The 57,671-nt window shown below is 37.4% G+C and carries 57 protein-coding genes and 1 tRNA gene (1 of these 58 running past the window's edge); 22 read left to right on the forward strand and 36 right to left on the reverse strand.

Annotated elements, in window-relative coordinates; all coding sequences use genetic code 11:
• The 12 genes from DY109_RS09930 to DY109_RS09985 form a co-directional block, all read right to left on the reverse strand.
• Positions 1–692, reverse strand: partial view of a hypothetical protein gene (locus DY109_RS09930; protein WP_023947841.1) — the 5' portion only. 64 nt of this gene lie to the left of the window's left edge; the window shows 692 of its 756 coding nt (coding positions 1–692); the start codon lies at positions 690–692; its stop codon lies off the left edge, out of view.
• Entirely contained in the window at positions 686–1,384 is a 699-nt protein-coding gene (locus tag DY109_RS09935; protein ID WP_023947843.1) for an ABC transporter ATP-binding protein, read from the reverse strand. The genes DY109_RS09930 and DY109_RS09935 overlap by 7 nt, the downstream gene beginning before the upstream one ends.
• 386 nt (positions 1,385–1,770) lie before the next feature.
• The gene (locus DY109_RS09940; RefSeq protein WP_023947845.1) at positions 1,771–1,989 is read right to left on the reverse strand and encodes a hypothetical protein; all 219 of its coding nucleotides are present in this window, start codon (positions 1,987–1,989) and stop codon (positions 1,771–1,773) included.
• Positions 1,973–2,356 (reverse strand): flagellar export chaperone FliS, encoded by a 384-nt coding sequence (gene fliS, locus DY109_RS09945; protein WP_034549537.1) that lies wholly within the window; start codon positions 2,354–2,356, stop codon positions 1,973–1,975. Before fliS ends, DY109_RS09940 begins: the two co-directional genes overlap by 17 nt.
• A 7-nt stretch (positions 2,357–2,363) precedes the next feature.
• The gene (fliD, locus tag DY109_RS09950; protein ID WP_023947848.1) at positions 2,364–4,391 is read right to left on the reverse strand and encodes a flagellar filament capping protein FliD; all 2,028 of its coding nucleotides are present in this window, start codon (positions 4,389–4,391) and stop codon (positions 2,364–2,366) included.
• 37 nt (positions 4,392–4,428) lie between these two features.
• Complete coding sequence (locus DY109_RS09955) at positions 4,429–4,812, reverse strand: flagellar protein FlaG (protein WP_023947849.1); 384 nt, start codon at positions 4,810–4,812, stop codon at positions 4,429–4,431.
• A gap of 61 nt (positions 4,813–4,873) precedes the next feature.
• Positions 4,874–6,157, reverse strand: a complete 1,284-nt coding sequence (locus tag DY109_RS09960; protein WP_023947850.1) for a murein hydrolase activator EnvC family protein — start codon at positions 6,155–6,157, stop codon at positions 4,874–4,876.
• A complete protein-coding gene (locus tag DY109_RS09965) occupies positions 6,157–6,966 on the reverse strand; it encodes an FtsX-like permease family protein (RefSeq protein WP_023947851.1) in 810 nt (269 codons plus the stop codon). The genes DY109_RS09960 and DY109_RS09965 overlap by 1 nt, the downstream gene beginning before the upstream one ends.
• Positions 6,953–7,627 carry a cell division ATP-binding protein FtsE gene (locus DY109_RS09970; RefSeq protein WP_023947852.1) on the reverse strand — a complete coding sequence of 225 codons (675 nt, stop codon included), beginning with the start codon at positions 7,625–7,627 and terminating at the stop codon, positions 6,953–6,955. The genes DY109_RS09965 and DY109_RS09970 overlap by 14 nt, the downstream gene beginning before the upstream one ends.
• Positions 7,624–8,841 (reverse strand): tRNA (guanosine(46)-N7)-methyltransferase TrmB, encoded by a 1,218-nt coding sequence (gene trmB / locus DY109_RS09975; RefSeq protein ID WP_023947853.1) that lies wholly within the window; start codon positions 8,839–8,841, stop codon positions 7,624–7,626. Before trmB ends, DY109_RS09970 begins: the two co-directional genes overlap by 4 nt.
• Entirely contained in the window at positions 8,842–10,077 is a 1,236-nt protein-coding gene (locus DY109_RS09980) for a fibronectin type III domain-containing protein (RefSeq protein WP_034549540.1), read from the reverse strand.
• Positions 10,034–11,146 (reverse strand): RluA family pseudouridine synthase, encoded by a 1,113-nt coding sequence (locus DY109_RS09985; protein WP_023947856.1) that lies wholly within the window; start codon positions 11,144–11,146, stop codon positions 10,034–10,036. Before DY109_RS09985 ends, DY109_RS09980 begins: the two co-directional genes overlap by 44 nt.
• 44 nt (positions 11,147–11,190) lie before the next feature.
• On the opposite strand from DY109_RS09985, the gene DY109_RS09990 reads away from it, so the two are divergent.
• Both DY109_RS09990 and DY109_RS09995 read left to right on the forward strand, forming a co-directional pair.
• Positions 11,191–12,342, forward strand: coding sequence for an FtsW/RodA/SpoVE family cell cycle protein (locus tag DY109_RS09990; RefSeq protein WP_181894630.1), 1,152 nt, complete (start codon positions 11,191–11,193; stop codon positions 12,340–12,342).
• 105 nt (positions 12,343–12,447) lie between these two features.
• Positions 12,448–12,524, forward strand: a tRNA-Ile gene (locus DY109_RS09995).
• A gap of 1,016 nt (positions 12,525–13,540) precedes the next feature.
• Here DY109_RS09995 and DY109_RS10000 read toward each other — a convergent pair.
• Positions 13,541–14,965 (reverse strand): hypothetical protein, encoded by a 1,425-nt coding sequence (locus DY109_RS10000; RefSeq protein ID WP_023947860.1) that lies wholly within the window; start codon positions 14,963–14,965, stop codon positions 13,541–13,543.
• 107 nt (positions 14,966–15,072) lie between these two features.
• Here DY109_RS10000 and wecB point away from each other — a divergent pair, with 107 nt between their 5' ends.
• The 9 genes from wecB to ubiE all read left to right on the forward strand — a co-directional run bounded on the left by wecB (position 15,073) and on the right by ubiE (position 24,034).
• On the forward strand, positions 15,073–16,179 hold the full coding sequence (wecB, locus tag DY109_RS10005) for a non-hydrolyzing UDP-N-acetylglucosamine 2-epimerase (protein ID WP_023947862.1): 1,107 nt from the start codon (positions 15,073–15,075) through the stop codon (positions 16,177–16,179).
• A gap of 31 nt (positions 16,180–16,210) precedes the next feature.
• Complete coding sequence (locus DY109_RS10010; protein ID WP_023947863.1) at positions 16,211–17,173, forward strand: Gfo/Idh/MocA family protein; 963 nt, start codon at positions 16,211–16,213, stop codon at positions 17,171–17,173.
• Between the two features lie 109 nt (positions 17,174–17,282).
• Positions 17,283–18,110 carry a cysteine ABC transporter substrate-binding protein gene (locus DY109_RS10015; RefSeq protein WP_023947865.1) on the forward strand — a complete coding sequence of 276 codons (828 nt, stop codon included), beginning with the start codon at positions 17,283–17,285 and terminating at the stop codon, positions 18,108–18,110.
• A gap of 37 nt (positions 18,111–18,147) precedes the next feature.
• Positions 18,148–19,311 (forward strand): trans-sulfuration enzyme family protein, encoded by a 1,164-nt coding sequence (locus tag DY109_RS10020; protein ID WP_023947867.1) that lies wholly within the window; start codon positions 18,148–18,150, stop codon positions 19,309–19,311.
• Positions 19,312–19,318: 7 nt separating this feature from the next.
• Positions 19,319–20,224 carry a cysteine synthase family protein gene (locus DY109_RS10025; protein WP_023947870.1) on the forward strand — a complete coding sequence of 302 codons (906 nt, stop codon included), beginning with the start codon at positions 19,319–19,321 and terminating at the stop codon, positions 20,222–20,224.
• 8 nt (positions 20,225–20,232) lie between these two features.
• Entirely contained in the window at positions 20,233–21,387 is a 1,155-nt protein-coding gene (locus DY109_RS10030) for a metallophosphoesterase (RefSeq protein WP_023947872.1), read from the forward strand.
• A 9-nt stretch (positions 21,388–21,396) separates the two neighbouring features.
• On the forward strand, positions 21,397–21,840 hold the full coding sequence (gene hemJ, locus DY109_RS10035; RefSeq protein WP_023947874.1) for a protoporphyrinogen oxidase HemJ: 444 nt from the start codon (positions 21,397–21,399) through the stop codon (positions 21,838–21,840).
• A 6-nt stretch (positions 21,841–21,846) separates the two neighbouring features.
• Positions 21,847–23,298: an argininosuccinate lyase gene (gene argH, locus DY109_RS10040; protein ID WP_051404628.1), complete on the forward strand. Its 1,452-nt coding sequence runs from the start codon at positions 21,847–21,849 to the stop codon at positions 23,296–23,298.
• Positions 23,299–23,320: 22 nt separating this feature from the next.
• Positions 23,321–24,034, forward strand: a complete 714-nt coding sequence (gene ubiE, locus DY109_RS10045; protein ID WP_023947877.1) for a bifunctional demethylmenaquinone methyltransferase/2-methoxy-6-polyprenyl-1,4-benzoquinol methylase UbiE — start codon at positions 23,321–23,323, stop codon at positions 24,032–24,034.
• On the opposite strand, the gene dapF is transcribed toward ubiE, so the two are convergent.
• Positions 24,017–24,871: a diaminopimelate epimerase gene (gene dapF, locus DY109_RS10050; protein ID WP_023947879.1), complete on the reverse strand. Its 855-nt coding sequence runs from the start codon at positions 24,869–24,871 to the stop codon at positions 24,017–24,019. The genes ubiE and dapF overlap by 18 nt on opposite strands.
• 88 nt (positions 24,872–24,959) lie before the next feature.
• On the opposite strand from dapF, the gene DY109_RS10055 reads away from it, so the two are divergent.
• The gene (locus DY109_RS10055; protein ID WP_023947881.1) at positions 24,960–25,472 is read left to right on the forward strand and encodes a DinB family protein; all 513 of its coding nucleotides are present in this window, start codon (positions 24,960–24,962) and stop codon (positions 25,470–25,472) included.
• A complete protein-coding gene (locus DY109_RS10060) occupies positions 25,472–26,506 on the forward strand; it encodes an AI-2E family transporter (protein WP_023947883.1) in 1,035 nt (344 codons plus the stop codon). Before DY109_RS10055 ends, DY109_RS10060 begins: the two co-directional genes overlap by 1 nt.
• Positions 26,507–27,147: 641 nt before the next feature.
• On the opposite strand, the gene rimP is transcribed toward DY109_RS10060, so the two are convergent.
• The 8 genes from rimP to rplI all read right to left on the reverse strand — a co-directional run bounded on the left by rimP (position 27,148) and on the right by rplI (position 35,308).
• Entirely contained in the window at positions 27,148–27,615 is a 468-nt protein-coding gene (gene rimP / locus DY109_RS10070; RefSeq protein ID WP_023947887.1) for a ribosome maturation factor RimP, read from the reverse strand.
• A 15-nt stretch (positions 27,616–27,630) separates the two neighbouring features.
• The gene (rbfA, locus tag DY109_RS10075) at positions 27,631–28,023 is read right to left on the reverse strand and encodes a 30S ribosome-binding factor RbfA (protein ID WP_023947889.1); all 393 of its coding nucleotides are present in this window, start codon (positions 28,021–28,023) and stop codon (positions 27,631–27,633) included.
• Between the two features lie 15 nt (positions 28,024–28,038).
• A complete protein-coding gene (gene infB / locus DY109_RS10080) occupies positions 28,039–30,687 on the reverse strand; it encodes a translation initiation factor IF-2 (protein WP_115737860.1) in 2,649 nt (882 codons plus the stop codon).
• 332 nt (positions 30,688–31,019) lie between these two features.
• Complete coding sequence (locus DY109_RS10090) at positions 31,020–31,919, reverse strand: radical SAM/SPASM domain-containing protein (RefSeq protein ID WP_023947897.1); 900 nt, start codon at positions 31,917–31,919, stop codon at positions 31,020–31,022.
• A 9-nt stretch (positions 31,920–31,928) separates the two neighbouring features.
• Entirely contained in the window at positions 31,929–32,834 is a 906-nt protein-coding gene (gene era, locus DY109_RS10095; RefSeq protein ID WP_023947899.1) for a GTPase Era, read from the reverse strand.
• Between the two features lie 54 nt (positions 32,835–32,888).
• Positions 32,889–34,214 (reverse strand): ATP-dependent protease ATPase subunit HslU, encoded by a 1,326-nt coding sequence (gene hslU, locus DY109_RS10100; protein WP_023947901.1) that lies wholly within the window; start codon positions 34,212–34,214, stop codon positions 32,889–32,891.
• Between the two features lie 95 nt (positions 34,215–34,309).
• On the reverse strand, positions 34,310–34,858 hold the full coding sequence (hslV, locus tag DY109_RS10105) for an ATP-dependent protease subunit HslV (RefSeq protein ID WP_023947903.1): 549 nt from the start codon (positions 34,856–34,858) through the stop codon (positions 34,310–34,312).
• Positions 34,859–34,864: 6 nt separating this feature from the next.
• Entirely contained in the window at positions 34,865–35,308 is a 444-nt protein-coding gene (rplI, locus tag DY109_RS10110) for a 50S ribosomal protein L9 (protein WP_023947904.1), read from the reverse strand.
• 49 nt (positions 35,309–35,357) lie between these two features.
• Here rplI and DY109_RS10115 point away from each other — a divergent pair, with 49 nt between their 5' ends.
• The gene (locus DY109_RS10115) at positions 35,358–36,041 is read left to right on the forward strand and encodes a M48 family metallopeptidase (protein ID WP_023947905.1); all 684 of its coding nucleotides are present in this window, start codon (positions 35,358–35,360) and stop codon (positions 36,039–36,041) included.
• Between the two features lie 264 nt (positions 36,042–36,305).
• On the opposite strand, the gene DY109_RS12150 is transcribed toward DY109_RS10115, so the two are convergent.
• The 3 genes from DY109_RS12150 to DY109_RS12160 are packed head-to-tail and all read right to left on the reverse strand — an operon-like array spanning position 36,306 to position 37,688.
• Positions 36,306–36,626: a hypothetical protein gene (locus DY109_RS12150; RefSeq protein WP_235148548.1), complete on the reverse strand. Its 321-nt coding sequence runs from the start codon at positions 36,624–36,626 to the stop codon at positions 36,306–36,308.
• 18 nt (positions 36,627–36,644) lie between these two features.
• A complete protein-coding gene (locus DY109_RS12155; protein WP_023947908.1) occupies positions 36,645–37,469 on the reverse strand; it encodes an SPFH domain-containing protein in 825 nt (274 codons plus the stop codon).
• A 36-nt stretch (positions 37,470–37,505) separates the two neighbouring features.
• Positions 37,506–37,688, reverse strand: a complete 183-nt coding sequence (locus tag DY109_RS12160) for a hypothetical protein (RefSeq protein WP_023947909.1) — start codon at positions 37,686–37,688, stop codon at positions 37,506–37,508.
• Positions 37,689–37,815: 127 nt separating this feature from the next.
• Between DY109_RS12160 and DY109_RS10125 the strand changes: the two genes are divergently transcribed.
• Positions 37,816–38,010 carry a hypothetical protein gene (locus DY109_RS10125; RefSeq protein ID WP_023947910.1) on the forward strand — a complete coding sequence of 65 codons (195 nt, stop codon included), beginning with the start codon at positions 37,816–37,818 and terminating at the stop codon, positions 38,008–38,010.
• Between the two features lie 33 nt (positions 38,011–38,043).
• On the opposite strand, the gene DY109_RS10130 is transcribed toward DY109_RS10125, so the two are convergent.
• The 6 genes from DY109_RS10130 to DY109_RS10155 form a co-directional block, all read right to left on the reverse strand.
• The gene (locus DY109_RS10130; protein ID WP_115737861.1) at positions 38,044–39,120 is read right to left on the reverse strand and encodes an NAD-dependent epimerase; all 1,077 of its coding nucleotides are present in this window, start codon (positions 39,118–39,120) and stop codon (positions 38,044–38,046) included.
• A 186-nt stretch (positions 39,121–39,306) separates the two neighbouring features.
• Entirely contained in the window at positions 39,307–39,711 is a 405-nt protein-coding gene (locus DY109_RS10135; protein WP_288546752.1) for a DUF1561 family protein, read from the reverse strand.
• A 524-nt stretch (positions 39,712–40,235) separates the two neighbouring features.
• Complete coding sequence (locus DY109_RS10140) at positions 40,236–40,919, reverse strand: aspartate/glutamate racemase family protein (RefSeq protein ID WP_023947917.1); 684 nt, start codon at positions 40,917–40,919, stop codon at positions 40,236–40,238.
• A 408-nt stretch (positions 40,920–41,327) separates the two neighbouring features.
• Positions 41,328–41,612: an SUMF1/EgtB/PvdO family nonheme iron enzyme gene (locus tag DY109_RS10145; RefSeq protein WP_023947919.1), complete on the reverse strand. Its 285-nt coding sequence runs from the start codon at positions 41,610–41,612 to the stop codon at positions 41,328–41,330.
• Between the two features lie 395 nt (positions 41,613–42,007).
• Positions 42,008–44,791: a magnesium-translocating P-type ATPase gene (mgtA, locus tag DY109_RS10150; RefSeq protein ID WP_023947923.1), complete on the reverse strand. Its 2,784-nt coding sequence runs from the start codon at positions 44,789–44,791 to the stop codon at positions 42,008–42,010.
• 271 nt (positions 44,792–45,062) lie between these two features.
• Positions 45,063–46,439: a tRNA (uridine(54)-C5)-methyltransferase TrmA gene (locus DY109_RS10155; protein ID WP_051404629.1), complete on the reverse strand. Its 1,377-nt coding sequence runs from the start codon at positions 46,437–46,439 to the stop codon at positions 45,063–45,065.
• Positions 46,440–46,925: 486 nt separating this feature from the next.
• Here DY109_RS10155 and htpG point away from each other — a divergent pair, with 486 nt between their 5' ends.
• A complete protein-coding gene (htpG, locus tag DY109_RS10160; protein WP_023947929.1) occupies positions 46,926–48,785 on the forward strand; it encodes a molecular chaperone HtpG in 1,860 nt (619 codons plus the stop codon).
• 301 nt (positions 48,786–49,086) lie between these two features.
• Here the strand turns inward: htpG and DY109_RS10165 are convergent, their stop codons facing one another.
• Complete coding sequence (locus tag DY109_RS10165) at positions 49,087–49,509, reverse strand: hypothetical protein (RefSeq protein ID WP_115737862.1); 423 nt, start codon at positions 49,507–49,509, stop codon at positions 49,087–49,089.
• Between the two features lie 129 nt (positions 49,510–49,638).
• Here DY109_RS10165 and DY109_RS10170 point away from each other — a divergent pair, with 129 nt between their 5' ends.
• Positions 49,639–50,727, forward strand: a complete 1,089-nt coding sequence (locus DY109_RS10170) for an alpha/beta hydrolase (protein WP_115737863.1) — start codon at positions 49,639–49,641, stop codon at positions 50,725–50,727.
• 86 nt (positions 50,728–50,813) lie between these two features.
• Here DY109_RS10170 and DY109_RS10175 read toward each other — a convergent pair whose 3' ends face one another.
• From DY109_RS10175 to DY109_RS10190, 4 genes are all read right to left on the reverse strand, one after another.
• On the reverse strand, positions 50,814–51,275 hold the full coding sequence (locus tag DY109_RS10175) for an ankyrin repeat domain-containing protein (protein ID WP_409365454.1): 462 nt from the start codon (positions 51,273–51,275) through the stop codon (positions 50,814–50,816).
• Between the two features lie 19 nt (positions 51,276–51,294).
• Positions 51,295–51,756, reverse strand: coding sequence for a catalase-related domain-containing protein (locus tag DY109_RS10180; RefSeq protein ID WP_034550631.1), 462 nt, complete (start codon positions 51,754–51,756; stop codon positions 51,295–51,297).
• 226 nt (positions 51,757–51,982) lie between these two features.
• Entirely contained in the window at positions 51,983–53,518 is a 1,536-nt protein-coding gene (locus DY109_RS10185) for a Na+/H+ antiporter NhaC family protein (protein ID WP_023950060.1), read from the reverse strand.
• 10 nt (positions 53,519–53,528) lie between these two features.
• Entirely contained in the window at positions 53,529–54,176 is a 648-nt protein-coding gene (locus DY109_RS10190) for a hypothetical protein (RefSeq protein ID WP_115737864.1), read from the reverse strand.
• A 129-nt stretch (positions 54,177–54,305) separates the two neighbouring features.
• Here DY109_RS10190 and DY109_RS10195 point away from each other — a divergent pair, with 129 nt between their 5' ends.
• The 5 genes from DY109_RS10195 (at position 54,306) to obgE (ending at position 57,245) form a co-directional block, all read left to right on the forward strand.
• Positions 54,306–54,692 carry a RidA family protein gene (locus tag DY109_RS10195; protein WP_023947937.1) on the forward strand — a complete coding sequence of 129 codons (387 nt, stop codon included), beginning with the start codon at positions 54,306–54,308 and terminating at the stop codon, positions 54,690–54,692.
• Between the two features lie 113 nt (positions 54,693–54,805).
• Complete coding sequence (rplU, locus tag DY109_RS10200) at positions 54,806–55,120, forward strand: 50S ribosomal protein L21 (protein WP_023947939.1); 315 nt, start codon at positions 54,806–54,808, stop codon at positions 55,118–55,120.
• 9 nt (positions 55,121–55,129) lie between these two features.
• Positions 55,130–55,387, forward strand: coding sequence for a 50S ribosomal protein L27 (rpmA, locus tag DY109_RS10205; RefSeq protein ID WP_023947941.1), 258 nt, complete (start codon positions 55,130–55,132; stop codon positions 55,385–55,387).
• Positions 55,388–55,590: 203 nt separating this feature from the next.
• Positions 55,591–56,097 (forward strand): DUF2059 domain-containing protein, encoded by a 507-nt coding sequence (locus tag DY109_RS10210; RefSeq protein WP_023947945.1) that lies wholly within the window; start codon positions 55,591–55,593, stop codon positions 56,095–56,097.
• Positions 56,098–56,117: 20 nt separating this feature from the next.
• On the forward strand, positions 56,118–57,245 hold the full coding sequence (gene obgE, locus DY109_RS10215) for a GTPase ObgE (RefSeq protein ID WP_023947947.1): 1,128 nt from the start codon (positions 56,118–56,120) through the stop codon (positions 57,243–57,245).
• Positions 57,246–57,671 lie beyond the last annotated feature (426 nt).

Consider the following 57,671-nt stretch of genomic DNA (forward strand, 5'->3'; position numbering starts at 1 on the left):
ATGAGTGTCTGGATCGAAATAGTAAGAAGTGAAGCTTTCATACTATCAAAGCTAAATAATGAACTTGGCAATGAAAATGGTATCAAAAACTCCACAAAATTAATCCCGATAAAAATCATAATCCCAACCATAAAGCGAAAGCTCTGAATATGAGTAGAATTTAAAATCGCCAAAGTCAAGAGAATCTTTGTCAAAAAGCACAATATTTGAGCCAAAAAATACACACTCAAAATCACAAGAATAGCCACATCAGCCGATCGCACATACTCAAAAACAGAGCCAAAAAACTCTGATACATCTACACCGGGCATAACCAAAAACACTTGCAAACTCACAATCGCATAAAAAAGACTCGAACACCCAATCAATATAAAACAACTCAAAATTTTCGCGCACAATATAGAATCTAAACTCACAGGCAAACAAAACAAAAGTATGCCATAAGAGCCAAAAAGATTTTTGCCAAAAATACGAATCACAGACCAAATCTGCATAACAAAAAGCAAAAAAACAGACAAAAACGCCACGCCTATACAAAAACTCACAATCCCCTTATCCCAAAAATTATGGATATTTGTGCTTCCACTTCGTATATGCCCGCCGATGATAAGCATACTAACCAAAAAAATCCCCCCAATCACCACAAATGGAAAAAAAGAGCGTAAAAGCTCATATTTGAGTAACTTCAACATCTAAAATACTCCTTGTAGATTTCTTCAAGATTTGCAAGATTTGAATGCTCGGTGAGGATTTCAGAAATAGGCTTATGAAGCTTGATTTGCCCACGATCTAAAAAAATCACCTCATCTAAGATTTTTTGGACATCATACACCAAATGCGTAGCGATAATCACACTTGCTTGCTTGTTGTAATTATCCATAATGAGCTTAAAAACACGCTCTCTTGCGATGGGATCGACACCTGCGATTGGCTCATCAAAGATATATAATTGAGCTTGGCGGGAGAGCGACAAAATAAGGGCGATTTTTTCTTTATTGCCTTTTGAGAGGGTTTTTATTTTGGCATATGGATTGAGATTGAGCTGGGATGCGAGTTCTTTGGCTTTGTAGCTATCAAAGTCAGCAAAAAAATCACTAAAAAATTTCAATGCATACGATATGCTCCACTCAAGCGGAATGCAATTTTTATCAGGAAGATACGAGATAAGTGCTTTTGAAGAGTCATTGAGCGGATTTTGGTTAATCAAAACACTGCCACTATATTGCTTTAGTAATCCCATAAGGACTTTTATCAATGTTGTTTTGCCACTACCATTTGGACCAAGTAGCCCGATAATCTTTCCTTGTGATATTTGCAAATTAATATCATTGAGTGCGACATTGACGCCATAAGTTTTTGATAATTGTGAAATTTGGATAAGCACAAAGCCTCCTTTGTTTAGGTTTAGAATCTAAAATCATTCTAGTTTAGATTCTATATTTTGATTTTCACCTTTGCAATGCTTTGGGTTAAAATGACAAAATTATGTGTCATTGCGAGCAATCATGAGATTGCGTGGCAATCCAGAAAATGAGTTTTAGATTCTATGCCAAACACAAGCGAGCATTAAGAAATCCTCTATTTTTAGGCAGATTTTAGGATTGTATAGAAATTTTAGGCAAGCAAAAACACAAAAAAGTGTAACAATAGAGTTCATCGCAGGTTAAAAATTTCAAACTCCCTGAAATATGCCTTCTCAAGCAAAGCCCAATGAACGCATAGCAAAAAAGCTAGGATTTAGATTCTATGGAAATGAGAATCTATAAACAATCAAATCTCCAAAAACTGCTTAGCTATCCTAATCTGCAACATCTGTTTTTTCACATCATCACGTTCATTTTCTAGCAGCTCAACAACTTGCGCTATCAGCTCTCTTGCCTCAAGCATATCTTCAATATCATCAAAATGAGGCAGATTCTGCGTGAGTTCAAAAGCCCTTTGAGAATCTTTATTGATAAGGGCGATTTTAAGATTATTGCACCAATTCATTATGGTGTATTTCTCTCCACGCCTCTAATAATCCCTTGGCGACATTTAAGACAATATCGATTTTTTCTGGATTGTTTTCGACATTCGCTTGAGTGAGAAGCTTTATTTGATGTGTATAAAGTCCTGTAAGATATACCGCGACATCTCCACCTTTTTCATAATCCAAAATATTCAAAAGCTCTGTAAAAATATCTGTAATGCGATTAATGTAGTAAATCTTTTTCTCAATATCCCCACACTCAATATTGCGCCTTGCTTGACCACCAAATCTCAAAATCCCCTCATAGAGCATTTCAATAAGCTTGGCTGGAGATTCTACTGAAACATTATTTTGCTGATACAAACTATAAGCATTGCTTCTCATCATTTATCCTTTATTTTTTCGCCACAGACTGATCAATCATCATCTGGACAGAACCAAATGCATTTTTGGTTTTTGCAATTTGATTGTCATAAGCTGCAAATCGTTGAGCCATTGTATCGTATCGAGTATCAAGCAATTCATTTGCACTTTTTTTGTCCTTTTGCAAACTTTTTGCATCTCTCTCTAATGATGACCCAAAAACTTCAAGCCTTGAATTACTACCATCGACTAATCCGCTCAAAAATTTATCGATTTTGACAAAAACTCCATCAATATGTGTCTCTTTTCCTGATGATTCTTTCTTATCTTTGCCAAAGAAAAATTCCTCTGTGCCTTTTGGATTGGAATTTATAGCACTTGAGAGTTTGTTTTCATCAAGAAACATCACTCCATTATCATTAAGCGTAATCCCATACGCAACGAGATTTAAGATATTTGTATCCAAAAACTCCGAATATGTGATGAGCGAATTCAAAGAAGATCGGATCGTGCGAATATCACTCACGCCATTAAAAATCCCCGCGATCTTAGAATCTTCATCATATCGCGTGCTTTCATTGAGCTTTGGCACAAGTTCATTATATGCTTTGACAAATTCTTTGAGATTATCAACAATTGCTTGCGTATCTCTACCGACACTAATAATTGCAGGTTTGCCCTCTTCTGTCGTGGATTGGAGCGTCAAAGAAACGCCACTTATCACATCATTGATTTCATTAGTTGGGCGCGATACAAGCGCACCATTATAAGAGATGAGCGCATCGCTTCCTTTTTGGATATTTTTGATTTTAAACAAGCTATCCTGAAGTTTTGCATATCCTTGCATAATGCCCGCTTGCAATCCCATATCAGCTATGGCTTGCTTGCCTACGTCATCATTTGCTTGTATTTTTATCTCTCCAATTTCAGAATACAGCGTTAATTTGCCCTGCCCATCTGTCTTAGCGTGCATACCTGCGATATTTTCAATGGCTTGCGCAATGATTTGAGCATTTTGCTCGCTTGTGTTTTTGTCTTTTGTCATTTTGGCTAAATCAAGCGGAACACTACCAATCTGAACTACGCCACTTAGCTTCCCAGCCTTGACAGCGCTCCCAGATTGTGCTAATGGCTCTTGTTTGCTTTGGGTTTCTTTGAATCCTAATGCTTTGGCTTGATTCCCGCCAACTTTGATCTCATATCCGCGCAAATCATTAAGAATAAGTGATTTTCCGTCATTATCTAAGCCGATATTAATATCAGAATCAAGCAAGTCTTTGAGATCTGTATTTTTTTGTATGGCTTCTTTGATCGCTTCTTTAAGCACCAATGCAGAATCTGAAGAGCCATCAGTTTTAAGGATAATATCAAGCGTATGCTCATTGCCATGATTATCTTTGAGTGTGATATTGAAATCGCCCTGCTCCAAATTCAACGCTCCATTTTGTATGACACCTGTTTGCATTAATGTCCCAAAATAGATTCTGCTTTGATCGCCCATTCCTTTGGAATTAAGCATAAGCTGATATGGCTTTGCACCTCCTGTTTTCATGATGATTCCAGTAACTTCGCCATTTGTCTCATCGGTGATAAGCTGTGCTACATCACCTACGCTCATTCCTGCTTTGATATTGATGTCGTATTTTTTACCCTGTGTAAAAAAACTCAACTTAATGTCATTTTCACTAAAAGTGCTATCTCTGCTTTCAAATTTACCACCGATCTCATTGATGTCGCCTTGAGCAAGCTGATGCACATCGATTTTAATATCTTGAATCGGCACACCACTTGCCACACTTGCCTTTATAGCGTCAGAATTTACATGCGTTGTCCGCCCCAAATACGAAGAATAATCAGCCAAAAATTTCGTAGGGGTGCGAAGTCCTGAAAGAAGTGTTTTAATTTCAGCGAGTGTTTTTTGTTTTTCGACATTTTGTTCCATTTTTCGCTCAATGGGCTTAATCATAGCTTTTTCATCAGATTCTCGTAGTTTGTCGATCACATCATAATTTAAAACACCACTTCCTACGCCAAGTGAATTAATTTTACCAATTGCCATTATAGCTCCACTTCATTACAGCATAAAATCAAATATCCTAGCCTTTTGCGTCAAAAATTAATCCCACAACTTCATTCATTTGTCTAACAAGTGCGATCACTTCTTTTGTAGGTATCTCGCGGATAATCTTTTCTCCACCCGCTTCTTTGACGGTTACAACCAAACCTTCAATATCATCGTTATAGCTGAAATTAATATCCGTCCCAATTTGTTTCATTTGCTTATTGAGCTTATCAAGATTTAATTCCTGCTCTAATTGTTCTTTATGTATTTTTTTAGATTCTTGCTGAATATTACTCTTATTGTTGATTCCAGCGACACTGCTTTCATGCTTTCCATAAGGCTTTCCAGCACTGCTTGCCATATCGTATAATGTGCTTCTTAATGAAGAAACTTGATTTGTATTAACAGTCTCCAACATTCTAACCTCCTTGTAATCTTTGGCACTAACATTCACTACATCGACTAAAGATTAAAAAGTTTTATTTACTTTTTGCAATAATCTCCAAAGGATCAATATGCTTGTCTTTTTGGGTAATTTCTAAGCCGAGTCGCTGCGAGACTCTACCGATTGTGTAGCCCTTTTTGACGACAAAGCCCGGCTTGATTGTCGGAGCGATTTTATCAAGCTGAGAATAAATGCTATACATTTCATTGCTATGCTCGATAATCACGACTTTTTTGAGTATTGGAGCTTCTTTTGCATACACGACTTTCCCATCAAAAATGCTATATACAACAGAATTTGGCATTTTTGAAATGAGCGTTACAGATTCATTAAAAACCTTGAGATTATACACCGGATCATAATATGGTCCAAAATTCTGCTCGACACTATAATAATCCAATGGCGCAATGGTTTTGGCACCTGTATATTTCACCACAGATACATTTTTGTAGCTATTAGCAACCTGCACGATATTCATTGTGCTTGATTTAGATTCTGCTTTTTGGGTTGTGCTTTCTTGAGTGTTTTGATTTTTTTGGGCTAACTCTCTTTCTCTTTGTTTTTTGGCTTCAAGCTCGGCGATTTGTTTTTGCTTGTTTGCTTTGACGATATTTAGCTCTTGAAGTATAGAATCTAGCCCGACTCTCTCTTTACTAATTTGCACGAGCTTTTGGTTGTAGTCGTTGATCTCACTTTGGAGCTTTTGGCTTAGCAAATCTTGCTCTTTGATTATTTTTTGGAGCTGCTCTTTTTTGTTTTGTTGTGAGTCGATAAGCACGCTGATTTCATTGATATTATTTGTGATCTTGCTTATGGTTGCATTGACTTGAGATTGTTGTTCATTGAGTGCGACGATTTTTTGCTGTGTGTGGCGCGTGAGGAGTTCAAATACATCTTCTAAAATAATATCATCAGGAGAAATCACACTCTGCTTATCCAAAATCAAAGTAAAAGCGATGTCGTTTATGATTAAATTAGCGATATAGAGCTGGATTTGATTTTTTTGAGATTCTAGGTTTTTGAGTGTTTTTTGTAAGCTATCAAGTTGCTTGGCTTGAGATTGGCTTTGACTTTGGTTTTGGCTAATGTTTTTTTGCAAAAAGTCAATTTGGGCTTGTAGCTTTGTGATTTGGGCTTTGCGAGCGTTGATTGTATTGCCAAGTGTTGTGAGATGGGTTGAGATTTTTTGCTGCTCTTTTGTTTTTTCTAATAGCTTGGCTTTGTTGGAGTTGATATTTTTCTCTATATCCTCCATATTGTCCGCAAAGACAAACCCGCCACACAATATCAATGCAAATAATGCAAATATAAAGCGCATTACACTTTCCTTTGTAAAAAGATAGCAATAATGGCAGAAAACAAAGAAATAACCACTGAAGCAAGAAGCAAAAAGGCATAATCTTCAAAAAAATAAAAAATATCATTACGCACGCCAAGTGCCTCAATCACTTGCATAGAGGCAGATGTAGTCGAGAAATACAGCACCCCACCGATACTCAAACAAGACGCAAAAATCGAATCACCCAAAACAGACTTGATTAAAAATTTGTTTTTCATCCACATACTCGCACCCAAATAAGTCATAATCTGCACTCGTTTATTATGCTCAAAATGCCAGATTCTGATTTGGCTAATCATCAATAAAACGCTCAAAACTGCGATAAGCAAAGCAAAAATCTGCACGCTTAATTTGATAAAATAAAGTAGTTTTGAGGTTTGATTATGGGTTTTACTAAAAGATTCTGTCCGAATCACACCCGGAATCTTACTCAAAGTAGAATCTATTTTTGCCAATCTCTTCTCATCGGGAAATGAGGAAAGCTTGAGCGCATAATACAAAGAAAGTCCTTTTTTGATGTTTTCAAAATCATCATTATTCATATTAGGGCGGATTTTATCAAGCACAAAACTTGGATCAATAGGCTCGATAGATGAGGCTTCAGGAATGTTTTGAGAGATAAATTCAAGCGTTAGATTCTGCTTGCTTGCAATTACAATGGCATAATTTTGCAAAAGTTTATCTTCATTGCTAATGATTGCGCGATTGATTAAAATCAAACTCTCTAACCCAAAAAGCAAAGCCACCAATGGCAAAATAAAGAAAAAATGCTGCTTAATGTTGCTCATAAATAGAATTCCTTTCTCGATCAATAAATAAATGGCGATATTCGATATTGATTCTCATTGGCACACGATGTGTCACGACGACAATCGTTATATCAAGCTGTTCGTTTGCACTTTTAAGCAAACTCCAAATCATATCACTTGAAAAATCATCAAGATTGCCTGTGGGCTCATCAGCAAGAATAAGCATTGGACGATGTGCGATCGCACGAGCCATTGCCACTCTTTGCTGCTCTCCACCGCTAAGTTCAAGCGGATATTTATTTGCCTTATGCAATAATCCGATGTGTGAGAGCAATTTTTCTACCTGCGCATCGCAAGCGTCTTTTTTGTAGCCATTAATCTCCATAGGAAGAGCGATATTTTTTTCGACACTCCATTCCTCAATCAATTTATAATCTTGAAACACGATTCCTATGCGCTGTCTCAAATAATTAATCGATCGCTTGCTTGCTTTTGAGAGATTAATATCACACACACTAAGATTGCCACTCATAGGCGATAACCCACCATAAAGGGAATTAAGCAAAGTGCTTTTGCCACTTCCACTTGGACCCGAGATAAAGACAAAATCTTTGTGATTGATTTCAAAATTTGCATCAATAATCACAGGCTCGTCTTTATGGTAGCCTAATGTTAATTTAGAAGCTGAAATAAGACTCATAGATTCTCCAATACCTCAATAAATTTAATATATGCCATAATTGTTCCTTGATTTGGAATAAATGATTGCGGATAGTATAGCACGCTATTATCGTTTTGCAACACAATAACGCGATTCAAAGGCAACAAAAAATCACCCATACTCACCAAAAAAATAACCCGACTCAAATCTTGATACACATCATATATATGCAAAAAATAACCCTGATATACGCGTTTTTGTGTCAGATTATCAATTTTGGCTTGAGAGAGGGGATTTGAGAGAATCTTTTGAATCAAAGCTTTTGGAAGCATAAAATCAAAATCTTGTGTAAAACTAAAATCTTGAATATTTTGCTCCTCATCATGCAAACTTATAATATTGACATCATAAATGTCTTTTTGCTGTTTTTGCCACCTTGCTTCATATTTGCTAGTAATTTCTTGTGAGATGTTTTTATGCACCATAAATTTAGCATTTGGAAATGACAAAATAGATTCTAGCGTATCAGTAAAATATTCTTTATCATCTGTTCTAAGCTCTAAGATTCCGTCTTTGTGAAGCACCCTTAATGCATGCGCCAAAAAAGTCTTACTCATAATGCGACGATGTTTGGCTTTATTCCATGGCACTGGAAAGTGCAGGTATATGCGATGAAGGATATTTGATGGCAAAATCTCTAGCAAAATCCGCGCATCAAAATTAAGAATATAAAGATTCTCTAATCCCAAAATCTGAATCTGCCGCAAAACCTGCTCAATGGAGGGCGTATGTACTTCAAGTCCGATGAAAAGCGATTGTGGATTCTGCTTTGCAAGCCAAAGGATATGCCGACCGCTTCCAAACCCAATCTCTAGGCTGATTGATCGCGTAGAATCTAGCATTTTGAGCTTATGCAAATCCTCAGGATTGATAAAATACGGAATCTCAACTTCTTGCTTTGGCTTTGTGTTTTCAAGATTATGACAAAAAGTATCACTATGCCTTGATAGAATCTTTAAGGCTTCCTTTAGGATTCCAACTGGTGCTGGTTTTGTGATTTTTAGGGCTTTTATGAGTATGTCGTTTTTGTCTTTTCTTTTTCTTTCTTGGATAAAAAACACTCTCTGCTGATAGCGCACACAAAGAAGTGAAAGCTCTGGATATTTTAGGCTCTGAATCTTATATGATATTTCATAATCATTGCAAACAAGTGGCAGGCAAAAATTTGTCTTGTAAGCTAGAAAATGTGGCATTTACGGAAGCCAAAGCTCGATTTTTTGACTCGGGGCTGATTCATTGCCATTCTCATCAACAGCCACAACCCAATATGTATATTTCTTAGACAATGCCATATCTTTATCGACAAACTTTGTCTTTGTCGTATTGTCAAATCGCAATGGTGTTTTTGTCTTTTCTGTAAGTCGATACACTGCATACGACTTGACATGCGCGTTATTAATCACTTCCCATTCAATAACGCCATGCTTATTTTGCACGCTAGATTTTATGATTTTTGGCACCAAAAGCGGTGGCAATGTCTCGCCCATTACAGCACCCTTTGGCAAATCACTTGCAATACCACTCTCATCTATGGCTATAACCTTATAAAATCTCGTTACGCCATCTTGATTGATAGAATCTACAAAAGAATTTGTATCTGATGTGCCAAGAAGATTATACTTTCCATCAAGCGTATCAGAATAATAAATTTCGTATTTTTTGGCTTCAGCGACACTGCCCCATTCTAGCTGGATCTTTTTGGCGTATTTTCTTGAGGCTTGAAGTGAGGTGATTGTTTGTGGTTTGTTTTTGGTTTTGCCATTGATAACTTCACTTGGCAAAGATTTTGTCCCATCAAAATCCTGCGCTACAATCCGATACGAATACTCCTTGCCATCGCTTAAATTAGTATCAAAAAACTCAACCATTAAGCGATTTTTCACAGTAGCGATATTTAAAAATTTTCCAGAATCATTCATTCGTTGGATAATGTATTGCGTGATACTTGGATTTGGGTGAGGACTCCAGATGAGCTTGATACTCTTTGGCTTATCAAAAGAGGCAAATCCTTGCTCTATGGGATCGATAAAAGAAGTTTTTATCTCAACACTTTGAGATTGCTTTGATATAGCATTATCTTTGCCAAGCACAGCGATTGCAAATGAATATGAAGTCTGTGGCAAAAGAGAATTCACAACATAATGCGTTGAATATGGATTCTTGATTGTTGCGATTTTTTTAGGTTTTTTATTGGATTGGATCTGATAAATCACAAACCCCTTAACAGAATGAATATCTTGCATAAGATCCCACTCAAGTGCCACAGAAGTAACATCAACGAGCGTGCGGATATTGTGAATCACAGGTAGATTCTGGTCTATAATGTCATTTGTATTCAAAAACCCAATGCCTACACTTTTGTTTGAACAACCCAAAAAAAGCACACTAGCTAAAATGCTGCAAAAAAGTATCAAGCTGTATGGCTTCATGTAATTGCTCCTCCCCAAAATAAGTAAAACAAAATTGTAACATATCTCTAAACATAGGCGCACAAAATATAAGTTTTTTTCGCGTTGCAGGGTGCGTTAAATGCAGCACATAAGAATGTAGCATAACGCGGACATTATCCTTACCTAAATACCCATAAAGCGTATCTCCGATAATATGTCGCGATAGACTTTCAAGATGCGCGCGGATCTGATGTGTGCGCCCCGTGTAGAGTCTAATAGCAATAAGCTGATATTTTGAGTTTTTAGATTCTAATAATGGCACAAATTCACTTTTGGAATAGCGCGTATTTGGAATCTGGATTTTGAGATTGTCAGTATTTGTGATTTTGAGGCGATTTTTGGGGTGTCTTGCTAAATGGCATTCGACAAACATTCTGTCTTTGAGTGGCACATCAATCACAGCCAAATAATAACGACCCATTTCTTTTGTTTGGAGCTGCTGGCTTAAGGCAAGATGAGCTGTATTATTTTTGGCAATGGCTATCGATCCGCTTGTCTGCTTATCAAGTCTATGAACAATTCCTACACGTTCTTCACCGCTAAGGGTTGAGAGCTTGATGTGTTTAGATTTTAGCCAATCAACAAGAGTTGGCTCTTTGACGCTTGGTGCGGTATGCACGACAAGATGAGGAGGCTTATTTAAAACCAAAATATCATCATCTTCATACAAAATCTCAATATCCATTTTGTCTGCAAAATCTAAATATTCTGTATGGCTTGTTTGGTTGTATGTAGGCAAAGTAATATATATTTCATCGTTGTGTTTTAAGATGATTCCGCCTTTTTTGGCAATTTTGGCATTGAGCTTGACATAGCCATTTTTGATTAAATGCAGAATCTGATTTTTACTAGAATCCAAATATTGCGCCAAATAATCATCAAGACGCGTTTTTTGGGATTGCACGTTTTGGGGTTGTTTGGTTTGAGATTGCACGCCCTGAGATTGTGTATTTTGAAATGATGTCAAATCTAATGTGTTTGAGCCTAAATTAGCATTGAATTTTATTTTATGACTTGCTAAAAGATTTGTTTTTGTGCTAGAATCCATTTTTTGTTATTCCTAAAATTCAACAATTTTTAAGGTTATGAGTAATGATTGATAGGCGCATTTTGACACATTTTGATTTTTTATTGCCTATTTTGATTCTTCCTATTATCGGCACTTCTTATTTTTTGATCGCTCAAATCAACACCACACAAAACCTCAAGCAGGCTGTGTATATTATAGTCGGGATTATAGCATTTTTGTGCGCGTTTTTTATACCATTTAGACGACTCAATAAATCCATTCCTTTGTTTTATTGGATTTGTATTATTTTGCTTATTCTTGTTGAACTTATCGGGACAAAACAGCTTGGCGCGCAACGATGGATTACGATTGGATCTTTTTCTATACAACCAAGCGAACCTATCAAAATCGCTATTATTTTGCTTTTAAGTGCGCACATTCAGGCTAATCCTCCGCCTCTTCATGGCTATGGATTGCGTCAGTTTTGTATTTTGAGCTTTTATATTCTCCTTCCATTTACATTGATTTTGCTTCAGCCAGACTTAGGGACAGCTCTTGTTGTTTTATTTATGGGCTTTGGGACGCTTTTTTTGATCGGGGTCAATTACAAAATATGGGTTGGTATCCTTATAGGGATTTTGATCGCATCGCCTTTGATTTATGGCTCACTTAAGGATTATCAGCGTAAAAGAATCCATGATTTTGTCTCAGAAAAGCCAAGCTACCATGTCCAGCAATCCATCATCACCATAAGCTCAGGAGGGCTTATTGGCAAAAATAAAGAAAACGCCACCCAAACACAGCTCCGATTTTTACCCATTGCGACAAGCGATTTTATTTTTGCGTATTTTTCAGAGCGATTTGGATTTGTCGGTATTCTTATTTTGCTTACGATTTATTGCTTGCTTACATTACATATTCTTACTTTTTCTATGCTTGATCCAAAGGATTATTATCTCAAAACCACCGCTTGTGCGATTTCTTTATTATTGTTTTTTTATGTCTCTGTCAATATTGCTATGACAATTAATCTCGCTCCGGTGGTTGGCATACCTCTGCCTCTTTTTAGTTATGGCGGAAGTAGTTTTATCACTTTTATGATTTTATTTGGGATTTTAGAAAATTTACTTGCCTTTAGATTTAATTTTGGCTACAATCAGAGTTTTTTTAGAAAAGTAAAAATTGGTAGAAGAAAAATTAGTGGGGGGGGGGGCAGAACCTATAAGAATATTTAAAAACTTTTCGTATTTAATTTTTCTTTAAAAACACTGGTTTAAGATATGGGTTCAAAGGAAGTAAGGACATTGACTTGAAGTGTTGTTTAAATACCAAATACTTAAGGATCTTTAGCTCAGCTGGTCAGAGCACTCGGCTCATAACCGATTGGTCGTAGGTTCAAATCCTACAAGATCCACCATAACCACTTTTCCACACAATAAAATCATTTAATTTCTTCAAAATCTACTTTTAAAACTTAATTTATCATTTTAGAATTCCTTTATACTTTTTGTGTTTTTGCTTGTCTAAAATTTCTACACAACCCTACTGATACATAAGACATCGCATTTTTCTTTTATCTATTTTTGACTAGATTGCTTCGTCCTATCGTCCTCGCAATGACGGGGCAGACTTATCCTTGCGTGGCAATCTATAAGAATCCACTTTTAGATTCTAGAATCTAGGATAAAAAACTTTGCCACCCTCGTCATGTCTTAAGCGTTAGCGAAGAATCTAAATCCAAACTAAAATCTATTTTAGATTTTTTTCTGGATTCTTCGTTCGTTTCACTCACTCAGAATGACGGAGTGGTTGGTTTTATAAAGAATGACGAGGCATTTTAGAATCTAGATTCTATGCAAACACAAAGGGGTGTAAAGAAATCCTCTATTTTTAGCTTATTTTTGTAGTTTTGCGAGTTTGGCGCAAGATAAAACCAAGTGATTCGCTACTTTTCGTGCGTCGCCACAATAACACAAGATAAAGCCAAACGAAGCAATCTGCAAAAATAAGCTAAAAGAGAGGATTTAGATTCTATGTAAATTAGATTCTAGTATTATCAATTACTGAAAAAACTTAACATGCGACTTTGCGCGATGATTTCTAATGCTTAAAGGCTTACTTTTGATATTTAAAATCATTAATTTTATTTAATAATAAAAATTATCGATTAACTTTTCTCCATTATAGTCATTTTTGCCTGTTTCAAGCAGGCAGACAGACTTTTTTATTAAACTCCTAAAAGGTAGCTTTCAAGCTACCTTGAATTTACATCACAAATCGCCACAACACAAAAGCATAAATTCAGCCTATTATTAATAGTCCTATCAATGCCTATCAATATCCCTGCTAATAACTTGCCACACAGAATCTAGCAGAATTTAAAACACACTACAAACTCTGCTACAAACCCCACTATAAACTCTACCATAAACCCTACAACGCCATTCGGACAGAATCAAAGAGTGCGTCGATGTTTTGATCAGGTATAAAATATCCAACGCCTTGTTTTTTGGCTTCCTCAACAACACTATAATCAGGCATTTTTTTGACAATCACACAAAAAGTTATGGGCTTATTGCCTGCGATTTGATTTGCATTTGCGACAAAATCAAGCATTTTCATATTACCGATGTATTCATCAAGCACAATAATATCTTGTGGCTTAGTCATCAAACCTTTGAGTGCGTTAATTGGATTTGTATCCACACTAACACTAAGCGTAGAATCTATTTTTTCGATAATCTCCTTGCAACGAAGCGCATCGACTTTTGAAGAGCGCAAAACTAAAATATCTTTATGACTTTTTTCTTCAAGGTATTTAAGCAGATTAAATAATTCTTTGGTTTGAGCAGACGCCTTGCCTCTATCAAATCCGCGCAAAAAATACCGCAAAAAAGTTTTTGAAGAAAATCCACCCTCAATCCTAGCATCCCTAAAAAATCGCCTGACATTCTGGCTTTGCTTCGCCCTCTCCCACAGCATAGAATCCAAATCATACGCCTTAGAATCCAAAAGCATAACAAACCGATCTTTAATCATCTTAAGCATTGGTGCATAGACACTGACAAACTCTTGAAAATGCGCTTCTTTGAATTTTTTTATCCGCTCATTTTGATACACCAAAAATTCCTGCCTTGTCGCGACAAATTGAATCAAATCAACATATGTTTTGCGTAGCATTTTTACTTCTTTTTCAAGGAGCAGATATTCTCGTCCGTTTTTGGCAAGTCGCTGGAGCTTGCGCTCTTGATTTTCTAGCGTAGATCCAAGCACTTGAAGCTGTGCTTTTGCATTTGCAAGGGCTACTTGTGTAGATTCTATATCTTGCTGCACTTTCAAAAACTCAATCTGGCGCGCCAAAAAAATCTTTTCAAACGCGTATGCAGGCGTATATTTGGCTTTTTTGACATATTCTTCAAAATCCCTAAATAAACGATTGATTTCAATTTTGAGTTTTCGTAACTCTTCATTCTCGACTAAATTATCCATTTCACATAAGTCATTATATGCTGTAAGCAAAAACCGCCTCATACGCAAAAAATCAAGCGATGAATGGCTTTGCATAAAATCCTTATAATTTTCTAAAATACCATTTTCTCTGCTAAAAAATTCCTCGATACATACATTTGGTAGCTTTGTCATCGGAATCTCATCAGGATCTACTGGCTTTGGCTTGATTTTGACTTTGGTAACAACCCTCATCTCAACTTCAAACTCAACCTCAGCTCCCACCTCTGGCTCGCCATTTTCATCATTCCAAACCGCAAGCTCAAAATCATAAATGCGATTATTTCCATTTTGCTCGATTTTGCCTTTTTCTTGCTCTGTGTCAATCTCTATTAATTTTCCTTCCAGCATACATATCCCTTGAAAATTGTTCAGTGATAAAATGTAAGATTCTACCAAATAAACTCGTGGTTTTATGCTAAAATTTCCGAAAACAAGCAGAATCTAAAGTCAAATCTATGAATATTATCACAATTATTGGCACAAGACCCCAACTAATCAAATCCAAAATCCTAAGCCAAACATTCAAAAAATACCACATTCAAGAGCAAATTATCCACACTTCACAGCATTATGATCCAAATATGAGTGATGTATTTTTCACAGAGCTTGATATGCAACCCCCGCTCCACACGCTAAAACTCGCTCCAAATCAAACGCGACTCCAAAGGCTATTTATGATGAGTAGCCAAATCACACCACTCATAAAATCCCAAAAACCCGACTTTGTGCTTGTCTATGGTGATACAGATTCTACGCTTGCAGGGGCATTTAGCGCACATCTATGCCACATACCGCTTATCCACATCGAAGCAGGATTAAGAAGTCTCAATCACTCCATGCCCGAAGAACAAAACAGAATCTTAACAGATTCTCTCGCGCGCTTACTTTTTACTCCAACCACAACAGCCACAAAGAATCTCATAAACGAAAAAATACCCACACACACAATCACCCAAAGTGGCGATATTGTGCTTGATCTTGCACTTTATTTTGCCACGAAAGCAAAGCTACCAAAGCCCATTCTTTTAGATTCTACTTCATGGCAGAATCTAAACTCATCTCTACCGCAAGGTTTTTTCAAGCATTTCTGTCTTGCCACACTGCATCGTAGCACCAACCTAAATAAGCAAAATCTTGAATCAATATTTAAAGCACTAGATTCTATAAGCGCGCAAACACCGATACTTTTTCCTCTCCACCCACACACAAAAACTCATCTCTTGCGCTACAAAATCGCACCAAAGCATATTGTTTTTTGTCAGCCTCTCTCTTATCTTGAGATGAGCTTTTGTCTGCAAAACGCTATATGTGTATTTAGCGATAGTGGCGGACTCCAAAGAGAGAGCTTTTTTTTCAAAAAGCCACACATCACATTGCGAGAAGAGAGCGAATGGCAGGAATTACTCACGCACCGCTTTAGCATTCTCACAGGCGCAGATACGCAAAAAATCCTCTCTACCTATCACCACAAAGATAGGCTTTTTAATACTGATTTTTCAATGCCAATTTTTGGAAATGGCAGGGCGTGCGAAATCATTGCAAAAACACTTAAAGAATTATAAAAATCATCAAAATACATTATAAAGGATTAGTATGTATCATTTCGGAATTATAGGCGTTGGCGGGTATATCGCACCACGACATTTACAAGCAATCAAGCAGACAAATAACACACTCATTTGCGCGCTTGATAAGCATGATAGTGTCGGGATTTTGGATAGCTATTTTCCAAATGCGTATTTTTTCACACAAAAAGAGCAATTTGTGCGATATATAGAGCAATACACAAAAAGCAAAAAAACAAAAGAGGCAAAAAAAGCACTTGATTTTATCAGTATCTGCTCTCCTAATCACCTCCACAACGTGCATATCAAGCTAGCCCTCAATCTCAATGCGCATGCAATCTGTGAAAAACCACTTGTGCTAAGCCCCTCACAGCTTGAAAAACTAGAATCCATACAAAGCCCAAACAAAATCTACACGATTTTACAACTCCGACTCCACCCAAGTGTAATCGCACTCAAACACCACATCACTTCTATGCTAAAATCTAATCCAAATCAAGTCTTTGACATCACACTAAGCTATATCACTGCGCGGGGGCATTGGTATTTTTCCTCTTGGAAGGGCAATCAACACAAAAGTGGCGGGATTATTAGCAATATCGGAATCCATTTTTTTGATATGTTAAGCTTTGTGTTTGGTGGATTTCAATCTAGCACTTTGCATATTCTTAGAGAGGATTGTGCTAGCGGGGTGCTAGAGCTAGAGCATGCACGGGTTAGGTGGTTTTTATCAATCAACCAAAACCACCTTCCAACAGAAGCAAAAGCGCACAATAAGCGCGTATATAGATCAATACAAATACAAAATCAAGAATTTGAGTTTTCACAAGGATTTGAAGATCTCCACACACAAAGCTACAAAGAGATTCTAGCTGGCAGAGGATTTGAAGCCAAAGAAGCAAAAGAGGCTATCCTTATCACGTATCACATCAGACATCAAGCCATATCACCTTTTAGAGATGATTATCACCCGCTCTGCAAGCAAACATAAAACAAGCGCAACATAAAAATAGTCTAATACAGAAAGTTAGAAATATTGCTTATAATTAATTCTTTTCTGCAATAATAAACCCCTAATTTTTACATTTTAAGGAATATAAATGAGAATCTTACAAATTGTAGCCATCACTTTAGGTGTTTTGGGTATCGCAGGCTTTAGTTTGGCTGGTTGCGACAAAGTGCAGTCTCAAAATACACTAGAATCTATCAAGCAAAAAAATGAATTAGTCGTTGGCGTCTTTGGCGATAAACCTCCATTTGGATATATCAATAAAGAAGGACAAAATGACGGATTTGATGTAATGATAGCCAAACAAATAGGCAAAGATTTGCTCGGCGATGAAGGAAAGGTCAAATTTATACTTGTTGAAGCAGCTAGTCGTGAAGAATTCTTACGATCAAATAAAGTTGATATTATGATGGCAAATTTCACACAAACAAAAGAGCGGCAAGAAAGGCTAGATTTTGCAAAACCATATATGAAAGTCTCACTTGGGGTAGTAAGTAAAGATGGCGCAATCACTGATATATCACAGCTTGAAGGCAAAACCCTTATCGTCAATAAAGGCACAACGGCTGATTTTTATTTCACCAAACATTACCCAAATATCAAGCTCTTAAAATTTGAGCAAAATACCGAAACATTTGCAGCACTCAAAGATGGGAGAGGCGATGCTCTAGCACACGATAATACACTTCTTTTTGCTTGGAGCAAGGAGAATCCAGATTTTCAAGTTGGCATTAAGCAAATAGGCGATAATGATGTGATAGCCCCAGCAGTCAAAAAAGGCAATCAAGAACTCCTTGAATGGCTAAATGCCGAAATGGATAAACTCAGAATTAATGGCTTTTTGCTTGAAGCATATCACGAAAAGCTTGCGCCATTTTTTACTGATGATGTGCAGGCTCAAGATATTGTTTTTGAATAAATAACTCACACGAATTTAAAAATATTAAAGGATATATATGAATTATCATTTTGACACGCTCCTTATCCATGGTGGCGATACAACAGATCCGCGCACAAAGGCTGTCAATACACCAATTTATCAAACCTCAACCTATGCGCAAAGTGCGTTAGGCAAACATAGTGGCTACGAATATTCAAGGACAAAAAACCCCACGCGCGATGGTACAGAATCTCTTATCGCGCAGCTTGAAGGCGGGGCGTTTGGGTTTGCGTTTGCTTCAGGAATGGCAGCGATTTCTTGCGTGCTAAGTCTTTTTAAAAGTGGCGATAAGATTCTCATCTCTCATAATGTCTATGGCGGAACATTTCGGGTATTAGACAAAGTATTTGCAAATTTTAATATCTCATATGAGCTCATTGATATGCGCGATATAGAGCTTCTTGAAAAATCCATAGATTCTAGTGTGAAAGCTCTATTGCTAGAAACGCCAGCAAATCCACTTATGAGCGTTATCTCACTTGAAGAAATCGCGCGTATCGCCAAAAAACACAGAATCTTAAGTATCGTTGATAATACCTTTATGACGCCATATCTGCAAAGACCGCTTGAATTTGGAATTGATATTGTCGTGCATTCAGCGACAAAATATCTAGGCGGACATAGCGATTTAATCGCAGGGCTTGTTGTTGTCAATGACAAAACACTAGGCGAGCGATTAGGATTTTTGCAAAACTCTATAGGCGCGATTTTGGCACCATTTGATAGCTTTTTGCTTATCCGCGGTATCAAGACGCTTGGACTTAGAATGCAAAAACATTGCGAAAATGCTTTATACATCGCGCGATTTTTAAGCAAGAATCAAGCTATTGAAAAAGTGTATTATCCATTTTTGGATTCTGATAATGGATACACAATCCAAAAATCACAAGCAAGTGGTGGCGGTGGAATGATAAGCTTTGAGCTCAAAGAAGGGTATGATTATAAAACATTCCTAGAATCTACACAAATCATAGTCCTTGCAGAATCTCTAGGCGGAGTAGAATCCCTCCTTTGCCACCCCGCTTCCATGACGCATGCCTCTATACCGCAAGCATTACGCGAACAAATCGGCATCAAGCAGAATCTTATCCGCCTCTCAGTAGGTATTGAAAATGTCAAAGATTTATGTGATGATATAGCCCACGCACTAAGCCAATCCCAAAAAACAGCCAAACAATAGAGCCTCCATGCTTATCTCTGACATCACACAAGCAATCGGCAATACACCATTGCTTGAAATCCACAATACACCAATTCCAAATCACAATAAGATTCTAGGCAAATGCGAATATCTCAATCCCGCTGGAGGCATTAAAGATAGAGTTGGGGTTTTTATGATCGAGCAAGCCCAAAAAAGCGGACTTCTTAACCCATCTAACGTCATCATAGAGCCAACTGCGGGTAATACAGGACTAGGACTTGCGCTTGGGGCTTTAAAATATGGCTACAAAATTATATTAGTCGTGCCATCAAAATTTTCAATCCAAAAGCAGAATCTAATGAAAGCACTTGGAGCAGAAATTATCAATACCCCAAAAGAGCTTGGAATACAAGGTGCGATTGACAAAACAAATGAGCTTCTTCTCACAATCCCACAAAGTATCTGCCTTAAGCAATTTGAAAACCCAGACAACCCAAAAGCGCATTATCTCACTACCGCACAAGAAATTTATGCAGACTGCAAGAATATTGATTATTTTGTATGCGGTGCTGGAAGTGGCGGAAGCTTTAGCGGTATCGCAAAATTTTTAAAAGAGCAGAATCCACACACAAAAACTATCCTTTGTGATCCTGTCGGCTCTATCATAGGCGGAGACGATCACACACATATATGCTCCAAAATCGAAGGAATCGGCAATAGCTTTATCCCCACAACTATGGATACAAGCCTTATAGATGATGTAATCAAAGTAAGCGATCAAGAAGCCTTGCAGGGTGTAAAAATGCTCTGTCAAGAAGGTGTTTTGGCAGGCATTTCATCGGGGGCTTGTTTTGTAGCGAGTTTAGAACTTGCAAAAAAAGTCAAAGATTCTACTATTATTACGATTTTTTCCGATAAAATTGAGCGGTATTTAGATAGAGAAATTTTTTAAGGAATTTTATGCAAGACACTCCAGAATTTGCGCAAATGCAAACCTTTTTGTTTCCATTTTTGGCGTCATTATTATTTATCGCAATGCATATTGTGATTTATTTTTTGCTTGTAAGGCGCATATCATCACGAAGGGCATTGTGTAGAATTTATAGCATTATATTGTGGGTTAATATGTGTTTTTGCGTTGTGTATATGTTTATGCGCTCATATATAGTCGCGCCAAAATGGTTATTTATGATTGTCTCTGTTTCTGTGGGAGTGGCTTTTTCGTTTCTCATCGCTGCGCTCATTGCAGCACTTATTGGCATTTGTTTGTGGTTTTTCAAAAAAAAGCACCTTCAGCCTAGAATCAAACGCTACATCTTATTTCTTTGCTTCATCTACACAGCCTATGCCATATATCATGGGCTAGAAGATCCAAAAGTCGAGCGACTTGCCATAGAGCTTCCCAAACTCTCCAAACCACTGAAAGTTATCCAGCTAAGCGACATACATATCGGCGGACTTATCGATGATGAACGAGTGGCAAAAATTGTATTTTTAGTCAATCAAGAAAATCCTGACATTATCGCTATAACAGGCGATCTTGTAGATACCAAACTCCAAAACGCCCTCTCAAGCCTCCACATCTTACAAGGATTGCGCGCAACTTATGGAACATACTATGTCTTAGGCAATCACGAATACATACACGATGTCGATGATATTCTCAAAGCCATACAAAAAACAGGAATCAAAGTCTTAATCAATGAAAGCATCACGCTTCCAAATCTTATCAATATCGCAGGAAGTGCGGATTTAATGGGTAGTAGAGTCAAGTTTTTGGAGCCAGATTTTGAAGCGACTTTTAGCAAAATAGATTCTAGTCTGCCTACACTTTTTTTGACTCATCAGCCAAAAGTCATTGAAATTATAGATCCAAAGCTCCTCCAAAAAGCCGACTTTTTGCTTACAGGACACACTCATGGCGGACAGATTTTTCCTTTCTCACTTGCTGTTTTATTCCAACAACCCTACCTCAAAGGATTGCATAGAATCAGTAGCGGGGCATATATTTATGTAAGCGAAGGTGCAGGATTCTGGGGTCCTCCTATGAGGGCATTTTCAGATTCTACGATTACGCTTTTTGATTTTCTACCGCAGCACACAAAGCCAAACTAAAGGAGTCAAATGGATTGGATAATGCCTTATTATCAATGGATTAAAGTCGTGCATATTATAAGCGTAATATGCTGGATGGCGGGGTTATTTTACCTGCCTCGATTATTTGTCTATCACGCCCAAAACAGACAGAATCTAGATTTTGTCAAAATAATTAAAATCCAAGAACACAAGCTTTTTGCATATATTGCGCGTCCTGCTATGCTTTTTAGCGTTGCAAGCGGACTGGCTTTGCTTTGGCTGTATGCTGATATTTTCAAAAGTGGGCTGTGGATTCACATTAAACTTTTATCTGCGATACTTCTTTTGATTTTTCACATTGTGTGTGGCATTTTTGTTACACGATTTCGACACAATCTTTGCACTTTAAGCGAGAGGTTTTTTCGTGTTTTTAATGAGATTCCCACGATTTTAATGATTATAATCGTCATTTGTGCGGTTATAAAGTTTTAAGGAGGAATGATGAAACTTTGGGGTGGAAGATTTGAAGAGGGTTCAAGCGCGCTTTTGGAGCGATTTAATGCCTCAATTACTTTTGACAAAAAACTTTACCGATACGATATTTTAGGCTCATTAGCACATGCCAAAATGCTTCATTCAATCAAGATTCTAAACGACAAAGAATATGCTGATATATGTCATGGCTTACAAGAGATAGAATCTGAAATTAGCAATGGAGAATTTACATTCAACATAAGCGATGAAGATATACACATGGCAATAGAATCTGCCCTCACCCAAAAAATAGGTCAAGCAGGCAAAAAGCTTCATACTGCGCGCTCAAGAAACGATCAAGTCGCGCTTGATTTTAGAATGTATGTGCTTGATAGCAACTACAATATACGCCAACAAATCCTTGAACTCATAGAAGTAATTATCACTCTAGCCAAATCCCATACCAAAACGCTTATGCCGGGTATGACGCATCTTCAGCACGCCCAACCTATTAATTTTGGATTCCACCTTGTGGCGTGGTGCTGTGCTTTGAAGCGCGATATTGAGCGACTAGAATCTAGCTTTGTGCGTAATAACTTTATGCCTCTTGGTTCAGGTGCGCTTGCAGGCACGCCTTATGAAACAGATAGAGAGATGATCGCGCGTGAGCTTGGATTCAAAGCTCCCACGCTTAATGCTATGGATTCTGTGAGTGATAGAGACTTTGCGCTTGATGTGCTGTATGATTTGGCAATGCTTGGAATGCATATCTCGCGCATTGCCGAAGAGCTTGTGCTATGGAGTAGTTATGAATTTAAATTCATCACCATTAGCGATAAATACGCTACTGGAAGCTCGATTATGCCACAGAAAAAAAACCCCGATGTCCCCGAGCTTGTGCGCGGAAAAAGCGGACGCTTATATGGCAATCTCATAAGCCTACTTGTCGTGATGAAATCACTCCCTCTTGCTTACAATAAAGACACACAAGAGGACAAAGAGCCTGTATTTGATAGTGTCGAAAATATCACCATAAGCCTTGAAATCCTCAAAGAAACACTAAAAACCCTCACAATCAATAAAGACAATATGCTTAAAGCTTGCAAAATAGGGCATTTAAGTGCGACTGATTTGGCGGATTTTTTGGTAAAAACTTCAAACATTCCATTCCGACAAGCACACCACATCACAGGAAAAATTGTCGCGTATGCAGAATCTAAACATTGCGATATAAGCGATTTAAGCGAAGATGAAATCATAGGGCTTGATCCTACAATCAAAAGTGGCATTAAAGAAGTGCTTGATATAGCGCATTCAATGGAATCTAGAAAGAGTCTTGGCGGCACTTCAAGCACGCAAACAATGCAGCAAATATGCACTCTTGAAACTTGGCTTCAAAGCACAAAAGATACCATACCAAATACCAAACCCACATACACACAACACATAAGCACATCAAACAACCCATCAAAATAAAAGCACAACAAAAGGAATACCCATGGATAAGCAACATCAAATCATTGAGATGTTTGATACAATCGCCAAAGATTATGATAAGGCAAATCATATTTTGAGTTTGGGTATTGATATTTTATGGCGCACAGACGCGTGCAAAAGAGCATTTAAGCTTATACAGACGCCAAAGATTGATTGCATTCTTGATGTGGCTTGTGGCACGGGAGATATGATGATCCAATGGCAAAAACAAGCCCAAAAACACCATATCCATATAGATTCTCTCATTGGTGCTGATCCTTCAGTCAAAATGCTAGAGCTTGCCAAGCACAAAGTCAAAAATGCACAATTCATCACCACCGAAGCGACAAATCTAGCTAAGATTCCAGATTCTAGTGTGGATATAGTCTCCATTACTTATGGATTGCGTAATGTGCTTGATTATCCAATGGCTTTGAGCGAATTTTCTCGTGTGCTCAAACATGGCGGACTACTTGTTGTTTTGGATTTTTTCAAAAAACAAAGCCCCACACTTCTTGATAAATGCGTAGGATTCTACACAAAAAAAATGCTTCCTCTCATCGGCGGACTCATCTCAAAAAACTATCAAGCCTATGCTTATCTACCAGAATCTATGGAGTGCTTTATCAGCCCGCAAGACCTCACTACACATTTTCAAAAAGTCGGAATCAAACCACACACAATCAAAGGATACAGCGCAAATATTTCACATCTTGTGCTAGGAGTCAAGTCGTAAATATTTGTCAAACACATCTGCTACTTGACATATCCCAACTAACATAATCGCGCCCTTGAGATACACTTCACAGCCCTTATTCTTATCATCACTGCTATTGTCTTTGCCATTGCTTGTGTGTTTATCATTATCTTTGATACTAATCTCCACAGCTTCACGACTTGGTGGAATCACTTTTAGATTCTGCTCTAACCCAAAAAAGCGATTTCCAATCACCCCACTTGCAGCCATTCCTGTCCCGCAAGCCAAAGTTATATCCTCAACGCCCCGCTCATAAGTGCAAACTTGCAGAGTTTGTGAATCAATCTTATAAGCAAAATTCACATTTGCGTTATATCGTTCCCGCAATGTTTTCATAAGTTTAGTTTTTTGCGTTGGAATGTGGCTACTAGATTCTACAAAACACACCAAATGAGGCACGCCTGTATCGACAAAATACCACTGCCTTTGCATATCATCTTCTTGTATTTGCCCAATAGATTCTAATGCCTTGTATGCACCCAAATTGCTTGATACAATTAAGCCCTCAACATTAACTCTAATCTCTCCTGCCCCACTCAAAAAGCTATGAGCCTTTGGAGCTAATCCCAAAGAATACGCATAATGTGCCACACATCGCGAGGCATTCCCACACATACTTGCATAGCTTCCATCAGCGTTATAAAAATCCCATTCATACGCATAATGCTCATTTGGCAAAAGCACCACCAACCCATCAGCACCTATGCCACTAAAACGATTACATAATGCTTGGGCTAATTGTTGGTAGTTTTTTTTGACAAATGAGTGAAAAATCAAAAAATCATTTCCGCTCGCACAATATTTATAAACAACCATTCTACACTCCAAATTAACTTAGACTTAAGACGAAATACTCTACAATTTTGGACTTTTACATTCTCACTAAAGGCATAAAGGACGATAAATGAAAGAAATTATACTTATGACAAATAAATATAACAAAACCGCAAACGCGCAAATGATAGACATTTTGCAAACTCTTGATAAAGAGATACTTTATAAAGATATGGGGCTTTTTGAAAAGTCAATCATCGGCGTTGTCGCGCATTATACTTCCGCAGACGCGAGCTTTTTTGGAGATTATTTTGCAAGATTCTGTGCCACTCCTCCAGAATCTAATGTCAAACATTTTCTCAAAGCACCTTTTGTGCTCAATGATGAATACCTCAATAATCCACAAAAGCTCTTTGAAGCACGCGCTTATATTGATAAATACATCACAGAAGTTGTTGAAAATATCAATGATTATGCAAGCATAAAATCAGTAGCATTTCCTTGGGGTGAAATGAGTAAGCCTGTATATCAATTTATCCTCTCAATCCTAAATCACGCGATTCATCATCGAGGCATGATAGCAGCAGCACTTGATATACTCAAGATAGAAAATGACTTCAATGGACGAATGCTCGTGCTCTAATGAATACAAAAGTATTTTTTGGTATCGTTTTTTGTATCGCTCTGTATTTAATGGGCGTGCTATATTATTCTTTTTTGTATGATATTGTTGTCGCGCTATTGCTTTGTATCGCGACATATTGGATCAAAAATTATTTTGATACATTCATCAAAAATGAGATTCTCACTTCGATTTTGAGTGTTTGTGCGCTCCTTATGATTGTTTTGATTCCACTATATTTTATCATCTATCGAGGCATACTCTCTTTGAGCCATATCAAAGATCAAACTGAAATATGGATACAAACAATCAAACACATGCTTATCACGCTTAATGATTATTTTCCATTTTTGCAAATCCAAGAACTCACCAAAAATCTCTCATTCTCATCAATCGCCTCGTATGCGACAAGTATCGGCACATATATTGGCAAAGGCAGTGTAAATTTCACGCTAGATTTTGGCTTTATTGTGATTTTTTTGTTTGTGTTTTTCTTGTATGGGCGCAGAGGATATGTGTATATCAAAAAACTTCTACCATTTCAAGAACACCAAATCAACCAAATCGCCTTAGATGTGAGCGGGGTTTTGCGGATTGTGTTTTTTTCTACGATTTTAAATGTGCTATTACAAGGGTTTGCGTTTGGGATTGCGGCTCATTTTTTGGGATTAGATGGAATCTTGCTTGGCATATTGTATGGATTCTGCTCGATGATTCCTGTTGTTGGCGGGGTTTTGGTATGGCTTCCTTGTGCGTTTTTTTTATATACCCAATCACACATTATCGGGGCTATTTTCCTTGCTTTATATAGTCTGATTTTTATTGGATTTTTTATTGACAATATCATCAAGCCATTTCTCATTGGTATCGTCAATCGCAAGCTCCTTACAAAGCCATTGCAGATTAATGAATTTATTATATTTTTTGCGATTTTTGCTGGGCTTGGGGCGTTTGGATTCTGGGGGATTGTGATAGGTCCAGCGATCACGGCGTTTTTTATCGTTATGCTTAGAATCTATGAGCGAGACTTTGCTCCCATACACAAACAAAAGTAAAATCTAACTTCATTTAAAATAAACGAAGAGATGAAAGCTAAACAAAGAAAAAATGATAATCTCAAAATTGATAATGACAGGCAGAATATACTATTTGAATTTAAGCACAAGGTATTTATTTTAGATACTCTTTATCAGTATTTTATATTATTTATGGCTTTATTTATTTCATTGGCACCAAGCCAACTGATATAGTTTTATCTTTTTTTATGTTTATGATTACTCTTCCTCTTGTATTTTATTATTGTAGGATTTTATTTTATAACCGCAAGAACAAAGTTTATGTTACAGAACAAGGCATAGGCTTTGAAAAAAGAGTTTGGTTTAAAATTCAAAAAAAAAAATTTTTTAGATTTGGAGAAATTGGCTTAAAAGTTTTTACCTTTGGATTATCAAATCAAAGTGCTGAAATTTTCATCATCTATCCTTTTGCATATAAAGAGCCAAAAAGATTTAATTTTGTGCCAAAGCAGTAAAAAAAGTTGTTATACAAGGATATGTATATAATGGCTTAGAAAAAGAATTTTTTGTTTTTTTTACGCCAAAAGACTAAACAAGCCCTATAAAATATAAGCGATGAAGAATTAAAAAGCAAGATAAAACATTACAATGAAAGGGAGTTATAATGCAAGATTTTACGCTTACCATTCAAATATTGTTTTGACTTTTTTTAATTCACTATATGCAAAATCTCTGTATTTATCATTTTGATTCGCGCTAGATTCCAACATAACTTGTATGCCTTCATCATTTGCGCTTTGCAGTGTAGCTTCAATTTCTGTTTTATCCATAAGTTTGATATGTATTTTTTCGCCGATAGAAAGTCGAAAATGTCGAAGAGTCTTTAAAATCCTCTCAACGCCTGGCGAACTCACTTCAAGCACATACGAATCTAAAGACAGATCTTTTGTATCCAAAAATGGCGAAATATTTTCTGAAACTTTTTCGCACTGATGAAGCGTAGTCGCACCATTATTAGAGATAATGCTTATACGCAAAATATTATGACTATTCTCTTTCACCCAGCTTATATCATATAGCTGACAATCACAAGCTGTGATTATAGATTCTAGATCCGCAAAAACCTCTTCATTTACTGCTGTCTGCATATCCTGCCTTTATAGTTATTTATTCTTTTTGTTTGTGTGTTTTAGTTTTTCTTCATTAAATTTTTCTTCATTGAGTTTTTCTTCATTGATCTGCCGAAAAATCGCCTCTATGCCTTGAGATTTTTCTAAGCTCTCATCGATGACAAACTGCAAATGCGGACATTTAAACCAACCACTATTACTCAATACATATTCACGCAAAATTCCCTCTGCTTTTTTGAGAATCTTAAGTGTCGCAAGCGCGTCTTGATTGTCAATTTGCACAAACACTTTTGCATTATATTTGCCCTTTGAGCATTCCACATCAGTGATACTTACGCTATTTATCCGCTCATCATCTAAATGGCTCAAAGCCTCTATAAGCAATTCCTTAAGCATTGAGCGCATTCTCTCAAGTTTGACTGACATACCTTGTGTCCCTTATTAGATTTTTTGGCTTTTTTGCACTTCTACAAAAGTCTCAAATACATCACCTACTTTAATATCATTAAAGCCATCAAGCATAATACCGCATTCATAGCCCTTACTCACTTCTTTGGCATCATCTTTAAATCGCTTGAGACTTGAGATAAGCCCCGTATAAATCACCACACCATCACGAATCAAGCGAGCTTTAATGCCTCTTTTAATCACCCCATCTGTAACCATACAACCAGCAATCACCCCGACTTTAGAAACTACAAAAGTCTCTCTGACTTCAGCCTGCCCTGTGTTTTCTTCCTCAAGCAATGGCGACATAAGCCCAGAAATCAGTGCTTTTATATCATCAACCAAATCATAAATCACAGAATAAGTTTTTATCTCCACTCCAAGCTCTTTTGCTTTGGATTTGACGATACCTGTCGGGCGCAGTCCAAACCCCAAAATCAAGCAATTAGGGCTTGCCGCTGCCAAAGATACATCACTCTCGCTTATCCCGCCAATCCCAAAACTAATGATATTAATCTCAATTTCTTGATTGTTGAGTTTTAGCACACTTGATTTGATTGCTTCTAAGCTTCCTTGCGTATCTGCTTTGATGATGAGTGGCAAGGTTTTAAGCTGCCCTTTGGCTACCATTTCGCTTAATTCATCAAATGAAACTTTTGTTGATTTGCTTAATTCTTTTTGGCGCAGATAATTCGCTGTTTTTTGGGCTTTTTCTCTTGCGATTGAGTCATTTTGCGCAGCATAAAGAATCGATCCGGCACTTGGCACAGAATCTAACCCAACCACCAAAGCCACGCCAGAAGGTTTTAACTCCTTGATACTTCTACCCATATCATCAGCAAGTGCTCTTATCCTTCCATAAGCTGTCCCCGCATAAATTGGATCTCCGACTTTAAAAACACCTTGTTTGACGATAATTGTCGCAACAGGTCCTCGCCCTTTTTGCACGCTTCCCTCCAAGACAACTGCTTGAGCGTTCGCTTTGGGTGAGGCTTTGAGCTCCATTACTTCTGCTTGAAGCAAAATTGTCTCAAGCAAAACATCTAAACCCTCTCCTGTTTTGGCAGAAATGGGTATAAACTCATACTCTCCACCCCAATCATTTGCCAAAAATCCAAGTTCAGCACATTCAGATTTAAGCTTGTCGATATTAGCATTTTCTTTGTCGATTTTATTCATAGCGATGATAATCTGCACATTTGCGGCTTTTGCGTGATTGAGCGCTTCGATTGTTTGCTGCTTGACTCCATCATCAGCTGCGATTACGATGATTGCAATGTCTGTTACTTGTGCCCCGCGACTTCGCATTTCGCTAAATGCCTCATGTCCGGGAGTATCGATAAAACCTATCATTTTGCCATCTTTTTGGACCATATACGCACCGATATGCTGTGTGATACCACCTGCCTCACCACTTGCTACGCGTGTATCGCGGATTTTATCAAGCAAAGAAGTTTTGCCATGATCGACATGCCCCATAATCGTTACAACAGGCGGTCTTGGCTCATAATCACTCTCATTGATAATCCCTTGTTCGATCTCTTCATCTTGATTTTGGATAGAGACTTCGATATTAAATTCCTCTGCAAGAATCTCGATTGCATCTTTATCCAAAAAGTCATTTTTAGTTACCATTAATCCAAGCCCAAAAAGCACCTTAATCACTTCTGTGAGACTTCTGCCTGAAATATCAGCAAACTCATACACGCGGATTTCTTCTGGGATCACGATAGCACTTTTAGCGACTTTGCTTGGCTCGGCTGTTATTTTTGGCTTCTTGCGCCTTGTCCTACTAATTGATCGATTTTCATTGAGCCATGGATTTTTGCGCTGGATTTGCACCCTATCAGTGAGAATCTGTCGCGCTTCCATTTCTTTTTCTTCATCTCTAATCTCATGCTCATTGAGATCAAAAAGCATAATCTCATCTTGTTCATCATCATAGTCATTATTGCGCGCTTCAAAATTACGTTCAAGAATATCGATTTTTTGCCCGCTGTGTTTTTGGAGCGGAATCTGTTTTTTGGGTTTTTTGACTTTTTTTTGCTGTGGCTCTTCTTGCTCTCGCATCATCTCTTGGATTGAGGGCATATATGTGGTTTTTTTGATTTGTGTGGCTTGGGGTTTGGATTCTGCTTCATCATCATTTGTTTTTTTGATAATGCGAATACCTGTGTTTCTTTGCATAAGATTAGAATCTTTTGATAATGGCTCTTGCAATGATGTGATTTGTGTAGATTCTGTATTGCTTTCTGTTGTGTTATCTTGGAGTTCTTGAGATGATTTTTGGGTGGATTTTTTAGATTTTGGTTGGGTGGATTTTGTTTTTGTGGATTTTTCTTGTGTGTGCTCTATTGCTGTTGTAGCTTCTTTGCTTTCTGCTTCTTTGGCTTTTTTTGTTGTCTTTATGGCTTCTTTTGCCACTTCTTTGGTTTTTTTGGCTTTGGCTGGTTTTTTTTCTTTTGGCTGCGGCATAAGATTTTTGCCCGTTGTTACATATTCATAAATAAACCCCGCTATCTCTGTGCTTACCGTGCTTGTGATGTTTTTGACATCAATGCCCATTTCTTTTGCTTTTTCCAAAACCTCTTTTGGATTTTTTGCTGCATCTTCTGCAATCTCTACAATCTTTACTTTATCCATATTTTTGCAATCTCCTGAATCTCTTTTATACTTTGCTGCCTTTTTTCCAAACCCCGAAATCTCGATAGACTCCTATATAATATCCGCTCGTCTTGTAAGCACTCCTTACAAAAATAAAAACTTCTCCCACTTCCTTCAAATGCGCTGATTTTGCCATCGCTATGTCTAAGACGCAATAATTCTTGTTGTAATAATTTCTGACGACAGCCAATACACATTCGAATAGATTTAGAAGAAAAATACATGGCTTTCCCATTTCATTAATCATTAAATCCGACATTTTAGCATTAAAATCAAAAAAATATTTATAAAATTATCTCTTTTTCATCACTTTATTGCATAGCAATATAATACTGGCATTGCTGACATAATGGCTCAATAGCTAAATTGTGCTTAAAACCTTCTCTGATACGCACAGCCCTTGGAGATGAAAGGATAGATTCTAGATTCTGGGTTTTGATATTGCCAAGGTTGATTATCCCCATAGCATCAATACAGCAAGGCACGACAATGCCATTACTCAAAATCCCGATTTGCTCGCTTATGCCATAGCATTTTTTGTGTATTTTATGATTGTTTTTGGGGTCGCTAGAGCCATTGGAATTATCGGAATTATTAGAATCACTAGAATCAATAGACAAAGTCCATTCAAAATGCCTTTTAACAACCAAAAATGCTCTTTCCCAAAGGCGGATTCTGCCTTGTTGCCTAAGCTCTGCCATAAGATCTGTAATATTAGATTCTGCAATGCAAAAGGCTGAAAAAATATCTTGTAATTGACGCTCTTGCTGCAATATCCCGCTATCTTGGATTCTAAGATTTAAAAAACACAACGGATTTGCCCTATGATACAAAGCAAAATCTACAACCCGCTGTAAATAATTTGTATGATAATTATTGCGATCAAACCCCGCTTCAAGCGATATGGAAATCTGCTTGATAGGCTTTGAGATAAGCGTGTGGTAATGATGTTTATGCAAATACATTCCGCTTGTAACAAGATCAATGTGCGCGCCTTTGGCTTTGGCGATTGATAAATATTGACTAAGATTTTCTAGCTTGCAAGGATCGCCCAAAATATGCAAAGCAATGTTTTTGCAGATTTTTATCGCCTCATTTATGCAGTGCTCAAATAATTGCAAATCCATAATGCCACGTTTTGATTTTGGAGCTGGGCAAAACTGACAAGAAAGCGCGCAAATATCGCTTAATTCTATATAGATTTTTTTCATTTGTAATGATTATTTTGTGGATTTATCGATATGATAGCCTAGAGTTTTAAGCGTTTTTATATCATTGAGCCAGTCTTTATTGACAACGACATCGATTTTTAAAAACACTCTCTCTTGCAATAGCTCCTCGATTTTTTGCCTTGCTTGCATACTAATGCGTTTGATTGTCTGCCCATTTTTGCCGATAGTGATGATTTTTTGTGAATGTTTGCGGACATAGAGTTTGGCAAAGATTTCATTTATATTTTGCTTGTGTATAAAGCTACTTATCAGCACATCACTTTCATAAGGAATCTCATCGCTAAGATTTTCAAACACACTTTGGCGGATCATCTCTTTTGTGATTTCTCGCATGGTGTGTGTCGTGAGATCATCTTCATCAAATAACGCATTTGAATGCGGTAGATTCTCACTCACAGAATCCAAAAGCTGTGTAATGTTGAGATTTTTTTTGGTGCTAAGTGGGATAAGAGCCAAAAAACGCTCTGCGTAAGGTTGATATTTGCTTATTTCTACTGCCAAATCTTTATGTGTGATTGTATCGATTTTGCTTAATACCAAAATATGCTTTTTGGGATAGAGATTTAAAAATTCCTCATAATATTTCAAGCTATCACCAACTGCGCTCAAAAACACGCACACATCGCAATCACTCATTGCTTTTAATGCAGAATCTAGCATAAATTGATTTAAGAGCTTTTCTTTTTTGTGGATTCCGGGCGTATCGACAAAAATAATCTGACATTGCTCGTGGTGTTTGTATGTATGTGAGATGATAAAGTTCATCGTTTTTCTTGTGGCATTTGCTTTGTGAGACACAAGTGCTAGATTCTCGCCTATAATAGTATTCAGAAGTGTGGATTTTCCAGAATTTGGTCTTCCGACAACCGCTACAAACCCAGCCCTACTTATCATACATAATCCTCACACATAATCCTATAATCCCCAAATGGTGATCTTAACTAAAATCTACAAAATATAGCGCGACAAATCAGTATTGCCTACGAGATTTTCTAGCTTTTGGCAAATCATTTTTTTGTCAATGGTGATTTTTTGATTGGCATATTGATCTGCATTGAAACTCACATCTTCAAGCACCCTCTCCAAAATCGTATGCAATCGCCTTGCGCCTATGTCTTCTGTTTTTTGATTTGCCATATACGCAAAATGCGCTAATGTCCTTATCGCTTCATCATCAAATTCTAAATCCACTTGCTCTGTTTTGAGTAGTTGCTGATATTGGGTGATGAGGCTTGAGCGCGTTTGGGTGAGAATCTTATACATCGCGTCCTCATCAAGCCCATCAAGCTCCACTCGAATCGGAAACCGCCCTTGAAGCTCAGGGATCAAATCGCTTGGCTTACTTAGATGGAACGCCCCAGCAGCGACAAACAGAATATAATCCGTATTGATTGGTCCATATTTTGTCGAAACACTACTGCCCTCTATGATTGGCAATAAATCTCTTTGCACGCCCTCTTTGCTTGGATCAGTCCGAGAATCTTTTGTGCTTGTAGCAACTTTGTCGATTTCATCGATAAAAATCACGCCACTAGATTCTGCTTTTTTGAGTCCTTCGATTTTGATATTTTCCATATCAAGCACAGATTCTGCGGCTTCTTGATAAAGCATTTCTTTTGCCTCTTTGACACTGATGTTTTTTTTGATTCTGTCATCTTTATTAAGCACCCTAATGATAGATTCTTGCACCTTTATCATATCAGGCGAGAGTCCATTATCTAGGGCTTCAAATTTTTTCACCACCTCAATATCAATCCTTAAATCATCAACCTGCCCTTTTTTGACTTTTTCGCGCATTTTGGCAAAGCTTTGATCGTATTCTTTTTTCTTTTCTTCATTCACGCTTGAAGGCAAAGGCGGAATCAAGCGAGCTGTGATCCTATCAAGGATATAGTCTGCAATCTGTGTGCTATGTTTTTGTTTGTGCTCAGATTCTACAAGTGCGATACTTGCATTCACCAAATCACGAACCATAGATTCTACATCTCTGCCGACAAATCCGACTTCTGTATATTTGCTCGCCTCGACTTTGATAAAAGGCAGTCCCATAATCTTTGCCATTCGTCTTGCTATTTCAGTTTTGCCAACTCCTGTTGAGCCGATCATCAAGATATTTTTTGGCGTGATTTCCTCTTGGATTTCTTTTGGAAGTTGCATTCTCCTATATCGATTCCGCAACGCAATTGCAATGGCTTTTTTGGCGTCATTTTGCCCGATGATATACCCATCTAAATATTCCACGATTTTTTGTGGGGTCATATTTAATCTATCCATTCTAAGCCTCCTTCTTTGCTTTAAATTACTCAAACTTCGTGTATTTTCTTAATTATTTTGTATTATTTTAAGTTTTGGCGTGTGTGCATTTAGTCTTATGTGCCAACTTCTAGAATCTTGATATTTGTATTAGTATAAATGCAAATATTTCCAGCAATTTCTAATGATTTTTGCACTATTTCTTTAGGGTGTAATGTGCTATTTTGATCTAATGCTCTAGCTGCAGCTAAGGCATAATTTCCACCACTTCCAATGGCTGCTATTTTGCCATCTTCTGGCTCAAGCACATCGCCTGTGCCACTCAAAATAAAAATCTTATCAGTATTAAGCACAATCATCATTGCTTCAAGTTTGCGCAAATATTTATCACTGCGCCACATTTTTGCAAACTCCAAAACAGAGCGCAATAAATCGCCCTTTTTGCCCTCCAGAATCCGCTCAAACATATCAAACAAACTGAACGCATCAGCCGTGCTTCCTGCAAATCCGCTTAGAATCTGTCCATTATAAAGCGTGCGGATTTTGGTTGCATTGGCTTTTATCACGCAATTTCCCAAAGTTACTTGCCCATCTCCGCCGATAATAGCTACCTTTTTCCCGTCAATCTCGCCCTTGTATCCAAGTATCGTTGTCGCTTCAAACATATTTTCTCACTCCACTACAACGCGGATTTTTAGATTTGCATGAATGCCATTGCCAAGCTTCACTTCGACAGCAAAATCTCCTGCGCTTTTGATAGGGGTTTTTATATCGATTTCTTTTTTGTCTATGCTTAAGCGATATGTTTTTTCTAGCTCACAGGCTATTTCATCTTTGGTGATTGAGCCAAAAAGTGTGCCATTATTGCCTTTTTTGTATAAAACAACCTCTATATCTTCCAAACTTTTTGCAAGCTGTTTGCGCTCTGCCATTTCAAGAGCATTGATTTGGGCGATTTTGGCTTGCTCTGCTTTGTAGCGATTGATGACTTCATGTGTGGCGTGTTTGGCTTTGTTTTTGGCGATCAAAAAATTTTGTCCATAGCCATCTTTGACCTCGCAAATATCTCCCTTTTTTCCTAGACCTTTTATGTCTTCGAGCAACAATATTTTCATCTATTTTCCTTTTGGTATAATTTGAAAATTTTATCAAAAAAGAGTAAGTATGAATACAAGTTGGTATGCCAAATCCAAATCACCCACGCAAGCTCATATCTTACATTTTATGGATATATCAATAGAGCTCAAACCCTCTAAATCCAAACATCTTAGAATCTCAATAACGCCCACATATACCAATCACCACCTCGCACCAAAAATCACCCTCTCACATCACTTCCAAACGCCCTCACACAAGCTTATGGATTTTTTGCATTTACATAAGCAATGGATTCTCTCAACCCATCAAAAATTTCTCCACCAAACACAGCACATCAACACAATCTTACAATCGCACAAAAATCAAATCCTCCTCTTTGGGCAATGGCAAGAAGCACCCACAAAAAGCGCACTCAAAATAACACTTATGCACTACATCACACATCAAGCGCGATTTTTCGCACAGCAAATGCGTCTCACATTTTCAAAACTTGCCATACGAGAATCTACCACTCGCTTTGGAAGCTGCACGCAAGATAGATTGAGCTTTTCTTTGATGCTTGTTTTTGCGCCAAAAGAATGTATTGATTATGTGATAATCCACGAGCTTGCGCACATTAGGCATAAAAATCACTCTGCTGTGTTTTGGAATGAAGTTAAAACCTACTGCCATAATTACCGCTACTTGCGCGCTTCTCTCAAAAAAGACGCTCTGCTGTATAGAGGTTTGCTTGAAGGTTTGAAAATATAGATTCTGCTTTGCATGGAATCTAAAAGTAGATTCTTATGGATTGCCACGCAAAATTTGAAAATTTTGCTCGCAATGACGGCGGGTTTGTCATTGCGAGGCGCAAAGCTGAAGCAATCTAGTCAAAAATGGATAAAAGAAAATGCGATGTCTTATGTGATTGTGTATTGACTGGATTCTTCGCTATCGCTTAAGACATGACAACAAAAACGACAAATTCTAGTAGATTCTATGCAATCATCTGCCTTAGTAGCAGAATCTATTACCTTATTTATTTTCTTTTTTGGCTGTAAATTTATCAAGCAAGCTTTTGCCTACTTCGCTTTGTGCTAAGCCTTCAAGCATCGCGCCTAGCTGTGTGCCACCTTTTGCAGAGAAAAACTCGCTCACACTATTTAAACCATCATTCACATTGCCATTATTAGCATTAGCGATGATTTTGATATCGGCTTTATCAAGCGCTTTTGCCTGCTCAATACCTATGGCTTGAGAGGCTTCGATTTGGCGGATTGAGATGAGGTAGCTTTGGTAGCCTTGATTTTCGCCTATTTCTTGCGCAAGTGAAATCTGGGCTTCAATAGGCGCCATTTGCATGAGCTTTTCGCTTTACGCTCTTGCGGCACCTTCTAGCTCGATACCTTTACTTTCTTTACTTTTCATCTCTAGCAATGCTTCTGCCTCGCGCTTTTTAGATTCTAGCAATGCTTCAGCTTTCAAAATGTCTTTTTGTTTGTCTCCTTCAGCATTTATGATAGCAGTTTGTTTGACTTCTTCAGCTTTTACGACATTGACATCTTTGGTGATTTCTGCGCGCTTGACATCAGCGACTTTGATGACTTCCATTTCTTTTTCTTTGGTGACTTTTTCTTGCTCTTTGACAAGCTGTGCGGCTTTTTGCGCGGAGATATCGACTTCTCTTTGAGATTCTACTGTCTTTAGTCCCACGACTTGTTTTGCGATTTGCTCTTGGATCTGCGTGGCTTGCTCGGCGTTGATTTCAGCGATTTCAGCATTTTTGATATTTTCTGCCACTTCGACACGACTTTGCATTTCAATGAGAGATTTTTTCTTTTCCATGATATTGCGGATTACATTAGAATCTTGACTATCCCTTATATCCATCAGCTCCAAATTTTTTACCGTTTCAACGCCCCAGCTTGCGAGCTGTTCGCGCACTTCTTTGGTAAAGCTATCGCCAAAAGTGCTTCTTGAGTGCATAATATCTTCAATCTCATGGGAAGAAAGTATCGTCCTAACCGAACCTTGAATAATCGCGCGCAACTGCTCGATAAGCTCACTAAAGCTACTCACTCTTTGCGCTGCGACATTAGAATCTTTAATGCGGAAAAAAGCCGTAATATCCACGATAAAAGGCACCCTGCCTTTATCATAGGCTTCATAGCCATTGAGATTTATATCAAAAACGCTCACAGGTAAGACTATCTTTGTTACACCTATGATAGGAAGTCAAGAGGGCCACTCATAGTAAGTATTGCCATTTCCGGTGTCTTTGCCAAAAGAGGTGGTGTTTTTGGCAGATTGGATAATATGCACCTCATTTGTAGCCACTACACGCCTAAAAAGCATAGCCGTAATAATAACAACCAGCACAACCAAAACAATCACTGCGACAAAAATAAGAGCTATCATAATAACATCCTTTATCAAAAATCAAGTAGAATCCACCAAACAAAATCCACGCTAAACCCCTATGATGTGGGATTTGCTATATAGAATCTCATTTAAAAATCCTAAGATTTAAAGAAACAAAAGTATAATGCAAAAATCTATAAAAAAACTTAAAAATGCCAAAATGCTTCACTCAACCTTTCATCACAAATCATCGCAAACATTACAAAATAAATCACATGCCAAATACCATAGAAACACTTTGCGTTTAATGTATGGATTTAGATTCTATGAGCTTAGATTCTGCAAGCTTAAAATCTATAAATTTAGATTATGTGATTAGATTCTAGTTTGAGCTTATAAGTTAAATTTGCACTTAGCATTTGTAATATTCTCTATACCAGCGCACAAAATGAGCAATGCCCGTGCTTATCGATGTGCTAGGCTGATAAAAAAGATCATTCTGCAAATCACTCACATCAGCAAATGTCGCGAGCACATCACCTTCTTGCAATGGCAAAAAGTTTTTCTTGGCTTTTTTACCGATATTGTTTTCAATCTCTGCAATAAAATCCATAAGCTTCACAGGCGCGCTATTGCCGATATTGTAGATTTTATAAGGTGCGCTAGAGCTACTAGAATCTGCTTTGTGTGTATCCCATTTAGGATTTGGCTTTGGGACATTATCTATCACGCGCACAACGCCCTCCACAATATCATCTATATAAGTAAAATCCCGTGCCATATTGCCTTCATTAAATACATCAATACTTTTGTTTTCCAATATATTTTTGGTAAATTGAAATAACGCCATATCAGGTCGCCCCCAAGGTCCATAAACGGTAAAAAATCGCAAACCAGTTGTAGGAAGATGAAACAAATGCGAATAAGTGTGTGCCATAAGTTCATTACTCTTTTTGCTAGTAGCATAAAGGCTTATGGGGTGATCTGCGCTTTTGTGCGTGCTAAATGGCATATCTTGATTGAGCCCATACACAGATGAGCTTGAAGCATACACGAGATGTTTGACATTATTGTGGCGACAAGATTCTAAGATATTCAAAAAGCCAATAATATTGCTATCAATATAAGCGCGAGGAGATTTAAGAGAATAGCGCACACCAGCTTGTGCTGCGAGATTGCAAACTACATCAAATTCTTGTGTCTTAAACAAATATGCTAGATTCTGCGTGTCTTCAAGTTGAAGCTTGATAAATTTATAATTAGGATATATATTGCTTTGTAAAAGTTTATTATAGCTAATAGATTCTTGTATTTGCCCCCCCCCCCGACAATTTAGCCCACTTAGCTTATGCAATCTAGCATATTTTAAACGTACATCATAATAATCATTTATACTATCAAGTCCTATAACCTCATCACCTCGATGTGCCAAATACCGCGCAACAAAAGAACCAATAAATCCAGCTGCTCCTGTAACTAAGATTTTCACCAGCAATCCTTATCAAAATTTAAGCATACACTTGCACTAAAATTAGGCAAAAGTATAATGCAAAAACTCTATAATCCAACTTAAAACCAAATTTAACCATTATTCTAATTTCCATAGATTCTAAATCCTAGCTTTTAAGCGATTCTGCGGGGGCTTGTTTTTCGCTTCGTCAATGAACCATGAGTTTTATTTCTTTGAAGTTCTATTTCCTTGCTTTAAAACATAGACATAATTACCATCATCTTTGAGACTATAACTCTCATCAAGGCTATAAAACACGCCATCTCGTATTTTCCATTGTTGCTTAGCATCATTAATCACACAAGGACTCAAATACACATAATCCTTATCGCCTTTATAAATTGCAATTGAATTTGGTGCGGTGATACACACCCACATATTGTTGATGTAATACGCCAAACGATTTAAAATATCATATCTCGCACTCTTTGCCTCACTCAAAGAGCAATTCAAAAGCCCGATATACGAGCCATATGGCGTGCCTACTGAAAACTGCGGAATGTAGCACACTTTTTTATTACCCCCGATATGCACAGCAATCGGACTATCTTTTGGCATATCTGGCGGAATCTGTGGTCAAGCTTCATCTAGCGATGTGAAATTTTCACTAGCCATACAAAAATGCAGCAATACAATACACACTACAAGACAAAATTTATACATTTTTACTCCTTTGATTGATTAGAAAGCTTTTAGATTCTATGCACTCTTAAGTAAGATCCCATAGAACCAACATCAATCCGAGTTGCCATAAACCAAAATCACTGCACTCTTTTGGCTTATCAGTCAAAACATACTCTTAAATGTATAAACAGAATCTAACGCATAATGATTTTTGCAAAAATTAAATATATATTGCGACTGGCGCAAAAATATGAATATGTATTTTTAGGTATTTATAGATATTGCAGTAAGCTTAAAGCACAAAAACAAGGCAGAATCTACATAAAAACAACCCAAAAACACGTACAATAAAGCAAAGAAAAAATGTGTAATTTTGAATAGCTTGGCTTTAATTTGTGCTTTTTTATAGCTCTCATTATGCTCCCCTTTTTCACTCCATATATTTATCTTATTTTCATCTCACTTCTATCTCACCTCCCCAAAGCAAACTCAACTGCTTCTTTGGCGTGGATTGCACCTGTATCAAAAAATCGCAACCCCTCTTCCACATTATCAAACAATAATGGCAACTCCGTGCAAGCTAGTGCAACATTGTTGCATTTTTGTTTTTTGATGATCCGAAGAAGCATTTGCCTTGAGCTTTCTTGGATTTGACCCACGCAAAGTTCTTTAAAAATAATCGCATTAATGTATTCTATATCCTCATTGCTTGGCACTTGCACTTTTATGTGGTATTCATTCAAAATTGCTTTATAAAAATCATCTTTCATCGTATATCGTGTGCCAAGCAAAAGCACTTCATCAACCTGCTCTTTTTGCAACGCACAAGCAAGGCTTTTGGCGATATGGATAAATGGAATGCTAATTTCCTTATCGATAAGCGGAATGATTTTGTGCATGGTATTTGTAGCAATCACAATACATTGCGCCCCGCCTCGCTCCAAATCTTTGGCTTTTGTCATCAAAACATCAGCGGATTTTTTCCATTGATTTTTGCTTTGGTATTCTGCGATTTCGGCAAAATCAAGGCTTGAGAGCAGAATCTGTGCTGAATGCAAGCCACCAAGCCTCACGCGGATTTCTTCATTGATGAGTTTATAATACAATGTGGTGCTTTCCCAGCTCATACCACCTAAGATTCCAATAATTTTCATATTTCCTCCTTGTGTTGTGATAGATATTTATCCTAAACCATAAAATTAAACTATTATTCACAAAATCTTCATAAATTAACCTATATACTTTCTCAATCAAAAAGTAAAAATAGCAAAAAACATAAGCACAGAACAAAAAACAAAACAAGACAAAGCACAGAGGTAATGAAAAATCAAGCAAAATATAATAAGGCGATAAAGAATAAAGAAAAAGGATAGTGCCAAAAGACAAATGCAAATTAAAAAGCTGAAAAGTTGCAAGTGCAGGCAAAGTGCGGTATTTTTTCTCAATTTAATTAAGAGGCTTAAGTGTATGAAGCCTCTTTAATGTATAGCAAATTATTTTGCAACTTATGACGCTAGATTTGAAATGATTTTATAGATATTCTGATGATTTTTAACGCTTGACTACTCTTTGACAAGTCGAAAGCCCACATTTGCGTAAGTCTTGCTTGCTTCTCTGCCCTCTTCTCTATTTTCTGTCCTACATTCTGTGCGCTTAGAATCCCACGCTCCACCTTTTACTGCTTTATAATCGCCTACATTTCCTCTTACTTGTCTTGATGTAGAAGTCCATTCCCACACATTACCCAACACATTGATCGCACCAGAGGTTGAAAGCACATTATCACGAGCATTTACAGGCTCCACTCCCTTGCCCTCACCAGCATTAAAATCTGCGTCCTTTGGCATATGCCCTGCGGCTTGCTCCCAGCACTCCTTAAAGACATGACAAAGTGGATTCTCTTTTGCTTCGTCCTATCGTCCTCGCAATGACAAACTCGCCCCCTCAATTGCGAGCAAAATTGAAAAATTTGCGTGGCAATCCATAGAATCTACTTTTAGATTCTAGATTCTATGCAAACACAAAAGAGTGTAAAGAAATCCTCTATTTTTAGGCAGATTTTGGGGTTGTGTAGAAATTTTTAGACAAGCAAAAACACAAAAAAGTGTAACATAGAAGTTCATCACAGGCTAAAAATTTCAAACTCCCTGAAATATGGCTTCTCAAGCAAAACCCTAAAGTTGCATAGCAAAAAAGAGAGGATTTAGATTTTAGATTCTATATAAAATAGAATCTAAAATCTTTAAAGCAACTTCCCATAACACCTTATATAAATAACTTTAACCAAAGTTGCCAAAAGCATATACAACACCACGCAAGGAATAAGATACCAAAAAAACCAACTTGGCAAAGCAACAAACCCAAGCGCATTAGCAAGCTGTGTAAATGGTATGATTGTAAGTGCGATAATCCCTGAAAGTGTAAAAAACATCACAGGAGCCGAAGCACTGCTTTGCACAAAAGGAATTTTTGATGTGCGAAGCATATGGATAATAAGCATTTGCGACCACATAGATTCTATAAACCAGCCCGCTTGAAACATCGCCTCATAGTTTAGCTGCATTGTAGCAAGCATATCTCCTGCAAAGACATTTACCAAATCATTATACAAAACCCCACCGCTAACAAACATCGGACAGCACACAAAATACATAAAAACATAAGTGCTCCAATCAAACACAGAACTCACAGGTCCAAACCAAAGCATAAAGCTACTTACAGATTTGCTATCCCAATTTTGCGGGGTTTTGAGAATCTCTTTATCGACATTATCCCAAGGAAGCGACATACAAGAAATATCATAAATCAAATTTAAAATAAGCAAATGCAATGGCATCATCGGAATAAAAGGCAAAAATACCGAAGCCGCAAGCACAGAGAACATATTTCCAAAATTAGAAGACGCTGTCATTTTGATGTATTTAATCATATTTGCATAGGTTTTGCGCCCCTCGATTATGCCTTCTTCTAGCACCATAAGATCTTTTTCAAGCAAAATAATATCTGCACTTTCTTTGGCAATATCCACCGCAGAATCTACTGAGATTCCAACATCAGCGATTTTTAGTGCGGGAACGTCATTTATACCATCGCCCATAAATCCCACAGAATGCCCCAAATCCTGCAATACTTTCACAATCCGAACTTTTTGATCTGGAGAGAGTTTGGCAAATACTTCAGTCTGTATAGCACAAACTGCAAGCTCTTCATCACTCATTTGCTCAATTTGATGTCCTAAGAGGATTTTATCGCCATTGATTCCGACTTGAAGCCCTACTTGCTTGCAAATATTTTGCGCGACTTTTGGGTTATCACCTGTAAGCACTTTTGCCATCACTCCATGATCTCTTAGTGCAGTGATGGCAAGTTTGGCACTTGATTTGGGTGGATCAAGAAATGCAAGATAGCCAAGTAGCACCATATCGCATTCATCTTTTACCCCAAAAGCCCCAACTTGAGATGGGTTATTTTTTTGTGCCAATGCGATAACACGGAATCCATCTTTATTTAGATCATCAACAACTTGTAAAATCTCTTGTTTAAGCTCATTGCTCAATGGCTCTAGTTTTGAGTCATACTCCACAAAAGAGCAAATACTAAGCATTTCCTCAACTGCGCCTTTTGTAATCATTTGCGTTTTGCCTGATGTATCTTGCACTACCACAGAAAGCCTGCGCCTTACAAAATCAAATGGCATTTCATCTATTTTTGTATAGTTTTGAGATAAGTCTATAATTTTTGGATTTGCAAGCTCTAGCTCTTCTGTTTTGTTGATGATAGCAATATCCATAAGGTTTTTGTAGCCTGTTTGAAAATAGCTATTCAAATACGCATGACGCAAGATTCTGTCATCTTCTTTGCCATGCACATTGATATGGTATTCAAGCACGACTTCATCTTGAGTGATTGTGCCTGTTTTGTCTGTGCAAAGGATATTTATCGCGCCAAAGCTTTGGATTGCGTTGAGATTTTTGACAATGGTTTTTTTCTTTGACATAATCACCGCGCCCTTTGCCAAACAAGTGCTTACAATCATAGGTAACATCTCTGGTGTCAATCCCACTGCAATTGAGATTCCAAACAATAACGCCTCAAGCCAATCACCCTTTGTGAAGCCATTGACAAAAAACACAATAGGCACCATAATAAGCATAAATCGTATAAGCACCCATGAGACCTTATTGACGCCTTTTGTGAAATTTGTCTCTGGAGCTTGGCTAGCAACTTCAGAGGCGACACTTCCAAATAAGGTGCTATCGCCTGTGGCTAATACAAGCGCGCTTCCCTGCCCACTTAGCACATTTGACCCCATAAAAGCAAGATTAGTCCTATCAGTGATAGAATCTATCTTATCCAAAGGCTTGGCTATTTTTTCGATAGGTTCGCTCTCACCTGTGAGAGAGGATTGATTGATGAAGAGATCTTTTGCTTCTAAGATTCTCACATCAGCTGGAATCATATCTCCCGCACTCAAAGTAACAATATCACCGACAACGACCTTATCCAATGGAATCTCTTTTTTCTTTTCTTCATTATGTTTGTTTTTGCGTATGACAGAACAAGTTGTTGTAATCATTGAGAGCAATAATTCAGCCGCAGCTCCTGATCGGCTCTCTTGCACAAAACGCAATATCCCAGACAAAAACACCATAGCACAAATAATCACCACAGCCTGAATGCTCACTTCATCAGCCCTGCCACAAGATAGAGGCAAAATAATATCCATAAAGCAAGAAACCCCAGCTAATACAAGCAAAATAAGCGTAAATGGATTGATAAAAGCTTTGAAAAGTTGCGTGCCAAGTGATTGTTTTTTTTGGTGGGTAACGACATTATCACCATATATTTCTCGGCTCGCATATATTGAGCTTTTATTCAGTCCTGTTTTGGACGCATGGATTAAGCCATTTGAAGATTTATTGAGATATTCAAAAATATTTTCTGCGGTATGCATTGAGGCAAATTCTAGAATTTTGAAGGTTTTTTTATTGATTTTTTGAGGGTTTTTGATTTTTTTTGTAGTCATAATAAACTCCTTATGTATTGTTAATTATTCATTTCGGACACCTTTTATCTGTAAGATTTTCTGCTGATACATAGACATAACCTCCTTAAGTGTTAAGTTTGTTTCAAGTATTAAAAAACTTGATATTTTAACATTTAATCTATAAAGCAGAATCTAAATTAATAATTTTTGAGAATCTTTGTATAGAATCTAATCAGAGAGCAAAATAAAGCGACAACAAGCAGTGCAAAAATAAACGCGCACCAAAATCAAAGTCAAATAAAACCAAACATCAAGAGTTTGTTTTTTCTAAAATCACCCCACATTCGATATGTTCTGTATGCGGAAATTGATTAAACACCGCAAAATGCAAGATTTTATGCGAAAGCCCTAGAATCTCAAGATCTTTTTTGAGGCTTAGAGGATTGCAAGAGATATAAATAATATATTGAAAAGAGGCTATAAATTGAAGCATTTTGTGATCTTTAATCCCGCTTCGTGGCGGATCGATAAGAATATGCGAGAATCTAAATCGCCCTAAATCAATCCCCCTAAGCCGAAAAAACTCCCGCTCAAAGCATAATGCCTGTATCGTCTCCTCTCCGCTTAGCCTTGTGTGTGTGATGTTTTTGATATTGTTTGCAAATATGTTTTTTTGTATGATGAGCGCGCAACTTTTCACAATCTCTGTGGCAAACACCTGCCTAAAATCACACGCCAAAGCGATACTAAAATTACCATCTCCACAATACATCTCAAGCAAATCCACTCTATGATGGGTAATGATATGCGATTTGACAAACTCAATCATTTTTGGATTGGTATAGGCATTTGGCTGAGAAAACCTCCCCTCCTGACGAAAATAAATATACGATTTGCCTTGTATGTATATCTCATCAAGTAAAGTATCTTGAGTGAGAATGACTTTTTGCTTTCTACTCCTCCCGATAATATGGGCTTGATTTTTGATTTGATTAAACTGATTTGCAAGCTGATTTGTAGGTTGATTATAGTGGTGGTTTTGCATATCTTCATTGATTTTAGCACAAGCTGCAAGCGCGCTTTCTCTCCATTGCGTATCAAGCGTTTTGTGATAGATAAGTGTAATCATCACCCCACCATTTAAAGTGCCTAAAACCTCGATTGCATAAAGTTTAGATTCTAGAATCTGATTATTATCATTAAGGATTTCAAGCAAGCTTTGCAAGGCGATTTGTATCGCAGGAAGCAAAATCGGACAATGCGTAATTTTGACTCTTTTATTTTCTCCAAACGCACTCATCGCTAAAAAAATTTGCATTTTTTGGGTTTGTGGCATTTGTGGCGCATTCTGTGCTTGTGTGGCTCTTTGCGATGTTTGGGCTTGATATGTATCGCAAGATTCTTGTTTTTGTTGTTCTTGTTGCTTTTTTTGCCCTTCTTGCTCTTGTTTTTGTTGTTCTTGGTTTGCTACTTGTTGTTGCTTTGATTGGTTTTTTTGATTTTCATACTTCTCTGTGTGGATTCTAAACTCCGCGCGCGTGCGATAGCCCACATCTGGTGAGTCAAAAATCTCCAAAGAATCCAACCCAAAAAGTGATTGTATGAAGTTAGATTTATGATTCATTTCATCTTTTATGTTTGCTTTTGAAGTGCAACCACCGCAGATTCCGATCATTTTACAAAACATTTTTATCCTTTGTTATATTTCAAATTTGATTTTTGGATTCTTAGAATCTAAAAATCAAAAAGTGGATTGCCACGCAGTTTTACAACTGCTCGCAATGACAAATTAAAATCTAGAATCTAATTTCCAGAGAATCTAAATCCTCTCTTTTTTGCTATGCGCTCATTGGGCTTTGCTTGAGAAGCCATATTTTAGGGAGTTTGAAATTTTTAGCCTGCGATGAACGCTTATGTTACATTTTTTGTGTTTTTGCTTGCCTAAAAATTTCTACACAACCCTAAAATCTGCTTAAAAATAGAGGATTTCTTTACACTTTTTTTGTGTTTGCATAGATTCTAAATTCCAAATTATCTCACAAATAAACTTTATTACAAATAATAAGATTTCTTACAGAATCTAACTCATAAAAGTTTATACTATATCTATAAAGTTTATACATATTTATCAATTCAATGCTATAATTGCCAAAATTTTTATAAAGGATAACCTATGAGTAGCAAAAAACATACTTTTCAAACCGAAATCAAACAACTTTTGGATTTAATGATCCATTCGTTGTATTCTAATAAAGAGATTTTCTTGCGAGAGCTTATAAGCAACGCATCTGACGCGCTTGATAAGCTAAATTACCTCACCATTAGTGATGACAATTACAAAAACATCACCTTCAATCCACGCATTGATATTTCATTTGATGAGAAAAAATCCATTCTGCGTATTAGTGATTCTGGGCTTGGAATGGACGAGCAAGACCTTATCCAAAATCTAGGGACAATCGCAAAATCTGGCACAAAAAGCTTTCTCAACGCACTTAGTGGCGATGCCAAAAAAGATTCTGCATTAATCGGGCAGTTTGGCGTTGGATTCTATTCAGCATTTATGGTCGCCCAAAAAATAGTCGTAACCACCAAAAAAGCAGGGCTTGACAAAGCATACAGCTGGATAAGCGATGGAAGTGGCGAATACGAAATAACACCCTGCAAAAAAGACTCTTTTGGGACAGAGATTACACTTTTTTTAAAAGATGATGACAAAAAATTCGCAAATCGCTGGGAGATAGAATCTATCATCAAAAAATACTCCGAACACATCGCATTTCCTATATTTTTGAGCTATGAAGAAACAAAATTTGAGGGTGAAGGCGAAAACAAAAAAGAGATAAAAGAGCAAAAATGCGAGCAGCTCAACACCGCAAAAGCAATCTGGAAAACCCCAAAAAATGAGCTCAAAGACGAGGATTATAAAGAATTTTACAAAAGCTTCGCTCACGATAATAGCGAGCCTTTAAGCTGGATTCACACAAAAGTCGAGGGGACTTTAGAATACAGCACATTATTTTTTATTCCAAGCGTCGCACCATTTGATTTGTATCGTGTGGATTATCAATCCGGCGTCAAACTCTATGTCAAACGCGTATTTATCACTGATGATGACAAAGAATTGCTTCCGCAGTATTTGCGATTTGTGCGAGGGGTGATTGATAGCGAGGATTTGCCACTGAATGTGAGTCGCGAGATCTTGCAGCAAAACAAGATTCTAGCCAATATCAAATCCGCCTCAACAAAAAAGATTCTAGCTGAAATCGCCACTCTTTCCAAAGATAAGCAAAAATACGACACTTTCTATACGCAATTTGGCAAAGTGCTAAAAGAAGGGCTTTATGCGGACTTTGAAAACAAAGATAAGATTCTAGATCTTTTGCGGTTTGATACCCAAACCAAAGAGAATCTAAGCCTCAAAGACTATAAAGATTCTATGCCAAAAGATCAAAAAAGTATCTATTATCTCATCGGCGAAAACAAAGACTTACTCAAAGCAAGCCCGATTTTAGAAAAATACGCCAAAAAGGGCTTTGAAGTGATTTTGCTAAGCGATGAGATTGATGGATTTGTGATGCCAAATGTGGGCGAATTTGACAAAACCCCGCTCAAAGACGCCACAGGATCTGAAGCACTCAAAGAGCTTGGCGAAACAAAGATCGATGAAAAAGTCAAAAAAGAATTCCAACCCATAATCGACAGCTTCAAAGAGGCATTAGGCGATGAGATAAAAGATGTCGAGCTTAGCGATGATCTGACTTCTCCTATCGCGCTTGTGGGAGAAGAGCAAAACGCGATGATGGCAAACCTTATGCGTCAAATGGGACAAGAGCCACCAAAAGCCAAAAAAACAATCCAAATCAACATCTCTCATGAGATTTTCAAAAAACTCCAAAAAGCAGATTCTGCCAAAGTCAAAGAGATAGCCCATGTTTTGTTTGATTGTGCGAATCTACTAGAATCTGGAAATATGCAAAACGCAAAAGATTTTAGCACCCGACTCAATGCAATCATCATCGAAGCACTTTGATAGATTCTACAAAATAAACTCAAGATAATGGCAAGCAATAAATAACTTGCCATTCTAAAGGGTGCGTAAAGCACGACTAAAGAATCCATAATCCAAACTAGAATCTATTTTAGATTCTAGATTTTCTTCACACTTTTTTGTATTTGCATAGAATCTAATTTTTGTCGTCATTACTTAAGCATTAGCGTGCAATCCAAGATTTACAGAATCTATTTTAGATTCTGTGTTTTTGGATTCTTCACTTGTTTCACTCACTTAAATGAGCTTACTTTTGACTATCACTTAGAATGACAAGCAAAACTTAATGTGATGAAGTAGATTGGGCAGTTGATGTGGGCGATTCTTGTGATTCTTGTGATTCTTGTGATTCTTGTGATTCTTGTGTAGAATCTGTCGCAGAATCTATTGTAGGCGTTTGGAGTTGTGCTGAATCTTGTGTATCAAGGCTTTGAGTAGAAGTGTTGCTAGAGCCACTAGTAGCAGGAGTGGTAGCAGAAGCAGAAAAAGTTATAGGCTCTTTGAGTGTGATTTTTTTGATAAGCTTTGCATTTCTAAAAATCATATACCCGATGATAAGATTGCGCTTATAATCAACGATTTCAACCACATCTGCATCTTGTGGAATCCCCTCTAATGCGCTATTTTGCGATGTGCTTGCTTGGGCTATTTGGATTGGGCTTGCAAGCAATACCAAACATTGACATATCAATATAACTACTCTCATTTTATGTATCCTTCCGCTTTTATTTCCACTCTCATTATTGACTTATTAAATGTAGAATTTAATGCAAAATCTCAAACTAAAAGTATATAATACAAATTTTTAAATACACCAGAATTTAAAGGAGATTTTATGCATTATATCAAAACAGCAAACGCCCCAGAAGCTATCGCAAATGCTTGGGTTATGGATTTTGCTGGAGTTTTATCGCCTAACGCTACAAAAGATACAAACAAGCGAAATTTTGCTAGAATTGTGGCTTTTACAATTTTTAGGAATCTTAAAATGAAATATTTATTCATTATTGCTATGGTGTTTATATTAAGCGCAAGTGGTTTAGTAGCAAAACCAAGCAACACCATTACAAAATTAGACACCAAAACCACAGAGCTTTTTGACATTCACACAGCACAACTCCACGCAAATAACACGATTTATGCCATTACCATAAGCAAAATTAAATCGCCCAAAACGCAACCAAAAAAATATAGAATCTTCTATATGCTTGATGGCAACGGACATTTGCCAATAGCCCTAAACGCGCTTGCTAAGGAGTATTGCAAGAAAGACTTTTTATGCGATGAACTCGATTATGTGCTTCTTGTTGGCATAGGCTATGGTGAAAAATATGCCAAGATAGCATTTCCACCATTAAGAACGAGGGATTACACGCCAAGTATTCCAAAAGAGTTGCTCGATTCTATGGATAATAAGCAAAACTTCCTTAATGGCGGTGGAGCGCAAAATTTCTTAGAATCTTTCGTGCAAACAATTATCCCATTTGTAAAATCACATATAACACAATCAAATTTGGAGTTAAGCAAAGAGTGTGGCATTTTTGGGCATAGCTTTGGTGGGCTTTTTGTGCTTTATGCCTTGAGTAACGCTACAAACGATTTTAATCATTTTTATGCCATTTCGCCATCGCTTTGGTGGGGAAATGGCGAATTTATAGGGCAAAATAGAGCGATTGATTTTGCGGATATTGAGGGAGATTCTATAACTTTATGGATTATGCAAGATACGCCAAAAAATCCACAAACTCAAACGATTAACAAAGAAAATCCGCGTGGCAAGGCAAAAATTAACACTAAAGAATTAGCAACTCTCATACAATCACAAAGCAATATAACACCACACTACAAAGCATTTCAAGGATATACGCACGGCTCTGTCGTTGTGCCCGCGTTTTTAGAAGCGATTAGGGATTTTGCTAAATAAATATGCTTAATAATCCAAAATAGTAGTGTGATTTGACGCAAAATAAAGTGTGTTCTTATGACGCATTTTTAATTTTGATACACTCACTATAAGCCTGTAAGTTTGGCGTAAAGCCGTTTCCATAGGGGGAGTTTTTTAGAGTTGTATTGTAATAAAAGGGCTAAAATTGCTTTGCGCCGAAACATAATCGCTGTGTTTATGGGGCTTAATGTTTCGCCAAAACCATTAGGATTCGCTCCAGATTCTAAAAGTAGCTTTGCCACTTCAGCGTAACCTTTGAAGCAAACGCCAGCTAGTGGCGTATGCCCCCTATCATTTGGCACATCAACATTTGCACCAAAATCTAGCAAAAGTTTCACGCACGAAATCGCGCTATGATAGCTTGCTAACATTAAGAGTGTATCGCCCTTGTGATTGGCAAGGTTTGGATTTAGCCCATTTTCAAGCATAATTTTTAAGCTATCCGCGTCATTGTTTCGCGCAAAATCAAAAGACATTTTGACAAATTCCTCCATTTTGGCGTATTCTTGCGGGGTTAAATTTTTCACACTTGACATAGGGCATCCTTTATTTTAAGAGTTCGGCAATGCGTTTGCCATAATTCGCATCGGCTTTATTAAAATGCTCTAACTGCAATTTAATGATTTTTTCATTTATGCCTTTCATCGTGTCTGCAATCGTTTGACATAGCCGCTCTTTCTCATTGCTACTCATTAGCCGATACAAATCACCCGCTTGTGTGTAGTAATCATCGTCATCTTCTCTATAATCCCACTGCCCGAGTTTGCTTTCACTCTCAAAGTGTAGCGGGTCTAAAATCGGCTCTTTTAAGTTCCAATTATCCTTATATCCGTCCAAAATGCTAGGTTCATAATTGCGAATGCTACCATACGCGCCATTTGTCATATAACCATCGCGGCAAAACGCAAAAGATTTTAGCACCCGACTCAATGCAATCATCATCGAAGCACTTTGATAGATTCTACAAAATAAACTCAAGATAATGGCAAGCAATAAATAACTTGCCATTCTAAAGCGTGCGTAAAGCACGACTAAAGAATCCATAATCCAAACTAGAATCTATTTTAGATTCTAGATTTTCTTCACACTTTTTTGTATTTGCATAGAATCTAATTTTTGTCGTCATTACTTAAGCATTAGCGTGCAATCCAAGATTTACAGAATCTATTTTAGATTCTGTAAATCTTGGATTCTTCACTTGTTTCACTCACTTAAATGAGCTTACTTTTGGCTATCATTTAGAATGACAAGCAAAACTTAATGTGTGTTTGAAATAATAAAAAATCGCAATGATTACACTACCACCGATAAGATAGCCCAAAACAGCAGAAGTGCTTACACTTGCTACCCCAAAAGCTATAATCGCTCCAAAAGCACAGATATTGACATAGGGAAATTGTGTGATAAAGTGGCTTTGAGCCGAACAGCCCGCGCCTGTTGCCGAGAGGATTGTCGTATCTGAAATAGGCGAGGCATGATCGCCATACACCGCTCCTGATAGCACTGCTGCAATAGCCAAAGTAAAGTCTGTATGTGTGGATTGCGCGAGGCTTGCAGCTATGGGTAAAATAATCGCAAATGTCCCCCAGCTTGTGCCTGTGGCAAACCCAATAAAGCAAGAAATCGCAAAAAGCACAAGTGGCAAAAGGACGCTTGAGTGGCTCTGTAAGACATCTTGACAAAGATTGGCAAGATAGATTCCAGTTTGCATATCATCATTAATGATAGGACCAATAGCCCATGCAAAAATCAAAATCAAAATCGCAGGAAGCATAGAAAGAGTGCCGTATTTGATGATAGGCAGCAAAGAATCTGTCTCAAGATGCCTGATAGAAATAACAAAAGTAACACACAATGTAATGCAACCACCCCAAAACAGCGCAAAGCCCGTCTGTGTATGCTGAAGCATAGCGATAGGACTTAGGCTTTTGCACTCTTGATACCCGCTCCAAAATATCATTCCAGCCACGCTTGTAATCAGCACCCCGATAGGCAAAACCAAAAGCCAAATATGGGAGCTTGAATGTTTTTGAGATTGGAGAAAATCGCTCACACCGACATTGCGATTTTTTCGCATGGCTTTGAGATTAATCTGCCAAAATATAGTCAAAATCACGCCAAGAAGCGCAAACCATGCATAATAATTATACACAACGCTTGAAAGCAATGCAAAAAATCCGCCACCACCTATTCCGCTGATTTGTTGCGCGATATGTTTTTCTTCCAAAATACCTATGATATACGCGCCCCAGCTTGATATGGGGATAAGGATACAAATCGGCGCAGAGGTAGAATCTATAATATACGCGAGTCGCTCGCGCGTGGAGTGATTGACATCATTGAGGTATTTTGAGATTTGCCCGACTGTGAGGGCATTGAAATAATCATCAATAAAAACAACAATTCCCGCTACAAACGCTACAAACTCTGAACCTTTGGCAGTTTTGATCCTTGTCCTAGCCCACTTGACAAATGCGCCTATACCTCCAGAATGCGCGATTGTCTGCGTAAGGATACCAAGCAAAATCAAAAATCCAAAGACATACAAGCTATTTGATTTAATCTCTATCGCGCCTGATTGGCTAGTGTAAAACACCCCAGCAATATGCGTAAAAATATAGCCTAAAATCCCCAAAAAATCACCATAGTTCATCATTATACTAGCGATCACAATACCCACAAACAACGATAACACAACGCGTTTCGTGATAAACACAAGTGTAATCACACACAAAGGCACCACTAAGCTTAATGCAGAATCTGAATACATCTAGCTCACTTTATTTGTCAGTATCAATCGTCCGCGTCTGCATTTCGTAAGGAATTTTTTTCTTATCCCATTGCCTATTTTTGTAGGTATTATTTGTCTTTGATGACTCCATACCTTGTATTTGGTCGATAGAATCTGTCTCAATCAAATTTTTGGGTGATATTTTTTTGGTGGGTTGAGATTTGGTTTTATTGATTTTTTCTTTGTCAGAAGGTGTGCTTGAGAGTTGCTTTTCGTATTGTGATGAAGTAGATTGGGCAGTTGATGTGGGCGATTCTTGTGATTCTTGTGATTCTTGTGATTCTTGTGATTCTTGTGTAGAATCTGTCGCAGAATCTATTGTAGGCGTTTGGAGTTGTGCTGAATCTTGTGTATCAAGGCTTTGAGTAGAAGTGTTGCTAGAGCCACTAGTAGCAGGAGTGGTAGCAGAAGCAGAAAAAGTTATAGGCTCTTTGAGTGTGATTTTTTTGATAAGCTTTGCATTTCTAAAAATCATATACCCGATGATAAGATTGCGCTTATAATCAACGATTTCAACCACATCTGCATCTTGTGGAATCCCCTCTAATGCGCTATTTTGCGATGTGCTTGCTTGGGCTATTTGGATTGGGCTTGCAAGCAATACCAAACATTGACATATCAATATAACTACTCTCATTTTATGTATCCTTCCGCTTTTATTTCCACTCTCATTATTGACTTATTAAATGTAGAATTTAATGCAAAATCTCAAACTAAAAGTATATAATACAAATTTTTAAATACACCAGAATTTAAAGGAGATTTTATGCATTATATCAAAACAGCAAACGCCCCAGAAGCTATCGGTCCTTATTCTCAAGCCATAAGCCACAACGGACTTGTTTATACTTCAGGCTCGATAGCATTGCGCCCAAATGGAGATTTTGTAAATGGCGACATCAAAGCCCAAACAGAGCAAGTGATGCAGAATCTAGAAGCCATACTCAAAGAAGCAGATTCTAGCTTAGAATGCGTGCTAAAAACGACTTGTTTTTTGGCAAATATCGATGATTTTGCGACGTTTAATGAAGTCTATCTCAAGGCTTTTGGCTCTCACAAACCCGCTCGAAGCACAGTCGCTGTAAAAACACTTCCTAAAAATGCTTTGATTGAAATTGAATGTATCGCAACAACTAAGGAAAAATTTAAGTAAAACACAAAGAATTTTATAGTAGAATTGCCACTTTGTTTTATACACTTTGTGCTTTCTTAAGCCAAAGCAAAACATAACTTGAAATTCAAGAAATCACATAGAAGGACATCATAATGTATGCGATCTTAAAGAATGGAGGCAAACAATACAAGGTAAGCGAAGGAAGCATTGTTTTGCTTGATAAGCTAAGCCTTGAGCCGAAGTCAAAAGTTGATTTTAATGAAATTTTAGCACTCCACAATGGCAAAGAACTAATCGTTGGGACGCCATTTGTATCAGGTGCTAAAATCGAAGCAGAAGTCATCAACGAGGGAAGAGGTAAAAAAGTTGTCATCTTCAAAAAACGAAGAAGAAAAGATAGTAAAACAAAACGTGGTTTTAGAAGGGATTTTACACGCGTAAGAATCCTCAAAATCATCACAAAATAAGGAGCAAAAATGGCACATAAGAAAGGTCAAGGAAGCACTCAAAATAATCGAGATTCTGCTGGTCGTCGTCTAGGCGTCAAGAAATTTGGTTCGCAATTTGTCCGCGCAGGAAATATTATCGTCCGCCAAAGAGGCACAAAAGTGCATCCGGGCGAGAATGTAGGAATGGGTAAAGATCATACAATTTTTGCGCTCATTGATGGGGTAGTGAAATTCCAACAAAAAACAAAAGAACGAAAAAAAGTTTCTGTCATTCCTGCTTCATAGTCTAAGCCTTATCGCCATTTGCCCCGCATTTGACTTGCAAATTGCTTTGATAAATTTTTAAGCATAGGCAATGGCAAAACAAAGGCACAAATACAAACCTCAAAATAATCTATAAAAGTAAAAATAGCACAATAGTGCAAAACAGAGGCAATTATTTTGAGTTGTCAAAATACCGCAATATAATTTACTTTAAGGAGAGTCTTATGAAAATAGCTAAAATAATGGGTGCGCTTTGCTTTTGTGCGGTGATTGGAATCGCTGATGATGCATCATACAAAAAGAGTTTTGATAGATTCTTAGAAGTAAGTCAAGCAAATGCCGTGCTCAAAGAGCTTACAGATGGTAAAATGGTCGATAAAATGCTTCAATCTTTGTATACAGAGACAAATACACAAATCAACGAATCTCAAAAAACAGAAATCGCTCGTATTATGAAAAACACGATGAAAGATATTTTTGATGAAGCAGTCCCCGCAATACTTGAGATGTATAAAAAATATTTTACAGAATCTGATCTCAAAGAAATGACAAAATTTTACGAAACAGCAGTCGGTCAAAAAATGGCAAAAAGCCTTATCAGTATCCAAGAAGACACGCAACAAATTATGCTTAAAGTGATGACTACGCATTTTCCGGCTATGCAGCAAAAAGTCCAAGAAGTGCTAGAAAGTGGCAATGGTAAAAAGGCAAGTTCCACAAATACAAAATAATAAAAATTGCTTAATTTGTAATGTTTATCGATAGTGTAGAAATCATCATATCATCGGGCAATGGTGGTGCTGGAGCAGTAAGCTTTAGGCGAGAAAAATTTGTAATCGCGGGCGGTCCTGATGGTGGTGATGGCGGAGCGGGTGGCGATATTATCTTTGAAGTAAGCGACAATCTTGACACACTCTCCAAATTTCGTGGCAAAAAGCACTATAAAGCCCAAAATGGTCAGCCCGGTGGTGCGAGAAAAAGCACAGGAAAAAGTGGCGAGGATTTGATTATTATGGTGCCATTAGGGACACAGATTATCGAGCTTCAAAGCGGGGCTGTCCTTGCGGATTTACAGACAAAAGATGCACGATACAAAATCCTTGAAGGTGGCAAAGGCGGGCTTGGCAATGCGCATTTCAAAAACGCAACAAATCAAGCTCCAACCTACGCACAAAAAGGAATCTTAGGCAAAACTTTGCATATTCGATTAGAGCTCAAACTCATCGCTGATGTCGGGCTTGTAGGCTATCCAAATGTCGGCAAATCAAGCCTGATTGCGACACTATCAAATGCCAAACCACAGATTGCTAATTACGAATTTACAACCATTACGCCACATTTGGGTGTCGTTCAGGCTGGAGAGTTTGAATCATTTGTCATGGCAGACATTCCGGGGATTATTGATGGAGCAAGCGAGGGGAAGGGGCTTGGGTTGGCGTTTTTGAAGCATATCGAGCGCACCAAGTTTTTGCTTTTTGTCATCGATATAGCGCGCGAGATAGATGTGCTGACACAATACCAGAATCTAGAATCCGAGCTTTGTGCGTTTTCCGCTCTACTTGCCAAGCGCAATTTTGGAATCATCATAAGTAAAACCGATACAAGCAGTGAAAGCGACATACAAGCCGCAGTCAAGCGTCTATGCGGATATTTTAAGCTCACCCCTCAACAGCACAAACACATCAAATACCAAAGCTATCTTGCTCCATCATTTTTGGACGATCGATCGCTAGAGCCTTTAGATTCTGATACTACACAGCCCAAAACACTAAACCCTTCACAAACACCAAAAACGCCAATGTTTATCATTCCTATTTCCTCAGTGGCACATACCAACACCAAAGAGCTTACATTTATCCTCTATAAAGCATTGCATTGAAGTTTTTATTGATAATTAATTTTGAATAATTAATTTTAAAGGCTTAGTTTTGAAAACTCCACAAACAACTTCTCTGCTTTCAAGTATTTTTGGCAAAATCCGATTTTTAAGTAAGTTATAAGTTTCTCGAATAATTTTAAAAATTGAGCTGATTACATAGCTTCTTGTCTTAAAAAATTTTTAATTTTTGAATGATTTTAAATATATTCTTGTCAAGAATAAACAATCAGTCAAATCTTCTTCCATCTTCTCTCGCCACAAATAAAATCCAATCCAACTTATTCCCTTATAACTAAAACTCTAAGTCTGTCTATTTAGCTAGGCTTTCAAGCTTATATTCTTAAGTGTGATTCCAATCAATGAAATTAATTTCCACGCATATTAGAGTTTAATATAAGGGAGAGAATATATAAGGGAAAAGAATAA

This window comes from Helicobacter fennelliae, from assembly GCF_900451005.1.
Taxonomy (GTDB): Bacteria; Campylobacterota; Campylobacteria; order Campylobacterales; family Helicobacteraceae; genus Helicobacter_B; species Helicobacter_B fennelliae.

Excerpts from the sequence above, each read along its gene's own strand:
- DY109_RS10170 (WP_115737863.1), top strand. The coding sequence starts at position 49,639 with ATGCATTATATCAAAACAGCAAACGCCCCAGAAGCTATCGCAAATGCT.
- DY109_RS09955 (WP_023947849.1), bottom strand. The coding sequence starts at position 4,812 with ATGTTGGAGACTGTTAATACAAATCAAGTTTCTTCATTAAGAAGCACA.
- htpG (WP_023947929.1), top strand. The coding sequence starts at position 46,926 with ATGAGTAGCAAAAAACATACTTTTCAAACCGAAATCAAACAACTTTTG.
- DY109_RS10185 (WP_023950060.1), bottom strand. The coding sequence starts at position 53,518 with ATGTATTCAGATTCTGCATTAAGCTTAGTGGTGCCTTTGTGTGTGATT.
- era (WP_023947899.1), bottom strand. The coding sequence starts at position 32,834 with ATGATAAGTAGGGCTGGGTTTGTAGCGGTTGTCGGAAGACCAAATTCT.
- DY109_RS10000 (WP_023947860.1), bottom strand. The coding sequence starts at position 14,965 with ATGCTGGAAGGAAAATTAATAGAGATTGACACAGAGCAAGAAAAAGGC.
- DY109_RS10145 (WP_023947919.1), bottom strand. The coding sequence starts at position 41,612 with ATGCCAAAGGACGCAGATTTTAATGCTGGTGAGGGCAAGGGAGTGGAG.
- DY109_RS10090 (WP_023947897.1), bottom strand. The coding sequence starts at position 31,919 with ATGAAAAAAATCTATATAGAATTAAGCGATATTTGCGCGCTTTCTTGT.
- DY109_RS09980 (WP_034549540.1), bottom strand. The coding sequence starts at position 10,077 with ATGAAGCCATACAGCTTGATACTTTTTTGCAGCATTTTAGCTAGTGTG.
- fliD (WP_023947848.1), bottom strand. The coding sequence starts at position 4,391 with ATGGCAATTGGTAAAATTAATTCACTTGGCGTAGGAAGTGGTGTTTTA.
- rplU (WP_023947939.1), top strand. The coding sequence starts at position 54,806 with ATGTATGCGATCTTAAAGAATGGAGGCAAACAATACAAGGTAAGCGAA.
- DY109_RS09940 (WP_023947845.1), bottom strand. The coding sequence starts at position 1,989 with ATGAATTGGTGCAATAATCTTAAAATCGCCCTTATCAATAAAGATTCT.
- infB (WP_115737860.1), bottom strand. The coding sequence starts at position 30,687 with ATGGATAAAGTAAAGATTGTAGAGATTGCAGAAGATGCAGCAAAAAAT.
- DY109_RS10060 (WP_023947883.1), top strand. The coding sequence starts at position 25,472 with ATGAATACAAAAGTATTTTTTGGTATCGTTTTTTGTATCGCTCTGTAT.
- DY109_RS10030 (WP_023947872.1), top strand. The coding sequence starts at position 20,233 with ATGCAAGACACTCCAGAATTTGCGCAAATGCAAACCTTTTTGTTTCCA.
- DY109_RS09960 (WP_023947850.1), bottom strand. The coding sequence starts at position 6,157 with ATGCGCTTTATATTTGCATTATTTGCATTGATATTGTGTGGCGGGTTT.
- DY109_RS09985 (WP_023947856.1), bottom strand. The coding sequence starts at position 11,146 with ATGGATTCTAGCACAAAAACAAATCTTTTAGCAAGTCATAAAATAAAA.
- DY109_RS10015 (WP_023947865.1), top strand. The coding sequence starts at position 17,283 with ATGAGAATCTTACAAATTGTAGCCATCACTTTAGGTGTTTTGGGTATC.
- dapF (WP_023947879.1), bottom strand. The coding sequence starts at position 24,871 with ATGGTTGTTTATAAATATTGTGCGAGCGGAAATGATTTTTTGATTTTT.
- hslV (WP_023947903.1), bottom strand. The coding sequence starts at position 34,858 with ATGTTTGAAGCGACAACGATACTTGGATACAAGGGCGAGATTGACGGG.
- DY109_RS10115 (WP_023947905.1), top strand. The coding sequence starts at position 35,358 with ATGAATACAAGTTGGTATGCCAAATCCAAATCACCCACGCAAGCTCAT.
- DY109_RS10210 (WP_023947945.1), top strand. The coding sequence starts at position 55,591 with ATGAAAATAGCTAAAATAATGGGTGCGCTTTGCTTTTGTGCGGTGATT.
- DY109_RS10010 (WP_023947863.1), top strand. The coding sequence starts at position 16,211 with ATGTATCATTTCGGAATTATAGGCGTTGGCGGGTATATCGCACCACGA.
- obgE (WP_023947947.1), top strand. The coding sequence starts at position 56,118 with ATGTTTATCGATAGTGTAGAAATCATCATATCATCGGGCAATGGTGGT.
- ubiE (WP_023947877.1), top strand. The coding sequence starts at position 23,321 with ATGGATAAGCAACATCAAATCATTGAGATGTTTGATACAATCGCCAAA.
- wecB (WP_023947862.1), top strand. The coding sequence starts at position 15,073 with ATGAATATTATCACAATTATTGGCACAAGACCCCAACTAATCAAATCC.
- DY109_RS10190 (WP_115737864.1), bottom strand. The coding sequence starts at position 54,176 with ATGAGAGTAGTTATATTGATATGTCAATGTTTGGTATTGCTTGCAAGC.
- trmB (WP_023947853.1), bottom strand. The coding sequence starts at position 8,841 with ATGCCACATTTTCTAGCTTACAAGACAAATTTTTGCCTGCCACTTGTT.
- DY109_RS09990 (WP_181894630.1), top strand. The coding sequence starts at position 11,191 with ATGATTGATAGGCGCATTTTGACACATTTTGATTTTTTATTGCCTATT.
- rpmA (WP_023947941.1), top strand. The coding sequence starts at position 55,130 with ATGGCACATAAGAAAGGTCAAGGAAGCACTCAAAATAATCGAGATTCT.
- DY109_RS10195 (WP_023947937.1), top strand. The coding sequence starts at position 54,306 with ATGCATTATATCAAAACAGCAAACGCCCCAGAAGCTATCGGTCCTTAT.
- rbfA (WP_023947889.1), bottom strand. The coding sequence starts at position 28,023 with ATGTCAGTCAAACTTGAGAGAATGCGCTCAATGCTTAAGGAATTGCTT.
- argH (WP_051404628.1), top strand. The coding sequence starts at position 21,847 with ATGATGAAACTTTGGGGTGGAAGATTTGAAGAGGGTTCAAGCGCGCTT.
- fliS (WP_034549537.1), bottom strand. The coding sequence starts at position 2,356 with ATGATGAGAAGCAATGCTTATAGTTTGTATCAGCAAAATAATGTTTCA.
- DY109_RS10165 (WP_115737862.1), bottom strand. The coding sequence starts at position 49,509 with ATGAGAGTAGTTATATTGATATGTCAATGTTTGGTATTGCTTGCAAGC.
- DY109_RS09970 (WP_023947852.1), bottom strand. The coding sequence starts at position 7,627 with ATGAGTCTTATTTCAGCTTCTAAATTAACATTAGGCTACCATAAAGAC.
- DY109_RS12150 (WP_235148548.1), bottom strand. The coding sequence starts at position 36,626 with ATGGCGCCTATTGAAGCCCAGATTTCACTTGCGCAAGAAATAGGCGAA.
- DY109_RS10155 (WP_051404629.1), bottom strand. The coding sequence starts at position 46,439 with ATGTTTTGTAAAATGATCGGAATCTGCGGTGGTTGCACTTCAAAAGCA.
- DY109_RS10180 (WP_034550631.1), bottom strand. The coding sequence starts at position 51,756 with ATGGCAAGTTATTTATTGCTTGCCATTATCTTGAGTTTATTTTGTAGA.
- DY109_RS09965 (WP_023947851.1), bottom strand. The coding sequence starts at position 6,966 with ATGAGCAACATTAAGCAGCATTTTTTCTTTATTTTGCCATTGGTGGCT.
- rplI (WP_023947904.1), bottom strand. The coding sequence starts at position 35,308 with ATGAAAATATTGTTGCTCGAAGACATAAAAGGTCTAGGAAAAAAGGGA.
- DY109_RS10025 (WP_023947870.1), top strand. The coding sequence starts at position 19,319 with ATGCTTATCTCTGACATCACACAAGCAATCGGCAATACACCATTGCTT.
- rimP (WP_023947887.1), bottom strand. The coding sequence starts at position 27,615 with ATGCAGACAGCAGTAAATGAAGAGGTTTTTGCGGATCTAGAATCTATA.
- DY109_RS10055 (WP_023947881.1), top strand. The coding sequence starts at position 24,960 with ATGAAAGAAATTATACTTATGACAAATAAATATAACAAAACCGCAAAC.
- DY109_RS10125 (WP_023947910.1), top strand. The coding sequence starts at position 37,816 with ATGCAAAAATCTATAAAAAAACTTAAAAATGCCAAAATGCTTCACTCA.
- hslU (WP_023947901.1), bottom strand. The coding sequence starts at position 34,214 with ATGGATAGATTAAATATGACCCCACAAAAAATCGTGGAATATTTAGAT.
- mgtA (WP_023947923.1), bottom strand. The coding sequence starts at position 44,791 with ATGACTACAAAAAAAATCAAAAACCCTCAAAAAATCAATAAAAAAACC.
- DY109_RS10140 (WP_023947917.1), bottom strand. The coding sequence starts at position 40,919 with ATGAAAATTATTGGAATCTTAGGTGGTATGAGCTGGGAAAGCACCACA.
- hemJ (WP_023947874.1), top strand. The coding sequence starts at position 21,397 with ATGGATTGGATAATGCCTTATTATCAATGGATTAAAGTCGTGCATATT.
- DY109_RS10020 (WP_023947867.1), top strand. The coding sequence starts at position 18,148 with ATGAATTATCATTTTGACACGCTCCTTATCCATGGTGGCGATACAACA.
- DY109_RS12160 (WP_023947909.1), bottom strand. The coding sequence starts at position 37,688 with ATGATAGCTCTTATTTTTGTCGCAGTGATTGTTTTGGTTGTGCTGGTT.